Here is a 57,236-nt window from a genome sequence, read left to right as displayed (position 1 = left end):
CGAGCAGAAGGCCCGCTACGGCTCGGACTTCGGCACCCTGCTGCTGTTCCAGGGGCACTCGCGCCTGGATGCGTACGCCGCCGTCCAGACGGGTGACGCTGCGCTGGCCAGGCGGGCGTGGACGAAGTTCTACAGCTCGGACGGCTATATGGAGTCCTCGCCGTGGAAGACGGAGAAGCTGAGCGGGCCGGTGACGTTGGTTGCCGGCAGCGAGGCCGCTTGGGTGTCGTCGAACGACACTGCGCTGTACGGCCTTGCGGCCATCGAGAATCTGGCCCTTCTCGGCGACAAGATGCCGTAGCGCTCCGCTGGGAGAGCCGGGGAAGTGCACTCGTTCGTCGCCTGCGGGCCGTATGTGGCTGGTCGCGCCCACGCGGCGGAGCCGCACATTGACAGCGCCCCGCGCCCTTTGGGGCGCTTTCAGTTCATGGTCGTCAAGATGTCCCGTACTCGGCGGACATCCCTGAGTCGGCGTTCGTAGGTGGCCCCTAGCGCCAGCAGGAGCAGGCCCGCGAGGGCGAAAGGTACCCAGCGGGGGAGCGCGCCCGTCATCTGGACCAGGTACGGGGCCAGTTCGTGCAGGGCGTCGAGGACCAGTACCGAACCGCCGAGGACGAGAGGGGACTGGAGGCGGTGGCGGGCGCCCAGCAGGGTGGTCAGGAGGGCCGCCGTGCCGAGCAGCAGCGGGCGCGTCCAGTGCGGGTCGTTCCAGGCCGCGGCGAGGCTCGGCAGCAGCGTGGCGGACAGTCCGGCGCCGTACGCCGTCCACGACGAAGCCTGCGGATCGCGGGACCTGCGCCAGGCGCCGACACACAGCGCCGGGACGGTGACGGGGAGCGTGTACGCCTCGACGATGCCGACGTCCCAGGCGGCCAGCCGGACCCAGCCGGCCAGCAGGAACAGCGCGGCAGCCGCATAGCCTGCGGGGCGGCGGTCGGAGCGTACCGCCGTGCCCGCCGCGATCACTCCGCACAGGGCAAGCACCAGGGCGAGCATCGGCGGGGCGGTGATCGCGAGGCCGACGGCCAGCAGCCCGGCGGCGGCCCCGGTCACTTCGACCGGCACGCGCGCGTGGCTGTCGCCGAGGCGCGCGGCGAGCAGGGCCGCTGCCGCCGGAACCACCAGGACCAGCAGCGCCGTGTGCTGCGGTCGCCAGTCGGCCGCGAGACCTGTCCCGCAGGCAAGGGCGGTTGCGTACACCAGCGCGGCCGGGGCGGTGAAAGGCGCGAGGTGCGGCCGTAGCGAGGCAACGGCGAACAGTGCCGTCAGGACGGACAGCACGGTGAGCGTGGCCGTCTGGGAGGCCAGCGAGAGGAAGGCGAGGGAGACCGAACCGCCCAGGGCGAGCGCGGTGCCGGTCACGGGCAGGAGCCGGAAGCCCGCCGCCGCGAGGGCGGCTCCGGTCACGGCACTCTGCAGCAACAGGGCCGCGGAGTAGGGGAGTTGGAGGACCGCTGGCAGCGTCATGACGGTGGCCCAGGCGAGGAGTGTCGCGCCGGTCAGCGCCTGGGGCCGCCGGGTCTCGCCGCGGACCAGCAGGGCCAGCACGGCCGCGACGACCACCGGGCCGAGGAGCAGCTGACCGGGATACGGCGGCCACGGCATGTGGACGGCCACCGCGGCCCGCGCGTCCGAGGGCGCACCGGTCCACCAGCGGTCCGCCCAGCCCAGCGGGCCCAGCAGCGAAACCACGACCAGCGGCAGCGCACAGGCGACGGCGACCGCCTGTACCGCCGCGGAGGCCTGGACGAGCCCCCGCCGCACAGGCTCGGGCAGCCGCACCCGCAAGGCCGCCAACAGGGCGACACCACAGGCCAGGTACCCCGGTACGGTCCACCCGGCGGGAAGCGCCACCCGTAGCACGCCGCCGACCGCAACGACCAGGAGCAGCCCGCCCGGCACGGCATTGCCCGACGCCACGGCCGGCTTCGGCAGCCGCCAGGCGGCGACCAGCGCGATCGCCGCCGCAAGGGTGAGGAGCGCCGCCGCACGGGCGGCGGCGCCCGGACCGGCTGCATCCCACGAGAGCCAGCCGGCCGTCAGTGCACCCAGGGCGCCCGTGCCGTACGCGCCGACGGCGGCGAGGACGCGTACGGACCTGGTGGTCACCCGGAGCGCCACACCTGTGTCGAACCCGGCCGTCACCAGCAGCGCGGCGGCGATCCCGGACGACCCTGCGCCGGCCGAGAGCGCCCAGAAGAACAGCGGGAGTTGGGCCGCCGCCAGTGCGGCGGGCAGCGGCAGCCGCAGCTCCGCCGCACGCGGCAGCAGACCGTACGCCGCCCAGAGCCCCGCCAGCAGCGCCGACGCGACGGCCGTGTATCCCGCTCCGTCCGTGCCCATGAAGGCGACCTGCTGCAGTGCGTACGCGTCCAGCACCGTCACCGCCAGCCCCAGACCGGCCACCGACTCGGCCGTCGAACGCAGCCCGCGGCGCAGCAGGACGAACGGCGCACCGAGCGCGGCCACCGTGACCGCACCGAGCACGAGGGCCCGTTCCGCGATCCCCAGTTCCCCCCAGCTGACCAGCGTGAACACCATCGCGGCGACGGTGAGCAGGACCCCGCCGAGCAGCAGCAGAAGGTTCTGCACGCCGGGTGCGGTGGCCTCCGGGCGAGACGCCTCTACGGGCGCCTGCGGTGCCTGGTGCACGGGGTGCGCCGCCTGGAGCGCGGCGACCAGCCAGGCACGGCGATGGAGCAACTGGGCCCGGCGGGCGTCCAGTTGCCAGAGCTCGGCGTCGAGGAGCCGCAACTCCTCGGCCGGGGGCGGAACATGCGTCATGCCTCGGAGTGTGGTCCGCGTCACGTCGTACGGCATGAGTGCAGGTACTCACCCGCATACTCAGATCCCGCCACCGCGGCTCGGATGCGAGGGCGAACGCCCCGGGTACGGGCAGACTCCCGCCATGGACTGGACGCACTACCGCTTCCGAAGCCTCTGGGCCCTGCCCGCCCCGCCCGCCACCGTGTACGAGGTGCTGGAGCGGGCCGAGGAGTACCCCCGCTGGTGGCCCCAGGTGCGGGAGGTGACCCGGCTCGACGACACCACCGGCGTCGTCCGGATCCGCTCCCTCCTCCCGTACGACCTGCACTTCACCGCCCGCGAGACGCGCCGAGACCCCGACGCGGGTGTCCTGGAGATCGCCCTGTCCGGTGACATCGAGGGCTGGGCGCGCTGGACGATCACCGCCGGGGGCGCCGGCACCCTCGCCCGCTTCGAGCAGGCCGTCGTCGTGCACAAGCCGCTGCTCAGGCGGTTCGCCGTGCCGGGCCGGCCGGTGTTCCGCGCCAACCACCGGCTGATGATGCGGGCCGGACGGCGAGGCCTGGTCGCGTACCTGGAAGCGGTTTGAAGGAAACCCGTGAAGACCTGTATGGTTCAGTGCGTTCCCGGGCGATTAGCTCAGTGGGAGAGCGCTTCGTTCACACCGAAGAGGTCACTGGTTCGAACCCAGTATCGCCCACCGGGAAAGGCCGGTCCGCAGCAGCGGACCGGCCTTCTTCATGCCCCCGCGTCTCATGCCGCCGCCGGAAGATCCGGCCGCAGCGGCCACGAAGTGTTCACGATCTCCTCCGTGCCGCTCTTCGCGAACCACGCCTGAAGGCCGCGCGCCTGGGCCGCGTGCCACGTGGTCTGCAGGGCGTGCAGCTCGGCGGGGGACAGGCGCTCCAGCCGGGCGGCGAAACGACGCCCGAGGGCCCGTACGACGTCCAGAGCGGCCAGGGCGTCCGCCGCCGCGTCGTGCGCACCCTCCAGCGTGACGCCGTAGTGCGCGCACAGGTCGGTCAGGGTGCGGCGGCCCTTGCGGTAGCGGTCCAGGTGTTTGTCGAGGACCCGCGGGTCGAGCACCCGCAGCGTCGACGTCTCGAACCAGCGGTCCAGCGAGGAGGCGCGATGGCGGCGCAACTCGCGGTCCAGCAGCGTCAGATCGAACGGCGCGTTCATCACCACGAGCGGACGGGCCATCGCCGCCTGCTCCGCCAGCTCCTCGGCTATCTCGTACATCACCGGCGCCGGCCAGCGGCCGTTGCGCTGCAGGTGTTCGTCCGTCAGCCCGTGCACCGCCGTCGCCGCCTCCGGCACCGGCACACCCGGGTTGACCAGCCAACGGGTCATCCGGGGCCGGCTGCCCGGGGCGTCCTGGACGACGACGGCGGCCGACACGATGCGGTCGGTCTCGACGTCGACACCCGTGGTCTCCGTGTCGAAGGCGGCCAGGGGCCCCTCGTACCAGGTCGTCATGCCTACACAACTCCTCGTTCACCCACGGCAGCTGACGTCCCGTCTTCTGCCTGTTTGGTGATACCCGGGCTGTTTGCGCCGTACGCCGGAAGGACACAACAGGAGTACGGGTCTTTGCAGTTCAGAGGCCCTCAGCGGGGAATCACTTGGCGTGGAAGGCTGTTGGTCATGGCGATAGCGCAGCCCGAGCGGGGCGGGCTGCTGCCCGAACGTGCGGGCCCCCTTCGCGGCACACTCGCCACCACCGCCTGCATGGAGACACTGCAGGTGGGTTATCTGCACGCCGTCGCCGCGGCGGCCGGCTGCTCGCTGTCGCAGCCGTTTCCGGACAACGGCATCGACTGGCACGTCAGTCACGGCTCGCCCGGCCACACCGTCGACGACGAGGTGACCATCAAGGTGCAGCTGAAGTGCACGTACCAGGTGGCGCCGAACCCGCCGGGGCGTTTCTTCTCCTTCACGCTCGACAACGACCATCTGCGCAAGCTCGCGCGCACCCCCGTCTCGGTGCACAAGATCCTGGTCGTGATGCTCGTCCCGAGATCCCAGGACGACTGGCTGCGCGCCAGCCACGACCGTCTCGACCTGCGGCACTGCTGCTACTGGGTCAACCTGGCCGGCCAGCCGGTCACCGGGCGGACCCGGACCACCGTGCGGATACCGACCTCACGCATCTTCGACGACCGGGCGCTGTGCGAGATCATGACGCGGGTCGGGGCCGGAGGCAGACCATGACGCACCGCCCGCTGGAGGAGCCGCTGCGGCCCGTCAGGCCGCACCCGGTCGAGGCCTCCTGGCACCGTCCCCCCGAGCCCGACGAGGTCGACCCCGCCGTGCTCAGCGCCCTGCTGCACCGGCACGGCTGGGAGCGGCGCGGCGGAGCCGCCGGACGCTACGGCCGCTGGACCCCGCCCGGCCCCGGCGGCGGCGGGACCAGCCTGCTCGTCCCCGAGAGCCGCGCCTTCCCCGACAGCGACGACCTGCTCGGCGAGGCGCTCGTCGCGCTGACCCGCAGCGGCACGCCCTCCGCCCGCGAGGTGCTGGTCGGGCTCGCCGTGCCCAGCGACGAGATCCGCTGGTGGCGGGATGCGCCGAGCGGTCCCGCCGGCTCCGCGCCCTGGGTGGTCGAGGAGCAGCTGCGCGCCTGCGCCCGTCAGATGCTGCTCGCCGGAGCGCTCGCCACGCGCGCGCGTGCGGGCTATTACGGCGCCCGGCACCGCCGTGCCGCTGCCGCACTCCTGGAGAGCGTCCTGGTCGGCTCCGCGACCGGCGGCGGCCGGCTGACCGCCTTCGTCCCCGTCGGCACCGGACGGCAGCTCCCCGTACGCCTCCACCAGGCCCTGTACGCCGCCCGCGAGGCCATCGACTACCAGCGGGCCACCGGCGGCATGGACGCCTTCGACGGCGCCGTCGAGGCGGGCGTGAGCCGTGAACTCACCGAGGCGCTGATCGCCCTCGTGCGCGGCACCGAGGGCGCCAGGATCGCCGTCGAGTGGGCACCGGCCGCCGGGGTTCCCGAGGACTGCGTGGCGGGTCTCGAGCCGGTGGAGTTCTCACCGGGCGACCTGCCCGTGCTGCGGGAGGCCGGCGCCCGCTATCTGCGCGAGGAGCCGTCCGTGCCCGTGCGGATCACCGGCACGGTGGTGCGGATGCGCAGGTCGGGACCGCGTGGGGAAGGCAGCGTACGGCTGCGGGTGATCGCGGGAGCCGAGGTGCCGCACGTCCGGATCACACTGGACGAGGAGGACTACCGCATCGCCGGGCACGCCCACCTCGTGGGGCTGCCCGTGCGGCTGCACGGGCGGCTGGAGAGCCGGGGCGGCTTCCGGCGGCTGACCGGGGCGGGCGGGGTCGCACCGGTGCAGGTGGAGGAGGCGGAGCGGGACCGGCTCATGAAGTCGATGCAGGAGCACGCCGAAAAGGGGGACTTCTTCGAAGAGGCCTGCAGCGGGGAGGACGACGACTGAGCGCGGGCGTGCCTGCACGAAGGGCAACCGTTTCGCGGTCGGCGGGTCGGGGTCGGTACGATCCCCTATTGCGCGCGCTCCTGGTATGGCGCCGCAACCACCTTCAGTCAGGAGAGACCGGTGTCAGACGTCCGTGTGATCATCCAACGCGATTCCGAGCGGGAAGAGCGCGTGGTGACGACGGGCACTACGGCCGCCGAGCTCTTCGCCGGCGAGCGCTCGATCGTCGCCGCGCGCGTGGGCGGCGAGCTCAAGGACCTCGCCTACGCGCCGGCCGAGGGCGAGGTCGTGGAGCCGGTGGAGATCTCCTCCGAGGACGGCCTGAACATCCTGCGCCACTCCACCGCGCATGTGATGGCACAGGCCGTGCAGGAGCTGTTCCCCGAGGCCAAGCTGGGCATCGGCCCGCCGGTCAAGGACGGCTTCTACTACGACTTCGACGTCGAGAAGCCGTTCACGCCCGAGGATCTCAAGGCCATCGAGAAGAAGATGCAGGAGATCCAGAAGCGCGGGCAGAGGTTCGCCCGTCGTGTGGTGACCGACGAGGCGGCCCGCGAGGAGCTGGCGGACGAGCCGTACAAGCTGGAGCTGATCGGCCTCAAGGGCTCGGCGTCGAGCGACGACGGCGCGGACGTCGAGGTCGGCGCCGGTGAGCTGACGATCTACGACAACCTGGACGCCAAGACCGGCGAGCTGTGCTGGAAGGACCTCTGCCGCGGTCCCCACCTGCCCTCCACCCGCAACATCCCTGCGTTCAAGCTGATGCGCAACGCGGCCGCCTACTGGCGCGGCAGCGAGAAGAACCCGATGCTCCAGCGCATCTACGGCACCGCCTGGCCCTCCAAGGACGAGCTCAAGGGCTACCTCGACTTCCTCGCCGAGGCCGAGAAGCGCGACCACCGCAAGCTCGGCAGCGAACTCGACCTGTTCTCCATCCCGGAGCAGATCGGCTCCGGCCTCGCCGTCTTCCACCCCAAGGGCGGCATCGTCCGCCGCGTGATGGAGGACTACTCGCGCCGCCGGCACGAGGAGGAGGGCTACGAGTTCGTCTACACCCCGCACGCGACGAAGGGGAAGCTCTTCGAGACGTCCGGGCACCTGGACTGGTACGCCGAGGGCATGTACCCGCCCATGCAGCTCGACGAGGGCGTGGACTACTACCTCAAGCCCATGAACTGCCCGATGCACAACCTGATCTTCGACGCGCGCGGCCGCTCCTACCGCGAACTGCCGCTGCGCCTCTTCGAGTTCGGGACCGTGTACCGGTACGAGAAGTCGGGTGTCGTGCACGGCCTGACCCGCGCCCGCGGCTTCACCCAGGACGACGCGCACATCTACTGCACCCGTGAGCAGATGTCGGAGGAGCTCGACAAGACGCTCACCTTCGTCCTCGGCCTGCTGCGCGACTACGGTCTGACCGACTTCTACCTGGAGCTCTCCACCAAGGACCCGGAGAAGTTCGTCGGCTCGGACGAGGTCTGGGAGGAGGCGACCGAGACGCTGCGCCAGGTCGCCGAGAAGCAGGGCCTGCCCCTGGTCCCCGACCCGGGCGGCGCCGCCTTCTACGGCCCGAAGATCTCCGTCCAGACCAAGGACGCGATCGGCCGCACCTGGCAGATGTCGACGATCCAGCTCGACTTCAACCTGCCGGAGCGCTTCGACCTGGAGTACACGGGCCCGGACGGCTCCAAGCAGCGCCCGGTCATGATCCACCGCGCGCTGTTCGGTTCGATCGAGCGGTTCTTCGCGGTGCTCCTGGAGCACTACGCGGGCGCCTTCCCGGCCTGGCTGGCCCCGGTCCAGGCGGTCGGCATCCCGATCGGTGACGGGCACGTGGAGTACCTGGAGAAGTTCGCCGCGGCCGCGAAGAAGCAGGGCCTGCGGGTCGAGGTCGACTCCTCCTCCGACCGCATGCAGAAGAAGATCCGCAACGCCCAGAAGCAGAAGGTGCCCTTCATGGTCATCGCGGGCGACGAGGACATGTCGGCCGGTTCCGTCTCCTTCCGCTACCGCGACGGCTCGCAGGAGAACGGCATCCCGTTCGACGAGGCCATCGCGAAGATCGCCAAGGTCGTGGAGGACCGGACGCAGGTCTGACCGTCCGGTCCGGCCGGCCTGGTCCGCCGGTGTCCGAGGGCCCCCGGGAGGTTCAGCCTCCCAGGGGCCCTTCGTCGTCCTCGCGGGCGAAGACCTGCAGCAGCCAGGAGGCGAAGGTGCCGGTCACCGCGCCGAGCAGGGCCAGCCCGACGGCCATCATCCCGACCGCGATCAGCCGTCCCAGCGGTGTCACCGGGGTGATGTCGCCGTAGCCGACGGTGGTGAGGGTCTCGCAGGTCCACCAGACGGCGTCCCCGAACGTCCGCATCGAGGCGCCCTTCACCCCACGTTCCTGCTGGTAGACGGCGAGAGCCCCGGCGAAGCCGAGCAGGACCGTCGCCAGCCCGGAGTACGCGATCACGCGCGCGTGCAGCGCGAGCCGGGGCTTGCCGTGCCGCCGCTGTACGGCTTCGTAGACCTTGACGATCCGAAGGGGCCTCAGCAGCGGCAGGATCACCACCGCCGTGTCCAGCAGGTGCTTCCGTACGAACCTGTGCCCCTGCCCGCTCAGCCGCCACAGCACCGCGTAGTTGAAGGCGAACAACGCCCAGCAGATCAGCAGCACCGCGAGCGCCAGCTCCTGCACGGGGTCCGTCAGACCGGGTGCCAGGACGCGGATCGCATACGAGGCGAGGAAGGCCAGCGATGCGACGGCGAGCGGAAGCTCGGTCCGCTGCTCCCAGCGGGCTGCGCGAGTGTCATCGTCCACCGGCCCAGCTTGGCCCGGCGCGCTTTTCGCACAACCCCGCCGACACGCCGCGAACGGGCGACGCCATATGCTGCATGGCATGACGAGTGAGCCGGAGCAGCAGTTGGGGGTAGGGGTCCAGGACGCGTTCCAGCGCCTGTGGACGCCGCACCGGATGGCCTACATCCAGGGTGAGAACAAGCCGACCGGCCCCGGTGCCGACGACGGCTGCCCCTTCTGCTCCATCCCGGCCAAGTCCGACGAGGACGGGCTGGTCGTCCGGCGCGGTGAGCAGGTCTACGCCGTGCTCAACCTGTACCCGTACAACGGGGGTCACCTCATGGTCGTCCCCTACCGCCATGTCGCCGACTACACGGATCTCACGGTCCCCGAGACCATCGAGCTCGCCGCGCTCACCAAGCAGGCCATGACGGCCCTGCGGACCGCCTCCGGTGCCCACGGCTTCAACATCGGCATGAACCAGGGTTCGGTCGCAGGCGCCGGTATCGCGGCCCACCTCCACCAGCACATCGTCCCGCGCTGGGGTGGCGACACGAACTTCATGCCGGTCGTCGGCCACACGAGGGTGCTGCCGCAGCTGCTGGCGGACACCAGGAAGATGCTGGCGGAGGCCTGGCCTTCGGCGTAAGCCCTCCGCGTCGTACACCTCCTACGCTTCGTACACGTCCGCCTTCTTGGGCGTGGGGTCCTGGACCTGTGTGCTCAGGAACGCCGACCTCGTGCCGAACTTCTCCGTGTCCACGCCGTTCTCCTCGAGGACCCGTATCGCCGCCGCGTGCACCACCCGCAGCACCGGCGTGGCGGCGCGCAGGGCATCGTCGGCCATGAAGCGGTGGCGCCAGGGCTGATCGGCCCAGGCGTGGCGGAGGCCGAAGGGCTCGGGCAGGACTATCGTGCCGCCCAGCCAGTTCAGCAGGGGCGGGTACCAGGAGATCGGGGCGCGCACGGCCAGTCGTACGACCTCGTCGGTGGTGACCAGCGGGAGGGACACCTTCCGGGTCTCCCACGGCTTGAACGACTTCTGGACCTCCTTCGTCGGTGCCTCGGGCTTGCTGGTGAACAGTGAGTTCACGGGACCGAGCGCATGCCCGGTGACCTCGATGCGCAGCGTCTCGTGCAGCACGGTCACCGTGATCATCATGGTGATGACCAGCTGCCCGTCCCACAGGGTCCACTGCACGCCCAGATAGTGCCGGTCGCCCGCGCCGAACTGCTGCTTGTTGCAGATGTCCTGTATCGCGTGCGACTTGACCTGGTACGCGTCCACGTCCGTGCCCTCGGGCCTGGACACCTCCTTGGCGCCCTCGCCGATCGGGGTGACGATCCAGTGCCGTACGGAAGGGGTCGGGAAGCCGCCGGTGTTCAGCGTGTTCCGCTCCAGCATGCGCAGCTGGTCGTGGATCGAGCGGATGACGTCCCAGCTGCGGAAGGGGTGGATCTCCCGGGTCGGGTCGGCCGGCACCAGGTCCTCCGCGAGCTGCCAGCTGCCCCAGCGGGTGCCCATCCCGAGGATGCCCTTCGGACCGGCGTAGAACACCGAGTTGGACTGCTGCTCGGCGCTGAGCTTGGCCAGCGACTGGCGCAGCGCGTCCGCCTTCGTCTCGCCCGGGCTGGTCGGCACCGCCTCGGGCACCTTGGCCCCGATGCTGCTGCCCGCCAGCAGGCTGTCCCAGCGCTCGCGCAGGTCCTTCGCCGTCCGCTCGCAGATCTGCCGGGCCCAGAACCAGCCGATGACCGGCATGATCACCGAGGCTCGCGCATACCAGGCCCAGAAGCCCGTGAACGGCATGCGGATCAGGAAGATCACGGCGAGGGCGCCCACCGCCACCAGCAGCGTGGTGGCCAGCGCGCCGGCCCGCTTGTCGTCGCGCTTGGCGACGGTGGTGCGGATCGAGAAGACCAGCAGCCAGACGAGCAGGCCGGGCAGGAACAGCAGACCGCACAGCACCATCACGATGCTCAGCAGATTGTCCCGGTCCTTGCGGATGTTGTTCGCCGCCAGGCAGTGCTCGACGACGACCGGGGGCTCGGCGCCGAAGGACTGGATGAGCGGCTTGCGGCCGGCTCCCACCATGCGGTCCACCACCGCCCGGGAGAAGGCCTCACCCAGGTTGGGCCGGAATATCCTGGCCCATTTCAGGCCGGGTTTGATGGTGGTCTGATGCCACTCGTTGTCCGCCTTCTTGATGTCCGCGACCGGGTTGTCCCGGTAGGCCGCGGAGGCCAGCGCGAACGTGGCCGTCTGGCCCTCGTTGCCCGTGCGGGGCACCTGGGGACCGAAGATGTCCCCGTAGCCGCTCTCAACGGTCATTCCCGCCCCCGATCGCCGCCGACGTCGCTTCTGCGGCTTTCCCGACTTCTTTGCTCCGCACACCTGTTGATCAGGTCGTCACGGAGTTGGTCCGACAACTTGATCAGGTCATCAGCGTATCCGCAGGCACTGACATTCGTAGGCGGACGGCCGAAGCCGCCCGCCTACGGAGGGGAGCGTTCCACAAAAGCGACTTGGAAGCGCCCGGCGCCAACTACGAGGCGTCGCGCGCCTCTTCACGGATCCTCTCTGCGATCTGCGGAGGCATCGGCTCGTGCCGTGCGTAGGAGCGGTTGAAGCGCGCGGTGCCGTGCGAGAGGGAGCGCAGGTCCACGGCGTACCGGCCGATCTCGATCTCGGGCACCTCGGCCCGTATGAGTGTGCGGTTCCCGGTGGTCTGTTCCGTGCCGAGCACCCGGCCGCGCCGTCCGGACAGGTCACTCATCACGGCGCCCACGTACTCGTCGCCGACCAGGACGGTCACCTCGGCCACCGGCTCCAGCAGATGGATCTTCACGTCGGCCGCCGCCTCCCGCAGCGCCAGCGCACCGGCCGTCTGGAAGGCCGCGTCCGAGGAGTCCACGGAGTGCGCCTTGCCGTCCACCAGCGTCACCCGCACGTCGATGAGCGGATAGCCCGCGGCAACTCCCTTGGCGGCCTGGGCCCTTATGCCCTTCTCGACCGACGGGATGAACTGCCGGGGCACCGCGCCGCCGACGACCTTGTCCACGAACTCGATGCCCGAGCCGCCGGGCAGCGGTTCCACCTCGATCTCGCAGATCGCGTACTGCCCGTGCCCGCCGGACTGCTTCACATGGCGGCCGCGGCCCGCCGACCTGCCCGCGAACGTCTCCCGCAGCGAGACCTTGTGCGGGACCACGTCGACCTGGACGCCGTAGCGGCTGCGCAGCCGTTCCAGGGCCACGTCCGCGTGCGCCTCTCCCAGACACCACAGCACCACCTGGTGGGTGTCCTGGTTCTGCTCGAGCCGCATGGTCGGGTCCTCGGCGACCAGCCGGGAAAGACCCTGCGAGAGCTTGTCCTCGTCCGCCTTGCTGTGCGCCTGGATGGCGAGCGGCAGGAGCGGGTCGGGCATCTGCCACGGCTCCATGAGCAGCGGGTCGTCCTTGGCCGAGAGGGTGTCACCGGTCTCCGCCCGGTTCAGCTTCGCCACGCACACCAGATCGCCCGCGATGGCGTGCGTCACGGTGCGCTGCTGCTTGCCGAAGGGGGTGGACAGCGCGCCGATCCGCTCGTCGACGTCGTGGTCCTCGTGCCCGCGGTCCGCGAGCCCGTGCCCGGACACATGCACCGTCTCGTCGGGGCGCAGCGTGCCGGAGAAGACGCGGACCAGGGAGACCCGGCCGACGTAGGGGTCGGAAGTGGTCCGTATGACCTCGGCGACCAGCGGGCCGTCCGTGTCGCAGGCCTTCACCTCGCGCGGCTTGCCGTCGATCGTGGTGACGCCGGGTGTGGGGTGCTCGAACGGCGTCGGGAAGCCGCCCGTGATCAACTCCAGCAGCTCGACGGTGCCGAGGCCCTGCTTGGCGCCCTCGGCCGCGGGGGCGGCGGCCAGGACCGGGAAGAAGACCCCGCGTGCGACGGCCCGCTCCAGGTCCTCGACGAGCGTCTTGAAGTCGATCTGCTCGCCGCCCAGATAGCGGTCCATGAGGGTCTCGTCCTCGCTCTCCGAGATGATCCCCTCGATGAGCCGGTTGCGGGCCTCCTCGATGCGCGGCAGCTGGTCCTCGCCCGGCTCCGACTCCTTGCGCTCGCCGGACGAGTAGTCGAAGACCTTCTGCGACAGCAGCCCGGTCAGCCCCGTCACGGGCGCGTGCCCGTCCGGGCCCTGCGGGCCGTGCAGCGGCAGGTAGAGCGGGAGCACGGCGTCGGGGTCGTCACCTCCGAAGGCCTCCGCGCAGGTCCGTGTCATCTCCTCGAAGTCCGACCGGGCGGCCTCCAGGTGGGTGATCACGATCGCCCGTGGCATGCCGACGGCCGCGCACTCCTCCCACACCATGCGGGTCGAGCCGTCCACGCCGTCGGAGGCCGAGACGACGAAAAGGGCCGCGTCCGCCGCTCGCAGACCGGCCCGCAGCTCCCCGACGAAGTCGGCGTATCCGGGGGTGTCGAGAAGATTGACCTTGATGCCGTCCCATTCGACCGGCACCAGGGAGAGCTGTACCGAGCGCTGCTGACGGTGCTCGATCTCGTCGTAGTCGGAGACGGTGCCGCCGTCCTCCACGCGGCCCGCCCGGTTCACTGCTCCCGCGGTGAGTGCGAGAGCTTCCACCAGTGTCGTCTTGCCCGATCCGCTGTGGCCGACCAGCACCACATTCCGTACGGACGCGGGGTGGTCGGCCGCTGTAGCCCTGCCGGCGGCTCCGGGGTGTGCGCTTGCCTTGTCGCCCATGGCCTTGCCTCCCGTGCACGGTGAGGTCACTGTGGGCGCGGGCATGCCGGGCCGCGTGCGGTGGCGGCTCCGATGACGCCCGCGGTCCTTCGAGCTTTCCACTCCCGTCACGGTGCGTCCATACGAAGGACGTGATCGCGCCGCCCGCCCCGGCTCGGGCCGTCCGCCCGATCTCCCCGCAGACGTCCGGGTGCCCGGCAGTCGCACACGCGCGCGCGTGGCTACGATGGGCCAGCCGGAGGCCAGCAGGGGCCGCGGCCACACCGACCGTCGGGAAGGCCATGCTGAACAAGTACGCGCGTGCATTCTTCACGCGTGTCCTCACGCCGTTCGCCGCGTTTCTCATCCGCCGGGGCGTCAGCCCCGACACGGTCACGCTCCTCGGCACCGCCGGCGTGATCGCGGGCGCACTGGTCTTCTACCCGCGGGGTGAGTTCTTCTGGGGGACGGTCGTGATCACGCTGTTCGTGTTCTCCGACCTCGTCGACGGCAACATGGCCCGCCAGCTGGGCCGTACCAGCCGCTGGGGCGCCTTCCTGGACTCCACCCTCGACCGGGTGGCCGACGGCGCGATCTTCGGCGGATTCGCCCTCTGGTACGCGGGAAGCGGCAACGACAACGTCCTGTGCGCCGTCTCGATCTTCTGCCTGGCCAGCGGCCAGGTGGTGTCGTACACCAAGGCCCGGGGCGAGTCGATCGGGTTGCCCGTCGCCGTCAACGGACTCGTGGAGCGCGCCGAGCGCCTGGTCATCTCGCTGGTCGCGGCCGGGTTCGCGGGCCTGCACAAGTTCGGGGTGCCGGGCATCCAGTACCTGCTGCCCGTCGCCCTGTGGATCGTCGCCGTCGGCAGCCTGGTCACGCTCATCCAGCGGGTGGTCACCGTCCGTCGCGAGTCGGCGGAGGCGGAGGCCGCGGCGGCCTCCCCGGAGAACGCCTCACAGGGGAGCGAGGCGGCGAAGTGAGCCTCCGCGATCAGCTGACGGACGCGCTGTACGGCCTCGGCTGGGGAACCGTCAAGAAGCTCCCGGAGCCCGTCGCCGTACGGCTCGGCCGCTCCATCGCCGACCTCGCCTGGAAACAGCGCGGCAAGGGCGTGCAGCGCCTGGAGAGCAACTACGCGCGCGTGGTGCCCGATGCGAGCCCCGAGCGCCTCGCCGAGCTCTCGCGCGCGGGCATGCGCTCGTACCTGCGCTACTGGATGGAGTCCTTCCGGCTGCCGGCGTGGAGCGCCGAGCGGATAAAGGCCGGTTTCGACCCCAAGGACGTGCACTACCTGACCGACGGGATCGCCTCCGACCAGGGCGTCATCCTGGCGCTGCCGCACATGGCCAACTGGGACCTCGCCGGCGCCTGGGTCACCACCGAGCTGGAGACGCCGTTCACGACGGTCGCCGAGCGCCTCAAGCCCGAGACCCTCTACGACCGCTTCGTCGCGTACCGCGAGGGCCTCGGCATGGAGGTGCTCCCGCACAGCGGCGGCACCGCCTTCGGCACGCTCGCCCGGCGGCTGCGCGACGGCGGCCTGGTCTGCCTGGTCGCCGAGCGTGACCTGTCGTCCTCGGGCGTCGAGGTCGAGTTCTTCGGCGAGGCCACCCGGATGCCCGCCGGCCCCGCCCTCCTCGCCCAGCAGACCGGCGCACTGCTCCTGCCGGTCACGCTGTGGTACGACGACTCGCCCGTCATGCAGGGGCGTGTGCACCCGCCGGTCGAGGTACCCAAGACAGGTAGCCGGGCCGAAAAGACGTCTGTCATGACACAGGCGCTGGCCGATGCCTTCGCCACCGGGATCGCCGACCATCCGGAGGACTGGCACATGCTCCAGCGCTTGTGGCTCAAGGACCTCGATCCTGCGAAGAAACCCCCGGCTCCCGAGAAGGGCACGTCGTGAGGATCGGCATCGTCTGCCCGTACTCCTGGGACGTACCGGGCGGCGTCCAGTTCCACATCCGCGACCTCGCGGAGTACTTCATCCGCCTGGGCCACGAGGTGTCGGTCCTGGCTCCCGCCGACGACGACACGCCCCTGCCGCCGTATGTCGTCTCGGCCGGGCGGGCGGTCCCGGTGCCGTACAACGGCTCGGTGGCCCGGCTGAACTTCGGCTTCCTGAGCGCCGCCCGGGTCCGACGGTGGCTGCACGACGGCGAGTTCGACGTCGTCCACATCCACGAGCCGACCTCGCCGTCGCTCGGCCTGCTGACCTGCTGGGCGGCCTCCGGTCCGATCGTGGCCACCTTCCACACCTCCAACCCGCGCTCGCGGGCGATGATCGCCGCCTACGCGATCCTGCAGGCGGCCCTGGAGAAGATCAGCGCCCGGATCGCGGTGAGCGAGTACGCCCGCCGCACGCTGGTGGAACACCTCGGCGGCGACGCGGTCGTCATCCCGAACGGCGTCGACGTCGACTTCTTCGCCCGGGCCAAGCCCAAGGCCCAGTGGCAGGGCGACACCATCGGCTTCATCGGCCGCATCGACGAGCCGCGCAAGGGCCTGCCGGTGCTGATGAAGGCGCTGCCCAGGATCCTCGCCGAGCGCCCGCAGACGCGGCTGCTGGTCGCCGGGCGCGGGGACGAGGAGGAGGCGGTCGCGTCGCTGCCCGCGGAACTGCGCCCGCGCGTGGAGTTCCTCGGCATGGTCAGCGACGAGGACAAGGCCCGCTTCCTGCGCAGTGTCGACCTGTACGTGGCGCCGAACACCGGCGGCGAGAGCTTCGGCATCATCCTGGTCGAGGCCATGTCCGCCGGCGCCCCCGTCCTTGCCTCCGACCTGGACGCCTTCGCCCAGGTCCTGGACCAGGGCGCGGCGGGCGAGCTGTTCGCCAACGAGGACTCCGAGGCCCTGGCCGAGGCGGCCCTGCGGCTGCTGGGGGACCCGGAGCGCCGGGCCGAGCTGCGGGAACGGGGAAGCGCCCATGTACGGCGCTTCGACTGGTCCACGGTCGGCGCGGACATCCTGTCGGTGTACGAGACGGTGACCGCGGGAGCGGCCGCGGTCGCGGCGGCGGAGGACGAGCGGGGGCCCGGACTTCGTTCGCGGCTGGGTCTGGCACGCGACTGAGGTTTTCCTTCGAACGCCGGTCAGGAAATCTCAGCCCGTCCGGCGTTCGAGGACGAGGCCCGTTCAGGGCTGGAGCGGGGGTTCGGGGGCGGCAGCCCCTGACCCCGTGACGCCCTCGCCCCGCACGTCATCCGGCGAACGAACCAGCGGCGCGTAACCTTGCCGCCCGTGACCGCAACCCTCATCTGGATCCTTGTCGCCCTCCTGGCGATCGGCCTGTACCTGAGCTGGACGGCGGGCCGTCTGGACCGGCTGCACGCCCGCATCGACGCCGCACGCGCCGCCCTCGACGCACAGCTGCTGCGCAGAGCCTCCGTGGCCCAGGAACTCGCCACCTCCGGCGTCCTCGACCCGGCGGCGTCGATCGTCCTGTACGAGGCGGCGCACGCCGCCCGGCAGGCCGAGGAGGACCAACGGGAGGTCGCCGAGAGCGAGTTGAGCCAGGCGCTGCGGGCCGTCTTCGCGGAGGCACCCCAGGTGGAGGCGGTCCGCGAGGCACCCGGCGGGGAAGCCGCCGCCCACGAGCTCACCGAGGCCGTACGCCGGGTCCCGATGGCCCGCCGCTTCCACAACGACGCGGTGGGCGCGGCCCGGCGCCTGCGCGAACACCGCAAGGTCCGCTGGTTCCGCCTGGCCGGCCACGCCCCCTTCCCGATGGCCTTCGAGATGGACGACGAGCCACCGGCGGCGCTGGCCGACCGCGCGGCCTAGGTGACCACCGGCCATGAGTGACGGGAGACGCCGCGTCTTCCTCGACCTGGAGGGCAACGACAACGGCTCGGTCTTCGTCATCGTGGCGGCGCCGACCGGAGTGGTCCACGAGGTCCAGGGCGGCGGCCACGGCTGCGTACTGTACGAGCTGGAGGGCTATCTGCTGCCAGTGGCGGGAAGCGGCCTCGACGAGGAGCTGAAGGACATCTTCGCGGGCGAACTCCATGGTGCGGGCGCCCAGGGCCTGATCTGGCCTCCGCCGCTGCTGGAGCGGCTGCGGGCCGCGGTCGCGCTGCATGTCTACGGCTCCGCGAACCGGGACGACCTCTATCCGACGCCCCTCGTGCTGGACGAGTCGCGGCTGGCCGCGGCGGACGAGGCGTGGGTGCCGGTTCTGACGCCGGACGGGCCGGGCGTCCTCGTCTGGGAGAACTCCGACTGAGGCGCCCGCCGAGAGGCGCGTGAGGAGAAAAGGATCCACCGACTTCTCATTGGCCCTTGCCGTGGACTGGTCCACTCACGTTTCCTCGGTGCTTGCAGAAACCCTCTTTCACTTCAGCGAGGTCACCCGTGTCCAGCACGCTCTCCGAAAACCAGGCCCCCGAGACCGGCACCGCGCGCGTGAAGCGCGGAATGGCCGAGCAGCTCAAGGGTGGCGTGATCATGGACGTCGTCACGCCGGAGCAGGCGAAGATCGCCGAGGACGCGGGCGCCGTCGCCGTCATGGCCCTGGAGCGGGTCCCCGCCGACATCCGCAAGGACGGCGGCGTGGCCCGGATGTCCGACCCGGACATGATCGAGGGGATCATCGAGGCCGTCTCCATCCCGGTCATGGCCAAGTCCCGCATCGGCCACTTCGTCGAGGCCCAGGTGCTGCAGTCCCTCGGCGTCGACTACATCGACGAGTCCGAGGTCCTCACCCCGGCCGACGAGGTCAACCACTCCGACAAGTGGGCCTTCACCACCCCCTTCGTCTGTGGTGCCACCAACCTGGGCGAGGCCCTGCGCCGCATCGCAGAGGGCGCGGCCATGATCCGCTCCAAGGGCGAGGCCGGCACCGGCAACGTCGTCGAGGCCGTCCGCCACCTGCGCCAGATCAAGGGCGAGATCGCCAAGCTGCGCGGCTGCGACAACAACGAGCTGTACGCCGCCGCCAAGGAGCTGCGCGCCCCCTACGAGCTGGTCAAGGAGGTCGCCGAGCTCGGCAAGCTCCCGGTGGTGCTGTTCTCCGCCGGTGGCGTGGCCACCCCCGCCGACGCCGCGCTGATGCGCCAGCTCGGCGCCGAGGGCGTCTTCGTCGGCTCCGGCATCTTCAAGTCCGGCGACCCGGCCAAGCGCGCCGCCGCCATCGTCAAGGCGACCACCTTCTACGACGACCCCAAGATCATCGCGGACGCGTCCCGCAACCTCGGCGAGGCCATGGTCGGCATCAACTGCGACACCCTCCCCGAGGCCGAGCGCTACGCCAACCGCGGCTGGTAAGGCACCGGATCACATGAACACCCCCGTCATAGGCGTCCTGGCCCTCCAGGGCGACGTACGGGAGCACCTCATCGCCCTGGCCGCGGCCGACGCCGTGGCCAGGCCGGTCAGGCGCCCCGAGGAACTCGCAGAGGTGGACGGCCTGGTCATCCCGGGCGGCGAGTCCACCACCATCTCCAAGCTGGCCGTCCTCTTCGGCGTGATGGAGCCGCTACGCGCGCGCGTGCGTGACGGAATGCCCGTCTACGGCACCTGCGCCGGCATGATCATGCTCGCCGACAAGATCCTCGACCCGCGCTCGGGCCAGGAGACCATCGGCGGCATCGACATGATCGTGCGCCGCAACGCCTTCGGACGGCAGAACGAGTCCTTCGAAGCGGCGGTCGACGTCCGGGGCGTCGAGGGCGATCCTGTAGAGGGCGTCTTCATCCGCGCCCCCTGGGTCGAGTCCGTCGGTGCCGAGACCGAGGTGCTCGCCGAGCACGACGGCCACATCGTCGCGGTCCGCCAGGGCAACGCGCTCGCCACGTCGTTCCACCCGGAACTGACCGGCGACCACCGCGTGCACTCCCTGTTCGTCGACATGGTGCGCGCGAACCGGACAGCGGAGTAACGCCGGAGTCCTTGTAGGATCTCTGGCGTTCGTTCATAGATGGGTTACGCGAAGGAGACAGGCAGATGTCCGGCCACTCTAAATGGGCCACGACGAAGCACAAGAAGGCCGTGATCGACGCCAAGCGCGGCAAGCTCTTCGCGAAGCTGATCAAGAACATCGAGGTCGCTGCGCGCATGGGCGGAGTCGACCTCGAAGGCAACCCGACGCTCTACGACGCCGTCCAGAAGGCCAAGAAGCAGTCGGTGCCGAACAAGAACATCGACTCCGCGATCAAGCGCGGCGGTGGTCTCGAGGCCGGTGGCGCCGACTACGAGACGATCATGTACGAGGGCTACGGCCCGAACGGTGTCGCGGTGCTCATCGAGTGCCTCACCGACAACCGCAACCGCGCCGCCTCCGACGTCCGTGTCGCCATGACCCGCAACGGCGGCTCCATGGCCGACCCGGGCTCGGTCTCGTACCTCTTCAACCGCAAGGGCGTCGTCATCGTCCCCAAGGGCGAGCTGAGCGAGGACGACGTCCTCGCCGCAGTCCTGGACGCGGGCGCCGAGGAGGTCAACGACCTCGGCGAGAGCTTCGAGGTGCTCAGCGAGGCCACCGACCTGGTCGCCGTCCGCACCGCCCTCCAGGACGCCGGGATCGACTACGACTCCGCCGAGGCCAACTTCGTCCCGACCATGCAGGTCGAACTGGACGAGGAGGGCGCCAAGAAGATCTTCAAGCTGATCGACGCGCTCGAGGACAGCGACGACGTGCAGAACGTCTTCGCCAACTTCGACGTCAGCGACGAGGTCATGGAGAAGGTCGACGCGTAACGCTGCCGCGAACGAAGCGGTTTCGGCGGGCCGGTGGGACAACACGTCCCACCGGCCCGCCGCCGTTGTCGGTGGCAGCGGCTAGCCTGGCGTGGAAGTCAAAGATCACTGAGGGGAGGGGCGTGTGCGGGTGTTGGGGGTGGACCCCGGGCTCACGCGATGCGGTGTCGGCGTGGTCGAGGGGGTCGCGGGCCGGCCGCTCACCATGGTGGGCGTCGGTGTCGTACGGACGCCCGTGGACGCCGAGTTGGGGCAGCGCCTCGTCGCCATCGAGCAGGGCATCGAGCAGTGGCTGGACGAGCACCGGCCCGAAGTCGTGGCCGTGGAGCGGGTGTTCAGCCAGCACAACGTACGGACCGTGATGGGCACCGCCCAGGCCAGCGCCGTCGCCATGCTGTGCGCCGCCCGCCGCGGCCTGCCCGTCGCCCTGCACACCCCCAGCGAGGTCAAGGCCGCCGTCACCGGCAGCGGCCGCGCGGAGAAGACCCAGGTCGGCGCCATGGTGACCCGTCTGCTCCGGCTCGACGCACCCCCGAAACCGGCCGACGCGGCCGACGCCCTCGCGCTCGCCATCTGCCACATCTGGCGCGCCCCCGCCCAGAACCGACTCCAGCAGGCGGTCGCCCTGCACGCAGCCAACGCAACGAAAGGCCGTACGGCATGATCGCCTTCGTGAGCGGCACGGTCGCCGCACTCGCCCCCGACGCCGCCGTGGTCGAGGTCGGCGGTGTCGGCATGGCCGTGCAGTGCACGCCGAACACGCTCTCCACGCTCCGTCTCGGCCAGCCGGCCAAGCTCGCCACCTCCCTCGTCGTACGGGAGGACTCGCTGACGCTGTACGGCTTCGTGGACGACGACGAGCGACAGGTCTTCGAACTGCTGCAGACCGCGAGCGGTGTCGGCCCGCGGCTGGCGCAGGCGATGCTGGCCGTGCACACCCCGGACGCCCTGCGCCGGGCGGTGTCCACGAGCGACGAGAAGGCCCTCATCGCCGTCCCGGGCATCGGCAAGAAGGGCGCCCAGAAGCTGCTCCTCGAGCTCAAGGACCGGCTCGGCGAACCGATCGGGGCCCCCGTGGTCGGCGCCCCGGTCACCTCCGGCTGGCGCGACCAGCTGCACGCCGCGCTGATCGGCCTCGGGTACGCCACCCGCGAGGCCGACGAGGCCGTGTCCGCCGTGGCACCGCAGGCCGAGGCGGCCGGCGGCACGCCCCAGGTCGGGCAGCTGCTGAAGGCGGCCCTGCAGACCCTCAACCGCGCCCGCTGACCCACCTGCGCCACCCCAGTGAGGAGAGATCTCAGTGAACTGGGACGACCCGACCGACGCCCCCGGCCCCGAGCGCCTGGTGGGCTCCGTCGCCGACCGTGAGGACCAGGCCGTCGAGGCCGCCCTGCGCCCCAAGGACCTGGACGAGTTCATCGGCCAGGAGAAGGTCCGCGAGCAGCTCGACCTGGTGCTGCGCGCCGCACGCGCGCGTGGCGCCACCGCCGACCACGTGCTGCTCTCCGGTGCCCCGGGCCTCGGCAAGACCACCCTCTCGATGATCATCGCGGCGGAGATGGGCGCCCCCATCCGCATCACCTCGGGCCCCGCCATCCAGCACGCCGGCGACCTGGCCGCGATCCTCTCCTCCCTCCAGGAGGGCGAGGTCCTCTTCCTCGACGAGATCCACCGCATGTCGCGGCCCGCCGAGGAGATGCTGTACATGGCGATGGAGGACTTCCGGGTCGACGTCATCGTCGGCAAGGGCCCCGGCGCCACCGCCATCCCGCTGGAGCTGCCCCCGTTCACCCTGGTCGGCGCCACCACGCGCGCGGGACTGCTGCCGCCCCCGCTGCGCGACCGCTTCGGTTTCACCGCACACATGGAGTTCTACGAGCCCGCCGAACTGGAACGCGTCATCCACCGCTCGGCGAACCTCCTCGACGTCGAGATCCAGGCCGACGGCGCCGCCGAGATCGCCGGCCGCTCCCGCGGCACGCCCCGTATCGCCAACCGACTGCTGCGCCGGGTGCGCGACTACGCCCAGGTCAAGGCGGACGGAATCATCACGCGGGACATCGCGGCGGCCGCTCTCGCGGTGTACGAGGTCGACGCCCGCGGCCTCGACCGGCTGGACCGCGGTGTGCTGGAGGCTCTGCTCAAGCTTTTCGGCGGCGGGCCCGTGGGCCTGTCCACCCTCGCCGTCGCGGTGGGGGAGGAGCGCGAGACCGTGGAAGAGGTCGCCGAGCCCTTCCTCGTACGGGAAGGACTGCTCGCGCGTACCCCCCGCGGCCGGGTCGCCACGCCTGCCGCATGGGCGCATCTCGGCCTCACCCCGCCCCGCCCGGCCGCTGCGGGAAACGGACAACAGGACCTGTTCGGGACGTGATGCCTCTGTGACGGCGCGGGCATTGGCCGGGCCAGGAACCCAGGTGCCATGCTGAGCGTTGTTCCATGCGCGCGGACTCGCTTAGACTCCGCCGATGCCGCCTTTGTCGGCGGTATACATACCCCCATCCATGAGGCCGCTCTCCATCGCGGTCGTGCGAAGGAAATTCCGTCCCGTGAATATCACCATGCTCCTCCCGTTCATCGTGCTCATCGGGGCCATGTTCCTCATGACCCGCTCGGCCAAGCGCAAGCAGCAGCAGGCCGCCCAGATGCGCAATGAGATGCAGCCCGGCAGCGGCGTCCGCACGATCGGGGGCATGTACGCGACGGTCAAGGAGGTCAACGAGGACACGGTCCTCCTCGACGCCGGCCCGGGCGTCGAGCTCCTCTTCGCGAAGAACGCCATCGGTTCCGTGCTCAGCGACGACGAGTACAACCGCATCGTGCACGGCATCGAGCACGACCTGAAGTCCGACTCCGACCTGGTCCCGGACGACGCCTCCTCCCTCACCGAGACCGACGACTCCGCCGACGAAGCTGCCGCCGCCTCCGACGACAAGTCCGTCGACCTCGGCAAGAAGGACGCGCCCGAGGAGCCGGCCGACGACACCCCGGCCGCAGAGGCCGCGGCGGACGAAGAGCCGAAGAAGTCGGACGAAGAGCCGAAGAAGACCGACGGCGACTCCGAGGCGAAGTAGTCACATCCCGGGCGCGCGGTCGACCTCGCGCCCCGGGACGTGCGCATCTCGCACACGGGGATCCCGACACCAGTCATGGCCGACCCCGCGCTGACCCGGCGCGGAGCGGCCCGAGAGGGAGTACGAGAAGGTGGCAGCACCTAAAAAGGGCCGGAGCGCGAGCGCCCAGAGCAAGCCGGGGCGCTCGCTGGCCCTCATTCTGATCGCCATCGTGGCGCTCACCGGCGGAATGTTCGCCTCCGGAAACACCACTCCGCGTCTCGGTATCGACCTGGCCGGTGGTACGAGCATCACGCTCCGGGCGGTCGCAGAGCCGGGCCAGGAATCCGCGATCAACAAGACCAACATGGACACCGCGGTCGAGATCATGAACAACCGCGTCAATGGTCTTGGTGTCACGGAGGCCGAGGTTCAGACCCAGGGCAACAAGAACATCATCGTCAACATCCCCAAGGGCACGAACTCCAAGGAAGCGCGGCAGCAGGTCGGCACCACCGCCAAGCTGTACTTCCGCCCGGTGCTCACCACCGAGGTCTCCGGCGGCCCCGCGACCAGCCCGTCGCCGAGCGCTTCCGCCAGCCCCTCGGGCAAGGCCACGGGCAAGGCCACCGAGAAGGCCACGGGCAAGTCGACCCCGTCCTCCTCCTCGACTCCTTCGCCGACCGCCACCTCGCAGGGCCGCGCCGTCACCGGCGCCCTGAAGGCCGGCGCGACGCCGAGCGCCGGCGCCTCCTCGAGCGCGAAGACCTCCGCCTCCCCGTCCCCGAGCAGCAGCTCGGCCGGCAATGCGGCGGCCGCAAAGCTGCAGGCGCAGTACACCGCACTCGACTGCACGGACAAGAAGCAGCGCGCCACCGCGGGCCAGGGCGCCAAGCCCAGCGACCCGACGATCGCCTGCGGCCAGAACTCCGCGGGTCAGTGGCAGAAGTACATCCTCGGCCCCGCCGAGGTCGACGGCACCGACGTCAAGAAGGCCCAGGCCGTCTTCAACACGCAGACCGGCGCCGGCTGGACCGTCACCATGGAGTTCACGGGCAAGGGCTCCAAGAAGTTCGGTGACATCACCGGCAAGCTGGCCAAGAACCAGCAGCCGCAGAACCAGTTCGCGATCGTCCTCGACGGCAACGTGGTCTCGGACCCGTCGGTCAGCCAGGCGCTCACCGGCGGCAATGCGGAGATCACCGGCAACTTCAGCCAGCAGGAGGCCCAGAGTCTCGCCAACATGCTGTCGTACGGCGCGCTGCCGCTGACCTTCAAGGAGGACAGCGTCACCACGGTGACCGCCGCGCTCGGCGGTGAGCAGCTGCACGCCGGTCTGATCGCCGGTGCCATCGGCCTCGCGCTGGTCGTCATCTACCTGCTGATCTTCTACCGCGGCCTGTCGGTCATCGCCATCCCCTCGCTGCTGGTCTCCGCGATCCTCACCTATGCGCTCATGTCGCTGCTCGGTGAGGCCATCGGCTTCGCACTGAACCTGCCGGCGGTCTGCGGTGCGATCGTCGCGATCGGTATCACCGCGGACTCGTTCATCGTGTTCTTCGAACGCATTCGGGACGAGATCCGCGAGGGCCGCTCGCTGCGCCCCGCCGTCGAGCGGGCCTGGCCGCGTGCCCGGCGCACCATCCTGGTCTCCGACTTCGTGTCGTTCCTCGCCGCGGCGGTGCTGTTCATCGTCACGGTCGGCAAGGTCCAGGGCTTCGCGTTCACGCTCGGTCTGACCACCGTGCTCGACGTGGTCGTCGTGTTCCTGTTCACCAAGCCGCTGATGACGCTCCTGGCGCGCAGGAGGTTCTTCTACGGCGGCCACAAGTGGTCGGGCCTCGACCCGAAGGCACTGGGCGCCAAGCCGCCGCTGCGCCGCACTCGTCGTCCCTCCGCCCCCGTCGACCCGAAGGAGGCGTGAGATGTCGAAACTCGGCAGCCTCGGCGCCCGTCTGCACCGCGGTGAGGTCGGCTACGACTTCGTCGGCAACCGCAAGATCTGGTACGGCATCTCGATCCTGATCACCATCACGGCCGTCCTGGGCCTGGCGGTGCGCGGCCTGAACATGGGCATCGAGTTCCAGGGCGGTGCCGTCTTCACCACCCCGAAGCACATGACCGCCTCGGTCGCCAAGGCCGAGGGGTACGCGCAGAGCGCGTCCGGTCACGACGCGGTCGTCCAGAAGCTCGGCGACGGCAGCCTGCGCATCCAGATCGCGGGCATCGACACCGACAAGTCCGACGCGATCAAGGACAAGCTCGCCAAGGACCTGAACGTCAACACCGAGAACATCAACGCCGACCTGGTCGGCCCCAGCTGGGGTGACCAGATCGCCAACAAGGCCTGGCAGGGCCTGGCGATCTTCATGGTCCTCGTGGTGATCTACCTGGCGATCGCGTTCGAGTGGCGGATGGCGGTCGCGGCGCTGGTCGCCCTGATCCACGACATCACCATCACGACCGGCATCTACGCCCTCGTGGGCTTCGAGGTCACGCCGGGCACGGTGATCGGTCTGCTCACGATCCTCGGTTACTCGCTCTACGACACGGTCGTCGTCTTCGACAGCCTCAAGGAGCAGACGAAGGACATCACCAAGCAGACCCGCTGGACCTTCAGCGACGTCGCCAACCGCTCGATCAACAGCACCCTGATGCGGTCCATCAACACCACGGTGGTCGCGCTGCTGCCGGTGGCGGGCCTGCTGTTCATCGGTGGCGGCTTCCTCGGTGCCGGCATGCTCAACGACATCTCGCTGTCGCTGTTCGTCGGCCTCGCGGCGGGTGCGTACTCCTCGATCTTCATCGCCACGCCGCTCGTCGCCGACCTCAAGGAGCGCGAGCCGCAGATGAAGGCGCTCAGGAAGCGCGTCCTCGCCAAGCGCGCCCAGGCCGCTGCCGAGGGCGGGCCGCTGGAGGCCGAGACCGCGGGCGAACGCTACGACGACGAGCCGGAGGACGCCGCCCACGCGGTCGTCGGACCGCGCAACCAGCCGGCGTCGCGCAACCGCGGCCGTGGCCGTCCCTCCGGGAAGCGCCGATGACCGACATCAAGGAGCTGCTGCTCAGCCGCATCCGTGACGTGGCGGACTACCCGGAGCAGGGCGTGATGTTCAAGGACATCACCCCGCTGCTCGCGGACCCGGCGGCCTTCACGGCGCTCACCGACGCGCTCGCCGAGATCGCCGCGAACACGGGTGCCACCAAGGTCGTCGGCCTGGAGGCCCGCGGCTTCATCCTCGGCGCCCCGGTCGCCGTCCGCGCCGGCCTCGGCTTCATCCCCGTACGCAAGGCGGGCAAGCTTCCCGGAGCCACCCTCGGCCAGACGTACGACCTGGAGTACGGCTCGGCGGAGATCGAGGTGCACGCGGAGGACCTGTCGGTCGAGGACCGCATCCTCATCATCGACGACGTCCTCGCCACCGGCGGCACCGCCGAGGCCTCGATCCAGCTGATCCGCCGTGCGGGGGCCGAGGTCGCCGGGCTCGCGGTCCTGATGGAACTCGGCTTCCTCGGCGGCCGCGCCCGCCTGGAGCCGAGCCTCACGGGAGCCCCGCTGGAGGCCCTGCTCACCGTCTGACCCCACGGCACACACCCACGACGAACGGCCGCCCCGGCTCTCCGGGACGGCCGTTCGCCCATCACCGGCCACCCACCCCGGCGCACGGCCCGCACTCCACCCGAGACAAAGCTGTTCGGATGCCGCATGCCACCGCCGCACCGGCTGCATGGTTGCTCGGCTTGGTCCAGCGTGAGCGGCCGGGCCGCTTTCGACGGTCGCGCCCCCGAGAGCAGTCGGCACGCGCCCCCGCGCCACGCCACGGTCGCGCCTCCACGCGCGCCCGCGCCCCGCGCCGGCGCTCGGCTCCGTCCTCGGTGCCGGGGCGGGCTGCGCGGAGGGTCGCGCTCCGGCGTGAGTGTCCGCGTCGCCTTTTACGGCCGCGCCCCCGCGAGCCGCCCGCGCCCCGCGCCGGCGCTCGGACTTCGTCCTCGATGCCGGGGTGGGCTGCGCGGAGGGTTGCGCTCCGGCGTGAGTGTCCGCGTCGCCTTTTACGGCCGAGTCCCCGCGAGCCGCCCGCGCCCCGCGCCGGCGCTCGGCTTCGTCCTTGGTGCCGGGGTGGGCTGCGCGGAGGGTTGCGCTCCGGCGTGAGTGTCCGCGTCGCCTTTTACGGCCGCGCCCCCGCGAGCCGCCCGCGCCCCCGCGTCGCCCTTTACGGCCGCGTCCCAGCGAGCCGCCCGCGCCCCCGCGTCTGCGGGAACACTCGCTCGGCGCATGCAGCGGAGCGCCCCGGTCACCCGCAGGACACCCCCGGATCACCCCAGATCCGCCACCCGGAATCCGGCGGCAGCCCCCTGTGTTTCTCCCGTAGACGGCCCTCACATCGGCCTGAAGGCGATCCTGCGGCCCAGGATCGCTACCATGGGGTCTCCGGAGCCTGACCGGGGGACCCGGATCGCGCACGAGGAGTCCTCTTGCCAGACGAGGCCCAGCACCTGACCGCCGCCAAGCCCGAGTCCGCCTCGGCAGCCGCGGCCAAGCCCGCGCCGAACGCGCCGCACGCGAAGAACGACACCCGCGGGCCGGTCGAGCACGCCCAGTCCGCGCCCGTCGACAAGTCGGCAGAGCAGTCGCGCCCCAAGCCCGCGCCCCCCGAAGGGCCGACGCCCTCCCCGGCGGTGCGCCCGAACACCGGCCAGCCCGCCCGCTCCGGCTCCTCCAACCGCGTCCGCGCCCGCCTCGCCCGCCTCGGCGTCCAGCGCTCCAATCCGTACAACCCGGTCCTGGAGCCGCTGCTGCGGATAGTGCGCAGCAACGACCCGAAGATCGAGACGTCGACGCTGCGGCAGATAGAGAAGGCCTACCAGGTCGCCGAGCGCTGGCACCGCGGCCAGAAGCGCAAGAGCGGCGACCCGTACATCACGCATCCGCTCGCCGTGACGACGATCCTCGCCGAGCTGGGCATGGACCCGGCCACCCTCATGGCCGGCCTGCTGCACGACACCGTCGAGGACACCGAGTACGGCCTCGACCAGCTCCGCCGCGACTTCGGCGACTCGGTCGCGCTGCTCGTCGACGGCGTCACCAAGCTGGACAAGGTCAAGTTCGGCGAGGCCGCGCAGGCCGAGACCGTACGCAAGATGGTCGTCGCCATGGCCAAGGACCCGCGCGTTCTGGTCATCAAGCTCGCCGACCGCCTGCACAACATGCGCACCATGCGCTACCTCAAGCGTGAGAAGCAGGAGAAGAAGGCGCGCGAGACCCTCGAGATCTATGCGCCGCTCGCCCACCGCCTGGGCATGAACACCATCAAGTGGGAGCTGGAGGACCTCGCCTTCGCGATCCTCTACCCCAAGATGTACGACGAGATCGTGCGGCTGGTCGCCGAGCGGGCGCCCAAGCGGGACGAGTACCTCGCCATAGTGACCGACGAGGTGCAGCAGGATCTGCGGGCTGCACGCATCAAGGCGACCGTGACCGGCCGCCCGAAGCACTACTACAGCGTCTACCAGAAGATGATCGTCCGCGGTCGCGACTTCGCGGAGATCTACGACCTGGTGGGCATCCGCGTCCTCGTCGACACCGTCCGCGACTGCTACGCCGCCCTCGGCACCGTGCACGCGCGATGGAACCCGGTCCCCGGCCGGTTCAAGGACTACATCGCGATGCCCAAGTTCAACATGTACCAGTCGCTGCACACGACGGTCATCGGCCCCAACGGCAAGCCCGTAGAGCTGCAGATCCGCACCTTCGACATGCACCGCCGCGCCGAGTACGGCATCGCCGCGCACTGGAAGTACAAGCAGGAGGCCGTCGCCGGCGCCTCCAAGGTGCGTTCGGACGCACCGAAGGGCGGCGGCAAGGACGACCACCTCAACGACATGGCGTGGCTGCGCCAGCTCCTCGACTGGCAGAAGGAGACCGAGGACCCCGGCGAGTTCCTGGAGTCCCTGCGCTTCGACCTGTCGCGCAACGAGGTCTTCGTCTTCACCCCGAAGGGTGACGTCATAGCGCTTCCGGCCGGGGCCACGCCGGTGGACTTCGCGTACGCGGTCCACACCGAGGTCGGCCACCGCACCATAGGAGCACGGGTCAACGGCCGTCTCGTACCGCTGGAATCGACCCTCGACAACGGCGACCTGGTGGAGGTCTTCACCTCCAAGGCGGCAGGCGCGGGCCCCTCCCGCGACTGGCTCGGCTTCGTGAAGTCGCCGCGCGCCCGCAACAAGATCCGGGCGTGGTTCTCCAAGGAGCGCCGCGACGAGGCGATCGAGCAGGGCAAGGACGCCATCGTCCGCGCCATGCGCAAACAGAACCTGCCGATCCAGCGCATCCTCACCGGCGACTCGCTCGTCACGCTCGCGCACGAGATGCGCTACCCGGACATCTCCGCGCTGTACGCGGCGATCGGCGAGGGCCATGTCTCCGCGCAGAACGTGGTGCAGAAGCTCGTCTCCGCGCTCGGCGGCGAGGAGGCGGCCACCGAGGAGATCGACGAGGCGGTCCCGCCGTCCCGCAGCCGCAGCCGCAAGCGGCGCTCCAGCGCCGACCCGGGCGTCATCGTCAAGGGCGTCGAGGACGTGTGGGTCAAGCTGGCCCGCTGTTGTACGCCCGTTCCCGGCGACCCCATCATCGGCTTCGTCACACGCGGTAGCGGAGTATCGGTTCACCGCAGCGACTGCGTCAACGTGGAGTCACTGTCCCGTGAGCCCGAGCGCATCCTCGAGGTCGAGTGGGCGCCCACCCAGTCCTCGGTCTTCCTGGTCGCCATCCAGGTCGAGGCGCTGGACCGCTCCCGGCTCCTCTCGGACGTCACCCGCGTCCTGTCCGACCAGCACGTCAACATCCTCTCCGCGGCCGTCCAGACCTCCCGCGACCGCGTGGCCACCTCCCGCTTCACCTTCGAGATGGGCGACCCGAAGCACCTCGGCCACGTCCTGAAGGCGGTGCGTGGCGTGGAGGGCGTCTACGACGTGTACCGCGTGACGTCGGCGCGCAGCAGGTCGTAGAAGCAGCAGGTCGTAGAGGCACCAGGTCGTAGAAGCAGTCGTACGACGACAAGGGGCCCGTACCTCCCGGTACGGGCCCCTTCTTCACGCAACAGGCGGTCGGTCAGCCGCCGAACTCCTGCAGGCCCTTCAGTGCCTGGTCCAAGAGCGCCTGGCGGCCCTCCAGCTCGCGCTCGAGCTTGTCGGCCCTGGCGTTGTTGCCCTGGGCGCGGGCCTGCTCGATCTGGCCCTTCAGCTTGTCGACGGCGGCCTGGAGCTGACCGGTCAGACCCTCGGCACGCGCGCGTGCCTCCGGGTTCGTCCGGCGCCACTCGGCCTCCTCGGCCTCCTGGATGGCCCGCTCCACCGCGTGCATCCGGCCCTCGACCTTCGGGCGCGCGTCCCGCGGTACGTGGCCGATGGCCTCCCAGCGCTCGTTGATCGTGCGGAACGCGGCGCGCGCCGCCTTGAGGTCCGTGACCGGGAGGATCTTCTCGGCCTCCTCGGCCAGCTCCTCCTTCAGCTTCAGGTTCTCCGACTGCTCGGCGTCCCGCTCGGCGAAGACCGAGCTGCGGGCGGCGAAGAACACGTCCTGGGCGCCGCGGAAGCGGTTCCACAGGTCGTCCTCGTGCTCGCGCTGGGCGCGGCCGGCGGCCTTCCACTCCGTCATCAGTTCGCGGTAGCGCGCGGCCGTGGGGCCCCAGTCCGTCGAGCCGGACAGCGCCTCGGCCTCGGCGACCAGCCGCTCCTTGGCCTTGCGGGCCTCCTCCCGCTGCGCGTCCAGCGAAGCGAAGTGCGCCTTGCGGCGCTTGGAGAACGCCGACCGGGCGTGCGAGAAGCGGTGCCACAGCTCGTCGTCCGACTTGCGGTCGAGCCGCGGCAGCCCCTTCCAGGTGTCCACCAGCGAGCGCAGCCGCTCACCGGCCGCCCGCCACTGGTCGGACTGCGCCAGCTGTTCCGCCTCGGCGACCAGGGCCTCCTTGGCGCTGCGCGCCTCGTCGGACTGCTTCGCGCGCTGCTGCTTGCGCTCCTCACGGCGCGCCTCGACCGTCGCCACGAGCTTGTCCAGCCGCGTCCGCAGCGCGTCCAGGTCACCGACCGCGTGGTGCGCGTCGACCTGCTCGCGGATGTGGTCGATGGCGGCCTGCGCGTCCTTCGCGGACAGGTCGGTGGTCTTCACTCGCTTCTCGAGGAGGCCGATCTCGACAACCAGGCCCTCGTACTTGCGCTCAAAATAGGCCAGCGCCTCCTCGGGGGAGCCTGCCTGCCAGGAACCGACGACCTGCTCGCCGTCGGCCGTACGCACGTACACGGTCCCCGTCTCGTCGACGCGGCCCCACGGGTCGCTGCTCACAGCGCCTCCTCCACATGATGCCTGCGAGGGGCCTCAGTGCCCCGGGCATCGTCCACAGTTTCGTCACGGCCAACATAGGCGACCGGCGGGTTGCCTGTCCGCATCCCGCGCGACCGAAATTTCGCACTTGACGGTCAGGATTTGGTGATCGTCGCCTTGTTGATCACCACGGTCGCATTGGGCGCCGTGTTCTGCGTCGCGGGGTCGGCGGGCTGGGCGCCCGCGGCGGCGATCTTCTTGAGAACCTTCATGCCCGCAGGGGAGATCGTGCCGAACGGGGTGTAGTCGGGCGGCAGCGGACTGTCCTGGTAGACCAGGAAGAACTGGCTGCCGCCGGTGTTGCGGCCCTGCTTCGTCTGCGCGTTGTACTGGTTGGCCATCGCGACCGTGCCCGCCGGGTACACCTGCCCCTTGAGGCTCTTGTCCTTGAGGTTCTCGTCCGGGATCGTGTAGCCGGGACCGCCCATTCCGGTGCCCTGCGGGTCACCGCACTGCAGCACGTAGATGCCCTGGTCGGTCAGCCGGTGGCACTTGGTGTGGTCCAAGTAGCCCTGGCCGACGAGGAAGTTGAACGAGTTGACGGTGTGCGGCGCCGCCGACGCCTTCAGCGCGATGTCTATGTCACCGCACGTCGTGGCGAGATCCATCGTGTACTTGGCCGACTTGTCGATGGTCATCGCCGGCTCCTTCTTCCAGCTCAGCTTCTTCACCGAGCCCTTGGCGGGCTTCGCGCACGGATCAGGTGCCTTGCTGGTCGGGGCGGCGCTCGGGGACGTCTGCGAGCTCGCGTTGGCCTTGTCGTCGCTCTTGTCGCCCTTGAAGGCCCCGGTCGTGTAGAGCGCCACACCGGCGATGACGACCACACCGAGCACCGACGCGATCACAGAGTTGCGCATTTTCGCCTTGCGCCGCGCGGCCGTACGCCGCTGCTGCTGGCGCAAGAACTTCTCCCGGGCGAGCTGACGCTTGCGCTGTTCCTGGGTGACCACCGGGTTCTCTCCTCATGCCTCTCGTACGTCGACCGCGGTACGCGTGCGTCTTGTGAGCCGACCGCCTGCGTGTGCCCCGTACCGTATATGGGTTCGCTGAGGAATCGGCAGCGCCGGTAGGCTCTGAGGTCAGCAGCAGCCGCCCGTATCGACACAACGAAGGACGATCGTGCTCATTGCCGGGTTCCCCGCCGGGGCCTGGGGGACGAACTGTTATCTCGTCGCCCCCGCCGCCGGTGAGGAGTGCGTGATCATCGACCCGGGCCATCAGGCCGCCCAAGGAGTCGAGGAAGCGCTGAAGAAGCATCGGCTCAAGCCCGTCGCGGTCGTCCTCACCCATGGCCACATCGACCATGTGGCCTCGGTCGTCCCGGTGTGCGGCGCGCACGACGTACCGGCCTGGATCCACCCCGAGGACCGCTACATGATGGCGGACCCGGAGAAGGCCCTCGGCCGCTCCATCGGCATGCAGCTGATGGGCGAGCTGACGGTGGGGGAGCCCGACGACGTCAAGGAGCTGACCGACGGCGCGAAGCTGGCGCTCGCGGGTCTGGAGTTCTCCGTCGCGCACGCGCCCGGCCATACCAAGGGGTCGGTGACCTTCCAGATGCCCGAGACCACGGAGATCCCCTCCGTGTTCTTCTCCGGGGATCTGCTCTTCGCCGGCTCCATCGGACGCACCGACCTGCCCGGCGGTGACATGGCCGAGATGCTCGACTCGCTGGCCCGCGTGTGCCTGCCGCTCGAGGACTCGACCGTGGTGCTGTCCGGCCACGGCCCCCAGACGACCATCGGCCAGGAGCGCGCCACCAACCCGTATCTGCGGCAGGTGGCCGCCGGCCTCGGGAGCGTGGACGCTCCCCGACGAGGAATGTGACGAGACTTTCCGTGAGCACCTTCAAGGCCCCCAAGGGCACGTACGACCTGATCCCGCCGGACAGCGCCAAGTTCCTGGCGGTCCGCGAGGCGATCGCCGCGCCGCTGCGCAACTCCGGTTACGGCTACATCGAGACCCCCGGTTTCGAGAGCGTGGAGCTCTTCGCGCGCGGTGTCGGCGAGTCCACCGACATCGTGACCAAGGAGATGTACGCCTTCGAGACCAAGGGCGGCGACAGGCTCGCCCTGCGCCCCGAGGGCACGGCGTCCGTGCTGCGCGCGGCGCTGGAGGCCAACCTGCACAAGCTGGGCAACCTGCCGGTCAAGCTCTGGTACTCGGGCTCCTACTACCGCTACGAGCGCCCGCAGAAGGGCCGCTACAGGCACTTCTCGCAGGTCGGCGCGGAGGCGATCGGTGCGGAGGATCCGGCGCTGGACGCCGAGCTGATCATCCTGGCGGACCAGGCGTACCGCTCGCTGGGCCTGAGCAACTTCCGGATCCTGCTCAACAGCCTGGGCGACAAGGAGTGCCGTCCCGTCTACCGGGCCGCGCTGCAGGACTTCCTGCGCGGTCTGGACCTCGACGAGGACACCCTCCGCCGTGCCGAGATCAACCCGCTGCGCGTCCTGGACGACAAGCGTGAGTCGGTCCAGAAGCAGCTGGGCGACGCCCCGCTGCTCCGCGACTACCTCTGCGACGCCTGCAAGGCGTACCACGAGGAGGTCCGTGAGCTGATCACGGCGGCGGGCGTCGCCTTCGAGGACGACCCCAAGCTGGTGCGCGGCCTTGACTACTACACCCGTACGACCTTCGAGTTCGTCCACGACGGTCTGGGCTCCCAGTCCGCGGTGGGCGGCGGCGGCCGCTACGACGGTCTGTCGGAGATGATCGGCGGTCCGGCGCTTCCGTCCGTCGGCTGGGCGTTGGGCGTCGACCGCACGGTCCTCGCCCTGGAGGCGGAGGGCGTCGAGCTCGAACTCCCCTCCACGACGAGCGTGTTCGCGGTGCCGCTGGGCGAGGAGGCGCGTCGTGTGCTGTTCGCCAAGGTCACCGAGTTGCGGAAGCTGGGCATCGCGGCGGACTTCTCGTACGGGGCCAAGGGGCTCAAGGGTGCGATGAAGAACGCCAACCGCAGTGGTGCGCGGTACACGGTCGTCGCCGGGGAGCGGGATCTCGCCGAGGGTGTCGTGCAGCTCAAGGACATGGAGTCCGGTGAGCAGACGGCGGTCGGGGTGAACGAGATCGTGGCGGAGCTGGAAGCCCGGCTGGGCTGAGTTTCCCCGCCCCGCCCCCGCTCCTCAAACGCCGGAGGGGCTGGTTTTTCAGCCCGTCCGGCGTTTGAGGACGAGGCCGTTCAGGCCGACAGCGGGGGTCTGGGGGCGGCAGCCCCCAGGGGACGGGAATGGGAAGGGGCGGCGGGGGCGAAAAAGTTCAGTCGAGCAGACCGAACCGCATCGCACTCGTCACCGCCGCCGTCCGGTCGTCCACCCCCAACTTCCCGAAGGCCCGCAGGAGATGGGTCTTCACCGTCGACTCGCCGATGAACAACCGCCGCCCGATCTCCGCGTTCGTACAGCCCTCCGCCACCAGCCGCAGCACGGCGGTTTCCCGCTCCGACAACCGCGGCCGCTCCGGCCGGGTGCGCAGCTGGTCGACCAGCCGGGCCGCCACCGACGGCGCCAGCACCGTCTCACCGCGCGCGGCCGCCCGCACCGCCTCCGCCAGTTCCGCCCGCGGCATGTCCTTGAGCAGATAGCCCGCCGCGCCGGCCTCCACCGCCCGCAGGATGTCCCGGTCCGTCTCGTACGTCGTCAGGACGATCACCCGGCACGGCAGCCCCGCCTCGCCCATCCGCACGATCGAGTCCACGCCCCCGCCGCCCGGCATCCGCAGATCCATCAGCACGATGTCGGGCCGCAGTTCGGCCGCGAGCGCCTCGGCCTGCGGACCGCTCGCCGCGTCGGCGACGACCTCCAGGTCCGGCTCGGCGCTGAGCATCGCCCGTAGACCCTCCCGTACGACCGGGTGGTCGTCGGCCAGGACGATCCGGATCACGATCAGTTCCTCCCAGGTGACACGGGCAGTGACAAGGGCAGCCTGACCGTCACCGTCGTGCCGTCCCCCGGTGCGCTGCGGATCTGCGCCGTCCCGCCGACCTCGCCGGCGCGGGCGCGCAGCCCCGCCAGACCGTAGCCCTCGCAGGGGGCGCCGGGGTCGAAGCCGCAGCCGTCGTCCCGTACGGACACGGTGAGCGTGTCGTCGGAGTACGCGAGCGCGATGCCCACCGCCGCCGAACTCCCCGCATGCTTACGGGCGTTGGCCAGGGCCTCCTGGCAGGAGCGCAGGGCCACCACCTCGGGAGCGGCGGGCAGCGGGCGCACAGGGCCCTGCACCTCCAGCGTCGCCTCGTGACGGGCGGCCAGGCGGCGCAGGGCGTCCGGGAGGGAGCTGCCGTCGAGGTCGGCGGGCGCGGCACCGGCGACCAGGGCGCGGGCCTCGGCGAGGTTCTGCCGGGCCGTCTCGTCCATCAGTGCCAGATGGCGGCGGGCCTGCGGGACGTCGTGGTCGAGTTCGGCCTCCACCGCCTGGATCAGCATCAGCAGGCTGGTGAAGCCCTGCGCGAGGGTGTCGTGGATCTCGCGGGCCATGCGCTCCCGCTCGGTCAGGGCGCCGTGGGCGGCCGAGAGGCGGGAGATCTCGTGGCGGCTCACGTCCAACTCGGCGATCAGGTCGGCCCGTTCCATGCTCTGCTCGATGATGCGGATGGTCCAGCTGCCGATCACCACGGAGAAGACGAGGGTGACCACGGAGAAGAGGAGGTTGCCGAACAGGTCCTCACCGCCGGGCCGCCACAGCAGTGCCCAGCCCGCGACCGGAACCAGGTTGATCACGGTGACGGCCGCCAGGGACCAGCGCGTGTGCAGCGTCATGAAGCACTGCGGGATCAGCGCGAACGCCATCAGCCGCGTCTCGCCCACCAGCACGGCCGAGGGCAGGAACAGCACCATGGCCCCGGCGAGATAGCGCAGTGCCCGGCCCTGCTCCGGCGGGTCCTCCTGGAGCAGCGGGCGTCCCACGACCGCATACCAGGGCACCAACGGGACGAGCAGGGCCGCCGCGACCGCACGGACCGGGAGCCCCGGGTGGGCCGCGTTGAGCCCGAAGGCGAGAGTGGCCGCCCAGGCGACCGCGAAGTAGCCGTCCCAGAGCCGGATGGTCCGGTCCCAGGCGTGCTCCTCGCGGGCCACCCCTGGACGGTTCATCCGTCGCGCCGGGTCTTCCAGCGGAAGGTCAGCAGACACAGCACCAATCCTCCGACGCACCAGGCGGCCAGCACCAGCGCGACCTTCCCGAACTCCCAGCTCCCGGCCTGCTCCAGGACCCGCGCCGAATCCGGCAGGAACACGCCCCGAAGACCCTGGCAGAGCCACTTCAGCGGGAACAGGGCCCCGATGTTGAGCATCCAGTCCGGGATGGTGTCGATGGAGATGTACACCCCGGAGATGAACTGCAGGACCAGGAAGGGGAGTACGACCACCGAGCTCGCGCTCTTCGCCGACTTGGGCACCGAGCTGATCGCGATGCCGAGCAGCGCGCACCCCGTCAGCCCCAGGACGAAGATCCAGGCGAAGTCGAACCACCGGGACGCGTCCGACGGCAGGTCGACGCCGTACAGGGTGGTACCGACGAGGAGGAGGATCGCGGTCTCCACGACACCGGTGAACAGAACCAGCCAGATCTTGCCCAGGAAGTACGCCGACGGAGGCATCGGTGTGCCGCGCAGCCGGCGCAGCACCTTCTCGTCCCGTTCGACCGCGATCGAGATGCCCAGCGACTGGAAGCTGGTCGACATGATGCCGGAGGCCATCATCGCGGGAACGTACAGCTGGGAGGCGGTGACGCCGGAGCCGTGGACGTCGTCGTGGAAGATCGACGCGAACAGGAACAGGAACACGACCGGGAACGCGAACGTGAACACCACCTGGTCGCGCTGCCGGAAGAACTGCTTGATCTCCAGCGCGCCCCGGCGCAGACCCAGCCCCCAGGCCCCCGGCAACCGCTCGGCGGGCGCCTCGGCCCTGGTCCGTACGGCGGTCGTGGTCATCGCGCGTCCTCCTGCCCGGTCAGCCGGAGGTAGACGTCCTCCAGGGTGGGGCGGGCCACCTTCAGGCCCGGGATCTCGCCGTCGAAGCGGCGCATCAGCTCGGCGACCGTCCTGGTCGGGGTGTCCGTGCGCTCGGTGCGGGTGAGGCCGTCCGGGTCGGTCCACTCGACGGTGGCCTCCGTGCCGTACCGCTCCCGCAGGGCGGCGGGCTCCCCCTCGGCGACGACCTGCCCCTTGGCGACGACGGCGAGCCGGTCGGCGAGCGCCTCCGCCTCCTCCAGGTAGTGCGTGGTCAGCAGGATCGTCGTGCCCTCGTCGGACAGCAGCCGGATCAGGTCCCAGAACTGCCGCCGGGCCGCCGGGTCGAAACCGGTCGTCGGCTCGTCCAGGAGCAGCAGCTCGGGGTCGCCGATCACTCCCAGGGCGACGTCGAGGCGCCGACGCTGGCCTCCGGAGAGCGCCTTGATCCGACTGCCCGCCTTGGCCTCCAGGCCCACCAGGCCGATGACCTCCTCCGGGTCGCGCGGTCTCGGGTAGTAGCGGGCGAAGTGCCGTACGGTCTCGCGGACCGTCAACTCGGCGGGCGCCGATTCGTCCTGCCAGACGATGCCGACACGTGACCGCCACGCACGCGTGCCGGTCGCCGGGTCCGAGCCGAGCACCGAGACTTCGCCCGCGTCCCGGCTGCGGTTGCCCTGGAGGATCTCCACCGTGGTGCTCTTGCCCGCGCCGTTGGGTCCCAGCAGGCCGAACACCTCGCCACGCCGAATCCCCAGATCGATGCCGTCCACGGCGGTCACGTCCCCGTACTGCTTGCGCAGCCCCCGTACGTCCACCGCGAGTTCGTTCGCGTGTGCTGTCATGCCGTTCAGCCTCGGCCGGAACCGAACGCTCCGGGACGACCGTGCGTACTTCCTTATGTCCACCGAACGGTGGACAGTGGTCTTGTTGCGGCACAATGGCCACTGCCCGAAGAAGGTCCAACTCTCAAGCAGACGGAATCGGCGTGATGAGCAAGACCACAGTCAAAGACGTCCCCACCGAGTCCGAGCCCACTCCGGACCACGACTCCGCGGGACCACGCACAGTGGGCGGCAGCCGGGCCTTCGCCCTGCTGCTGATCATCACGGGCGCGGCCGGTCTGCTCGCCGCGTGGGTCATCACGATCGACAAGTTCAAGCTGCTCGAGGCCAAGGTCGAGGGCAAGACGTTCACCCCGGGCTGCAGCCTCAACCCGGTCGTCTCCTGCGGCAGCGTGATGGAGTCCAAGCAGGCCGCCGCCTTCGGCTTCCCCAACCCGATGCTCGGCCTGGTCGCCTACGGCATCGTCATCTGCGTCGGTATGAGCCTGCTGGCCCGCGCCCGCTTCCCGCGCTGGTACTGGCTCACCTTCAACTTCGGCACGCTCTTCGGCGTCGGCTTCTGCACCTGGCTGCAGTTCCAGTCGCTGTACCGCATCAACGCGCTGTGCCTGTGGTGCTCCCTGGCCTGGGTCGCGACGATCACCATGTTCTGGTACGTGACCTCGTTCAACATCCGCAACAGCTTCCTGCCCGCCCCGCGCTGGCTGAAGAGCTTCTTCGGCGAGTTCACCTGGGTGCTGCCCGTCCTGCACGTCGGCATCATCGGCATGCTGGTGCTGACCCGCTGGTGGGACTTCTGGACCAGCTGAGCCCCGGGCTTCGAGGCCCCGGTTTCCTGGGCCGGAGGGGATTGTCAGTGCGGTGATTTAGGGTTTTGGACGTGGAGCCAGACCTGTTCACCGCCGCCGCAGAAGAACGCCAGGAGAAGGACCCGACCGGCAGTCCCCTGGCGGTGCGGATGCGCCCGCGCACCCTCGACGAGGTGGTGGGCCAGCAGCACCTGCTGAAGCCCGGTTCACCCCTGCGCCGCCTGGTCGGCGAGGGCGCGGGCGGGCCCGCGGGACCGTCCTCGGTGATCCTCTGGGGCCCGCCCGGCACCGGCAAGACGACCCTGGCGTACGTCGTGTCCAAGGCCACCAACAAGCGCTTCGTCGAACTGTCGGCGATCACCGCGGGCGTCAAGGAGGTCCGCGCGGTCATCGACGGCGCCCGCCGGGCCACGGGCGGCTTCGGCAAGGAGACCGTCCTCTTCCTCGACGAGATCCACCGCTTCAGCAAGGCCCAGCAGGACTCCCTCCTGCCGGCGGTCGAGAACCGCTGGGTGACCCTGATCGCGGCGACCACGGAGAACCCGTACTTCTCGGTGATCTCCCCGCTCCTGTCCCGCTCCCTCCTCCTCACCCTCGAACCCCTCACCGACGACGACGTCCGGGGGCTGCTCAAGCGGGCGCTGAGCGACGAGCGCGGCCTGAAGGACGCCGTCACCCTCCCCGAGGACACCGAGGACCACCTCCTGCGCATCGCCGGCGGGGACGCCCGCCGCGCCCTGACCGCGCTGGAAGCAGCCGCCGGGGCCGCCCTCGACAAGGGCGAGACGGAGATCTCCCTGACGACCCTGGAGGAGACGGTCGACCGGGCGGCGGTGAAGTACGACCGCGACGGCGACCAGCACTACGACGTCGCCAGCGCCCTCATCAAGTCCATCCGCGGCTCCGACGTGGACGCCGCCCTGCACTACCTGGCCCGCATGATCGAGGCCGGCGAGGACCCCCGGTTCATCGCCCGCCGCCTGATGATCTCCGCCAGCGAGGACATCGGCCTGGCCGACCCGAACGCGCTGCCGATCGCCGTGGCCGCCGCCCAGGCCGTCGCCATGATCGGCTTCCCCGAGGCCGCCCTCACCCTCAGCCACGCCACCATCGCCCTCGCCCTCGCCCCGATGTCGAACGCCGCGACGACGGCCATCGGCGCAGCCATGGAGGACGTACGCAAGGGACTGGCCGGCCCGGTCCCCCCGCACCTGCGCGACGGGCACTACAAGGGCGCCGCCAAGCTCGGACACGCGCAGGGGTACGTGTATCCGCACGACCTGCCCGAGGGCATCGCCGAGCAGCAGTACGCCCCGGACGCCCTCAAGGACCGCGAGTACTACACCCCGACCAGACACGGAGCCGAGGCCCGGTACGCGGACGCGGTCGAATGGACCAGACAGCACCTCGGTCGCAAGCGGTCCTGAGCGCCCTGTAGAATCCCTCGAAGTGCTGTGTCCCGTGCAGTCAGAACGGGACGGTCAGCCGGAGCCCGGTCCCCGGACCGGATTCCAGGAGCGTCGCGCACCGTTCGAATGGTGTCGCGGGCAGCCCACCACCACTCGTCGCACGGCGGGACCGGTCGGTGGGCCACTCGCGTGCTGCACGTATGTGCCCAGACCAGGGGAGCGGCTGCCCACCAGGCCCGGCAACGGACCCGGCGGGTTTCCCCGGCTGCGGATGCGACCTCCCTCAACTCTGACAAGCCGAACACTGAGAAATGAGAGATTGTGGCGAACCAGTCCCGCCCCAAGGTCAAGAAGTCGCGTGCCCTCGGCATCGCGCTGACCCCGAAGGCCGTCAAGTACTTCGAGGCCCGCCCCTACCCGCCGGGTGAGCACGGCCGCGGCCGCAAGCAGAACTCGGACTACAAGGTCCGTCTGCTCGAGAAGCAGCGTCTGCGCGCGCAGTACGACGTGTCCGAGCGCCAGCTCGTCCGCGCCTACGAGCGTGCCTCCAAGGTCCAGGGCAAGACCGGTGAGGCCCTGATCATCGAGCTCGAGCGCCGTCTCGACGCCCTGGTCCTGCGTTCGGGCATCGCCCGCACCATCTACCAGGCCCGTCAGATGGTCGTGCACGGCCACATCGAGGTCAACGGCCAGAAGGTCGACAAGCCCTCCTTCCGCGTCCGTCCCGACGACGTCGTGATGGTCCGCGAGCGCAGCCGCGAGAAGACCCTCTTCTCCATCGCCCGTGAGGGCGGCTTCGCCCCCGAGGGTGAGACCCCGCGCTACCTCCAGGTGAACCTCAAGGCCCTGGCGTTCCGCCTGGACCGTGAGCCGAACCGCAAGGAGATCCCGGTGATCTGCGACGAGCAGCTCGTCGTCGAGTACTACGCCCGCTGATCACCAGCAGGCGGTAGCACCACCTCGGCCCGCCGTCTCCCCGCCCTTGTGGGCGCGGGAGGCGGCGGGTTCGTGCATGTCGGCTGCTCCAGGGCGCGCGACACCGCCGCCTCTCGCACCAGCCGCGCCCCTTGCGCCACACACTCCTCGTACCGCTCGTCCCCGAGCCGCTCCCGTGCCCTCGCCTCGCACAGCTCGTGCGGCGCGTTGTAGTACGCCGAGCCGAACAACGGCAGACCGACCGACGGCCACATCCGGGCCGCCGCGCCCTGCAGCACCGCCGCCTCCGCCGCATCGCCCTGCACCACCGTGACCAGCGCCAGCAGCTCGACCGCCAGCACCGAACCGAGCAGGTCGTGGAAGGAGTGGGCGCCGGCCAGGCAGTCCGTCAGCAGGGTGCGAGCCCTCGCCGGGTCGCCGTCGGCCCAGGCCGCGTACGCCAGGACGTACAGGGCATAGGTGCGCGTCCACCGCTCGCCGTGGTCCTCGCACACCCGGCGGACGTCCTCGCACAGCAGCACCGCATCGGCCAGATCACCCTGGAAGGCGCGCGCCATGGCCAGTTCGACCTGCCCCATCAGCACATTGCTGTTGAGCTCGCCGATCTCCCGGTAACGGTCCAGCGCCGAGCGCAGCAGGCTTTCCGCGCGCGCCATGTCGTCCCTCACCAGGGCCAGGCATCCGCTGCGGTGCTCCGCATACGCCACCGCCGTCGCGTCGCCCGAGCGTTCCGCCTCCTCCCGGCACTCCTGCAGCGCCGCGAGCGCGGCCACGGTGTCGCCCTGCAGGATCGCCACATAGCCGAGCACCCACAGTGCCTTCAGCCGCGACCGCTCATGGCCGGCATCCAGCCGTACGGCCTGCTCCAGCCAGTGCCGCCCCTCCGACAGCCGCCCGCAGCCCGCCCAGTAGAACCACAGCGAGCCCGCGAGGTACTGGCCGAGATACGCCGCCTCCGGCTCGGCCAGGCAGCGCTCCAGCGCGCAGCGCAGATTCGGCAGCTCCGCCTCCACCCGCGCGGCCACCTCGTGCTGGCGCGGCGAGAACCAGTCCAGCTCGCACCAGGTCGCAAGACCCAGGTACCAGTCGCGGTGCCGCCGCCGCAGCCGGGCCGCGTCTCCTGCCGCCTCCAGCCAGTCGGCGCCGTACGCCCGGACCGTGTCCAGCATCCGGTAGCGCACACCCGCCGGCGTCTCCTCACGCACGACCAGCGACTGCGCGAGCAGCTCGGTGAGCACGTCGAGGACGTCGTCGGCCTCCAGGCCGTGCCCGCTGCAGACGTACTCGACGGCTTCCAGCTCGAACCGCCCGGCGAACACCGACAGCCGCGACCACAGCAACCGCTCCTGGGGCGTGCACAGTTCATGACTCCAGCCGATGGCCAGCCGCAGGGTCCGATGGCGGGACGGGGGCGCCCCCGGGGTGGAGCGGAGCCGAGAGCCCGAGGGAGCATCGCGTCCGCCGCCGGTCAGCAGCCGGAAGCGGTCGTCGAGCCGGTCCAGCAGCTGCCCGGGAGACAGGGCCCGCAGCCGGCCCGCGGCAAGCTCCGCGGCGAGCGGGATGCCGTCCAGGCGCCGGCACACCTCCCGTACCTCCGGCCCGTCCGCCACCGCCGTCCCCTGCTCGGCCGCCCGGCTCAGCAACAGCTCGACCGCCTCGTCCTCGCCCAGCGGCGCCAGCGGAAACACCCGCTCACCCGCCACGCCCAGCGGCCTGCGCCCCACGGCGAGGACCCGCAGCCCGGGCAGCTGACCCAGCAACTCGCCCACCAGACCGGCACACGCCTCCACCAGATGCTCGAACCCGTCCAGTACGAGGAGGAGTTGACGCTCGGCGAGATGTGCGAGCAGCGTCTCGCGCGGCAGCCGCGTGGTGTGGTCGGTCAGCCCCAGCGCCTCCACGACGGCGTGGTCCACGAACTCCGGATCGCGCACCGGCGCCAGCTCCACCCGCCACACCCCGTCACACGGCGCACACCGCACCGCCGCCCGCGCCGCCAGCCGTGACTTGCCGACCCCGCCCGCACCCGTCACCGTCACCAGACGAGCCGCACCGAGCACCCCCGCCAGCCCGGCGAGTTCGGCCGAGCGTCCCACGAACGCATCGAGCTCCAGGGGAAGATTGCCGTGCACGGAGCTGCCGCCGAGCTGATGATCCCGCATGGAACACGGAGCGTACTGACCCGTATTCAGTCCGTACAATCGCTTCGCGCAACTCGGCGGAGCGTGGGCGGTAATCCGGTGCGGAGCCCCGTCCCCGGCGCGATAGGCTCGGCCTACGACTTTTCGATGTTCAGGCATGTTCCAGGGAGCGGGTGCACGTGGTGTCCGGTGGAGAGGTGGCCGGGATCCTGGTGGCCGTCTTCTGGGCGATCCTGGTCTCCTTCCTCGCCGTCGCGCTGGCGAGGGTGGCCCAGACGCTCAGGGCGACCACCAAGCTCGTGGCGGACGTGACCGACCAGGCCGTCCCGCTGCTGGCCGACGCCTCCGCGGCGGTGCGCTCCGCACAGACCCAGATCGACCGGGTCGACGCGATCGCCACGGACGTCCAGGAGGTCACGTCGAACGCCTCGGCGCTGTCGACCACCGTCGCCTCCACCTTCGGCGGCCCCCTGGTCAAGGTCGCGGCGTTCGGCTACGGCGTCCGCCGGGCCCTGGGCGCCCGCCGGGACGACGTGCCCGCCAAGGAGTCCAGGCGTACCGTGATCGTGGGCCGGACCGTCCCGGCCGCGCGGCGGGGCAAGCGAAACCTCCGTGGGAAGAGGGACTGAGACCAGCGATGTTCCGCCGTACGTTCTGGTTCACCACGGGCGTCGCCGCCGGTGTGTGGGCCACCACCAAGGTCAACCGCAAGCTGAAGCAGCTGACCCCCGAGAACCTTGCCGCCTCCGCGGCCAACAAGGCGATCGAGGCCGGTCACCGGCTCAAGGACCGCGCGGTCGGCTTCGCGCTCGACGTCCGGGACAACATGGCCCTGCGGGAGGAGGAGCTGGGGGAGGCCCTCGGTATCAACGCGGCCCCCGAACTCCCTGCGCCCCGGCGGTATCCCGCCATCGAGAACCGCAACAGCCCGAAGTACGTCGAGGGCTCGACGTACCAGTCGTACTCGAACAACTCGTACAACCGGAATGAGGACCACTGATGGAGTCGGCCGAGATTCGCCGCCGCTGGCTGAGCTTCTTCGAGGAGCGCGGTCACACCGTCGTCCCTTCGGCGTCGCTCATCGCGGACGACCCGACTCTGCTCCTGGTCCCGGCCGGCATGGTGCCCTTCAAGCCCTACTTCCTGGGTGAGGTCAAGCCGCCCTTCCCGCGCGCCACCAGCGTGCAGAAGTGCGTGCGCACGCCCGACATCGAAGAGGTCGGCAAGACCACCCGGCACGGCACGTTCTTCCAGATGTGCGGCAACTTCTCCTTCGGTGACTACTTCAAGGAAGGCGCCATCAAGTACGCCTGGGAGCTGCTCACCAGCCCCCAGGACAAGGGTGGTTACGGCCTTGAGGCCGACCGTCTGTGGATCACCGTCTACAAGGACGACGACGAGGCCGAGCGCATCTGGCACGAGGTCGTCGGCGTGCCCAAGGAGCGCATCCAGCGCCTGGGCATGAAGGACAACTACTGGTCCATGGGCGTCCCCGGCCCCTGCGGCCCGTGTTCCGAGATCAACTACGACCGCGGCCCCGAGTTCGGCGTCGAGGGCGGCCCCGCCGTCAACGACGAGCGGTACGTGGAGATCTGGAACCTGGTCTTCATGCAGTACGAGCGCGGCGAGGGCATCGGCAAGGACAACTTCGAGATCCTCGGCGAGCTCCCCAGCAAGAACATCGACACGGGCCTGGGCCTCGAGCGACTCGCGATGATTCTGCAGGGCGTGCAGAACATGTACGAGATCGACACCTCCATGGCCGTCATCAACAAGGCCACCGAGCTGACCGGTGTCCGCTACGGCGACGCCCACGACTCGGACGTCTCCCTGCGCGTGGTCACCGACCACATGCGCACGTCCGTCATGCTCATCGGCGACGGCGTGACCCCGGGCAACGAGGGCCGCGGCTACGTCCTGCGCCGCATCATGCGCCGCGCCATCCGCAACATGCGTCTGCTGGGCGCCACCGGCCCGGTCGTGCTCGACCTCATCGACACCGTGATCGGCATGATGGGCCAGCAGTACCCCGAGCTGGTCACCGACCGCGAGCGCATCGAGAAGGTCGCCCTCGCCGAGGAGAACGCCTTCCTCAAGACCCTGAAGGCCGGCACCAACATCCTCGACACCGCCGTCACGGAGACCAAGGCCTCCGGTGGCACGGTCCTCGCCGGCGACAAGGCGTTCCTGCTCCACGACACCTGGGGCTTCCCGATCGACCTCACCCTGGAGATGGCCGCCGAGCAGGGCCTCTCCGTGGACGAGGAGGGCTTCCGCCGCCTGATGAAGGAGCAGCGGGAGCGCGCCAAGGCCGACGCCCAGGCCAAGAAGACCGGCCACGCCGGTGCCGGTGCCTACCGTGAGATCGCGGACAAGACCGGCGAGACCGAGTTCATCGGCTACTCCGACACCGAGGGCGAGTCCACGATCGTCGGCATCCTCGTCGACGGCGCCTCCTCCCCGGCCGCCATCGAGGGCGACGAGGTCGAGATCGTCCTCGACCGCACGCCGTTCTACGCCGAGGGCGGCGGCCAGATCGGCGACACCGGCCGCATCAAGGTCGACACCGGTGCCGTGATCGAGGTCCGCGACTGCCAGAAGCCGGTCCCGGGCGTCTACGTCCACAAGGGCGTCGTCCAGGTCGGAGAGGTCACCGTCGGCGCGAAGGCCCACGCCGCCATCGACGCCCGCCGCCGTACGGCCATCGCCCGTGCCCACTCGGCCACCCACCTCACCCACCAGGCGCTGCGTGACGCGCTGGGCCCGACGGCCGCCCAGGCCGGTTCCGAGAACCAGCCGGGCCGCTTCCGCTTCGACTTCGGCTCCCCGTCGGCCGTTCCCACGGCCGTGATGACCGACGTCGAGCAGAAGATCAACGAGGTCCTCGCCCGTGACCTCGACGTACGCGCAGACATCATGGGCATCGACGAGGCGAAGAAGCAGGGCGCCATCGCCGAGTTCGGCGAGAAGTACGGCGAGCGGGTCCGCGTCGTGACCATCGGCGACTTCTCCAAGGAGCTGTGCGGCGGCACGCACGTCCACAACACCGCCCAGCTGGGCCTGGTCAAGCTGCTCGGCGAGTCCTCGATCGGCTCGGGTGTCCGCCGTATCGAGGCCCTCGTCGGCGTCGACGCCTACAACTTCCTCGCCCGTGAGCACACGGTCGTCGCCCAGCTCCAGGAGCTGATCAAGGGCCGCCCGGAGGAGCTCCCGGAGAAGGTCTCCGCCATGCTCGGCAAGCTCAAGGACGCCGAGAAGGAGATCGAGAAGTTCCGCGCCGAGAAGGTGCTGCAGGCCGCCGCCGGGCTCGTCGAGTCCGCCAAGGACATCCGCGGCATCGCCGTCGTCACCGGCCAGGTCCCCGACGGCACGACCCCCGACGACCTGCGCAAGCTGGTCCTCGACGTACGCGGCCGCATCCAGGGCGGCCGGGCCGCCGTGGTCGCCCTGTTCACGGTCACGGGCGGCAAGCCGCTGACCGTCATCGCCACCAACGAGGCCGCCCGTGAGCGCGGCCTCAAGGCCGGTGACCTGGTCCGCACGGCCGCCAAGACCCTCGGCGGCGGCGGTGGCGGCAAGCCGGACGTCGCCCAGGGCGGCGGCCAGAACCCGGCCGCGATCGGCGAGGCCGTGGACGCCGTCGAGCGGCTGGTCACGGACACCGCGAAGTGACGATGCGCCGAGGCCGCCGGCTCGCGATCGACGTCGGGGACGCCCGTATCGGGGTCGCCTCGTGCGACCCCGACGGGATCCTCGCCACCCCGGTGGAGACGGTCCCCGGCCGGGACCTCCCCGCAGCTCACCGACGGCTCAAGCAACTCGTCGAGGAGTACGAGCCGATCGAGGTCGTCGTCGGTCTCCCTCGCTCCCTCAAGGGGGGCGAGGGGCCCGCCGCTGCAAAGGTTCGCGGCTTCGCACAGGAACTCGCGAAGGGCATCGCCCCCGTCCCGGTCCGGCTCGTGGACGAGCGGATGACCACGGTGACGGCCAGTCAGGGACTGCGCGCCTCGGGCGTGAAGTCGAAGAAGGGCCGCTCGGTCATCGACCAGGCAGCCGCTGTGATCATCCTCCAGCAGGCCCTCGAATCCGAACGGGTGTCAGGTAAAGCACCCGGCGAGGGCGTCGAAGTGGTCATCTGATCGCGATACGGTAACGTTCCGCGCGTCTGCGGCGCTGTTCGAACAGCGGCTGCACAGCAAGAGGCGGGACAGAACCGGCCGAAAGCCGCGTAACCGCCGCCTCGCGGCTCTAGGGGATCGATGACTGAGTATGGCCGGGGCCCAGGCTCCGAACCGTGGCATCCGGAGGACCCGTCATACGGGAACGACGGATGGGGCGGACAGCAGGCCCAGGCGGGCCAGCAGTCCCCCTACGGCGGCCAGCCACAGCACTATCCGGAGCAGCCGCAGCAGCAGCACTACGGTGACTGGGGCCACGGCGAACAGTCCGCATACGGTCAGGCGCAGCAGTACTCCCAGCAGCAGTACCAGGGCTACGACCAGCAGTACTACGCAGGCCAGGGCCAGCAGCAGTCGTATGACCAGGGCAGCTGGGGCACCGGCACGCACACGCACGTCCAGTACACGGATCCCTCGGACCCGTATGCCCAGCAGGCCGCCGCGTACGGCGGCGAGCAGCACGACTACTACGGCACGCCCGACGCGTACCCGCCGCCCGAGCCGCCCAGCCGCAGGCAGGCCGAGCCCGAACCGCAGACCGACTGGGATCCTGGCCCTGACCAGGGAGAACACGCCTTCTTCGCCGGTGGCGAGGACGACGAGGACGAGGACGACGACCCGCGCGCCGGCCGTAAGGCCCGCGGCGGCAAGAAGCCGAAGAAGCGCCGGAGCGGCTGTGCCTGCCTCGTGCTCGTCGTGATCTTCGCCGGAGGCACCGCCGGGGTCGGCTACTTCGGCTACCACTTCTACAAGGATCGTTTCGGCCCGTCGCCCGACTATGCGGGCGACGGAAACGGCCAGAAGGTCATGGTCACCATCCCCAAGGGCGCGGGCGGCTATGTGATCGGGCAGAAGCTCAAGGACGCAGGAGTCGTCGAGAGTGTCGACGCGTTCGTCTCCGCGCAGCAGTCGAACCCCGACGGCAAGAAGATCCAGGACGGCGTCTACACGCTGGAGAAGCACATGTCGGCCGCGAGCGCGGTCGAACTGATGCTCAGCCCGAAGAGCCGCAGCAACCTGGTCCTCGCCGAGGGCTGGCGCAACGCGTATATCTACAAGCTGATCGACGCGCGTCTAGGGGTGGCGGCGGGCACCACGGCCAAGGTCGCGAAGCAGGACTACAAGAACCTCGGCCTGCCCTCCTGGGCGCTGAACCACCCGAACGTGAAGGATCCGCTGGAAGGATTCCTCTACCCCTCCAGCTACGCGGTCAGCAAGGGCCAGAAGCCCGAGGACGTCCTGAAGGACATGGTCACGCGGGCCAACGACAAGTACGAGGAACTCGGCCTCACGAAGAAGGCGAAGAGCCTCGGCCTCGACGGCCCCTGGCAGCTGCTCACCGTGGCGAGCCTGGCGCAGGCCGAGGGCACCAGCCACGACGACTTCCGCAAGATGGCCGAGGTCGTCTACAACCGCCTCAAGCCCGGGAACCCCGAGACCTACGGCTCGCTCGAGTTCGACTCCACGTACAACTACATCAAGAACCAGAGCAAGATCGACCTGAGCATCGCCGAGCTGCGGAAGTACAACAACCCGTACAACACGTACTACATCAAGGGTCTGCCGCCCGGCCCGATCGACAACCCCGGCGAGCTGGCCCTCAAGGGGGCGCTCGACCCGACGCACGACGGCTGGTACTACTTCATCTCGTTGGACGGCAGGACCAGCAAGTTCACCAAGACGCTCGCCGAGCACAACAAGCTGGTCGACGAATTCAATGCGTCGAGGAAAAAGAACTGATGACTGCGACCCGAAGGGCGGCCGTGCTCGGCTCGCCCATCGCCCACTCCCTGTCCCCGCAACTGCACAACGCGGGGTACCGGGCGCTCGGCCTGGACGGCTGGTCGTACGAAAGGTTCGAGATCGACGAGGCCGCGCTGCCCGGGTTCTTCGAGCAGCTCGGCCCGGAGTGGGCAGGGCTGTCGCTGACGATGCCGCTGAAGCGGGCGGTGATCCCGCTGCTCGACGAGATCACCGACACGGCGGCCTCGGTGGAGGCGGTCAACACCGTGGTGTTCCGTCCCGACGGGCGGAAGGTCGGCGACAACACCGACATCCCCGGCCTGGTGGCTGCGCTGCACGAGCGGGGCGTGGAGAAGGCCGAGTCGGCGGCGATCCTGGGTGCGGGCGCCACCGCTTCCTCGGCCCTGGCCGCGCTGGCCCGCATCTGCTCCGGCGAGGTCACGGTGTACGTGCGCAGCGAGCGGCGCGCGGACGAGATGCGGCAGTGGGGCGAGCGGCTCGGCGTGCAGGTGCGCCCGGCCGACTGGTCGGAAGCGGTACGGGCCTTCGAGGCGCCGCTGGTGATCTCCACGACCCCGGCGGGCGGCACCGACGCGCTGGCCGGGCAGCTGCCCGCACAGGTCGGCACCCTCTTCGACGTGCTCTACGAACCCTGGCCCACTCCCCTCGCCGCAGCCTGGCAGCAGCGAGGCGGGCAGGTGCTCAGCGGCCTCGACCTGCTGGTGCACCAGGCGGTCTTCCAGTTCCGCCAGTTCACCGGCGATCCGCGCTCCCCGCTCGCCGCCATGCGCGAAGCCGCCCAGCTGGGCTGATCTGTCCGTTTGTCGGACTCGGATCGGACCCGTCGCCCGGACGTGGGAGGATCGGGGGTGGCGGGCCAGGGCCGCGCACCTGGTCGCGCCGTCGCCGTACGCGAGGACGCGCGTATGCAGGGCAGTACCAGGGCGCGAGCACTGAGGAGCACCGTTGAGCAGGTTGCGCTGGCTGACCGCGGGGGAGTCCCACGGTCCCGCACTCGTGGCGACGCTGGAGGGTCTTCCCGCCGGTGTGCCGATCACCACGGAGATGGTGGCGGACCACCTGGCCCGGCGCCGGCTCGGTTATGGACGCGGTGCGCGCATGAAGTTCGAGCAGGACCAGGTGACCTTCCTCGGCGGCGTCCGGCACGGCCTCACGCTCGGTTCGCCGGTTGCGGTCATGGTGGGCAACACGGAGTGGCCGAAGTGGGAGCAGGTCATGGCGGCCGATCCGGTGGATCCGGAGATCCTGGCGGGGCTGGCCCGCAATGCCCCGCTGACCCGTCCGCGTCCCGGTCATGCGGATCTGGCGGGCATGCAGAAGTACGGCTTCGACGAGGCCCGGCCGGTCCTGGAGCGCGCCTCGGCGCGGGAGACGGCGGCCCGGGTGGCGCTGGGTGCGGTGGCGCGGTCGTACCTGAAGGAGACGGCGGGCATCGAGATCGTCAGCCATGTCGTCGAGCTGTGCTCGGTGAAGGCTCCGCAGGGCGTGTACCCGACGCCGGCCGATGTGGAGAGGCTGGACGCGGATCCGCTGCGCTGCCTGGACGCGGATGCGTCGAAGGCGATGGTGGCGGAGGTGGACCAGGCGCACAAGGACGGCGACACCCTGGGCGGTGTGGTGGAGATCCTGGCCTACGGGGTGCCGGTGGGCCTGGGCTCGCATGTGCACTGGGACCGCAAGCTGGACGCCCGCCTTGCCGGGGCCCTCATGGGCATCCAGGCGATCAAGGGTGTGGAGATCGGTGACGGGTTCGAGCTGGCCCGGGTGCCGGGCTCGAAGGCGCACGACGAGATCGTGAACACGCCGGAGGGCATCCGGCGCACGTCCGGCCGCTCGGGTGGCACCGAGGGCGGCCTGAGTACCGGTGAGCTGCTGCGGGTGCGTGCGGCGATGAAGCCGATCGCGACCGTGCCGCGGGCGCTGCAGACCGTGGACGTGACGACCGGTGAGGCGACGCAGGCCCACCACCAGCGCTCCGACGTCTCCGCGGTGCCGGCCGCGGGCATTGTCGCCGAGGCGATGGTTGCGCTGGTGCTGGCGGATGCGGTGGCGGAGAAGTTCGGCGGCGACTCGGTCACCGAGACCCGCCGCAATGTGCAGTCCTACCTCGACCACCTGGCCATCCGATGACCGCTCCCGAGGTGGTGCTGGTCGGTCCGATGGGCGTGGGCAAGTCCACCGTCGGCAGGTTGCTGGCCGAGCGGCTCGGGGTCGGCTACCGGGACACCGACGACGACATCGTGGCGGCCGAGGGCCGCACGATCGCGGAGATCTTCGTCGACGAGGGCGAGCCGGTGTTCCGGGCGATCGAGAAGGCCGCCGTGCACAAGGCGCTGGCCGAGCACGACGGCGTTCTCGCCCTGGGCGGCGGCTCCATCCTGGACGCCGACACGCGGGCGCTGCTGGCCGGACAGCGGGTCGTCTACCTCTCGATGGACGTCGAGGAGGCCGTCAAGCGCACCGGGCTGAACGCGGCCCGTCCGCTGCTCGCCGTCAACCCGCGCAAGCAGTGGCGCGAACTGATGGAGGCCCGCCGGTCGCTGTACGAGGAGGTGGCCACGGCGGTCGTTGCCACCGACGGCCGTACCCCCGAAGATGTCACCCAAGTCGCCCTGGACGCACTGGAGTTGAAGGAAGCATGAGCGAGGCAGTCACCCGGATCCAGGTCGGCGGGAGCGCGGGCACCGACCCGTACGAGGTCCTGGTGGGGCGTCAGCTGCTGGGCGAGCTGGGCGGGTTGATCGGCGACAGGGCCAAGCGGGTCGCCGTCGTCCACCCCGAGGCGCTCGCCGAGACCGGTGACGCGCTCCGCGCCGACCTGGCCGGGCAGGGCTTCGAGGCCGTCGCCATCCAGGTGCCGAACGCGGAGGAGGCCAAGACCGCCGAGGTCGCCGCCTACTGCTGGAAGGCGCTCGGCCAGTCCGGGTTCACCCGCACCGACGTCATCGTGGGCGTCGGCGGCGGCGCCACCACCGACCTCGCCGGGTTCGTGGCCGCCACCTGGCTGCGCGGGGTGCGCTGGATCGCGATCCCGACCACCGTGCTGGCCATGGTGGACGCCGCGGTCGGCGGCAAGACCGGCATCAACACCGCCGAGGGCAAGAATCTCGTCGGCGCCTTCCACCCGCCCGCCGGTGTGCTCTGCGACCTGGCGGCTCTGGACTCCCTGCCGGTCAACGACTACGTCTCCGGGCTCGCCGAGATCATCAAGGCCGGCTTCATCGCCGACCCGGCCATCCTGGAGCTGATCGAGGCCGATCCGCAGGCCGCTCGCACCCCGGCCGGCCCGCACACCGCCGAGCTCATCGAGCGCTCCATCAGGGTCAAGGCCGAGGTCGTCTCGTCCGACCTGAAGGAGGCGGGCCTCAGGGAGATCCTCAACTACGGGCACACCCTGGGCCACGCCATCGAGAAGAACGAGCGCTACAAGTGGCGGCACGGCGCCGCGGTCTCGGTCGGCATGCACTTCGCCGCCGAACTCGGCCGCCTGGCAGGGCGGTTGGACGACGCCACCGCCGACCGGCACCGCACGATCCTCGAATCCGTCGGCCTCCCCCTCCACTACCGCTACGACCAGTGGCCCAAGCTGCTGGAGACGATGAAGGTCGACAAGAAGTCCCGCGGCGACCTGCTGCGCTTCATCGTCCTGGACGGCCTGGCCAAGCCGACCGTCCTGGAGAGCCCCGACCCCGCCGTCCTGCTGGCCGCGTACGGCGAAGTGGGCGAGTAAGTCCACCGGAGCGTCATCCGTCCGATTCGCCTTACGGACATGGGCACTTCGGGCCGCCCCCGGCCGTTCACCAAACGGCGGCCGGGGCAGGTACCGTTCGGTAGGGAGCGGGCCCAGGGCTCCGCTGCCAGCGCCAATTGCCTGCGGCGAGTGAGCCGAAGGGGTGCGCCGGTGTCGAGAGGTCCAGCGCGCGGAGGCCCGATGGGCTGAGCACGGTTCGGGATCTCGAGACCGGCTGCAGCGCCCCGGAGGTGGACCGAGCCCAAAAGAACGAGACGGAGTGGCACCGGATGCAGCACGCAGTGGGTTCTCCGCTGCCGCCGCCCCAACAGCCGGGGCACGGACCGGCCGGAGGCTGGTCGCCGGCCGCACAGCAACCGGGCCCGCACCAGGCGGGTCCGCACCAGGGCTCCGTCCCGGTGCCCCCGCCGCCCCCGGCACCGGGCTACCCGCAGGCGCCCTCGCCCCCGGTCCCGCCCGCACCGCAGCACGCCCCGGCACCTCCGGCCCCGGACACCACCGGCCACGTCCCGCTGCCCCCCGGCGGCCCCGTCGCGATGCCCAGCGCGCCGCCCGCCACCAGTGCGCCCGACCCCACCGCCACGACCCTCGCAGTGCTGCTCATCGGCCCCGCGGGCGCCGGAAAGACGAGCGTCGCCAAGTACTGGGCGGACCACCGCCGGGTCCCCACCGCCCACATCAGTCTCGACGACGTACGCGAATGGGTCCGCTCCGGCTTCGCCGACCCGCAGTCCGGGTGGAACGACCACTCGGAGGCGCAGTACCGCCTGGCCCGCCGCACCTGCGGCTTCGCCGCCCGGAACTTCCTGGCCAACGGCATCTCCTGCATCCTCGACGACGCCGTCTTCCCCGACCGCCCGGTCGTCGGCCTCGGCGGCTGGAAGCGCCACGTGGGCCCCGGCCTCCTCCCGGTCGTCCTCCTCCCCGGCCTGGAGATCGTCCTGGAGCGCAACGCGGAACGCTCCGGCAACCGCCGCCTCACCGACGAGGAGGTCGCCCGCATCCACGGCCGCATGGCGGGCTGGTACGGCTCGGGCCTCCCGATCATCGACAACTCCCAGTTGGACGTCCCCCAGACGGCGAGGGTCCTGGACGACGTACTGGCACGGTCCATCGCGAGCCCCCCGAACTGGTAGCCACAGGGGCCTGCACGGCTTATGCAGGGGAGCGGGGCGAAGCCGCCCTCCCGCCTCTCGTCCCCCGAACGACACCCCAACCGGCACAATTCCCCCACCGCTCCTACGCTCATCTCATGTCAGAGGTGTACGCACTCCGCCGAGCAAGGCTGCGAGACCGCTGCAAGGCCGGCGGCAGCCAGGCCGCGCTGATCTCGCGGCCCGCCAATGTCCGCTACCTCGCGGGCACCGCCCCGCGGGGCGCCGTCCTGCTCCTGGGCAAGACCCACGACCTGCTGCTCTGCGCCGGTCCACCGGACGACCGGCCCGCCGAGGGCCGACCGGACGAGGCGCTGCGCGTGCAGACCCTGCCGGGCACCGCGGGCGATCCCGCGGTGGCCGCCGCCGACCTCGCCGAGGCCCAGCGCGCCGACACCCTCGCCGTGGAGGAACACCACCTCACGGTGGCCCGGCACCGCGAGATCCGCTCGGTCGTCCCGCGCCTTCGCCTGACCGATCTCGGCGGAGCCGTCGAGCAGCTCAGGGTCGTCAAGGACGAGGAGGAGATCTCCTGCCTCCGCATCGGCGCCGAGATCGCCGATCAGGCCCTCGGCGAACTCCTGGAGTCCATCCTCGTCGGCCGCACGGAACGGCATCTCGCCCTGGAGCTGGAGCGGCGACTCGTCGACCACGGCGCCGACGGCCCCGCCTTCCCGACCTCCGTCGCCACCGGCCCCAACGCCGGCAGACCCGCCCACCGGCCCACCGACCGCCGTGTCGAGGAGGGCGACTTCCTCTCGGTCTGTCTGGGCGCCGCCTACCGCGGCTACCGCTGCGAGATCGGCCGCACCTTCGTCATCGGCACGTCTCCCGCGGACTGGCAGATCGAGCTGTACGACCTCGTCTTCGCTGCCCAGCGCGCCGGACGGGAGTCGCTGGTGCCCGGTGCGGCCTGCCGGGACGTGGACCGCGCCGCACGTCAGGTGCTGGATTCCGCGGGGTACGCGCAGGGGCTCCCGGCCCTGACGGGGCACGGCGTGGGGCTCGAAATCGACGAGGACCCGCAGCTCGCCCCTGCGGCCATGGGTAAACTGGACGCTTGCGTGCCGGTCACCGTCGAACCGGGGGTCCACCTCCCGGGCCGGGGCGGCGTCCGGATCGATGACACGCTCGTCGTCCGCCCCGAGGCGGACGGCGGACCCGAGCTACTCACCATCACGACCAAGGAGCTGCTCGCACTCTAGGAAGGTGCGCGCGCCGGGGTCGTCCACGTCAGTCCAGGAGATTCCGCAACCGTGGCTTCCACGAACGACCTCAAGAACGGCCTGGTGCTCAAGCTCGAAGGCGGCCAGCTGTGGTCCGTCGTCGAGTTCCAGCACGTCAAGCCCGGCAAGGGCCCGGCCTTCGTGCGCACCAAGCTGAAGAACGTGCTCTCCGGCAAGGTCGTCGACAAGACGTTCAACGCCGGCGTCAAGGTCGAGACGGCCACTGTCGACAAGCGCGACATGCAGTTCTCGTACATGGACGGCGAGTACTTCGTCTTCATGGACATGGAGACCTACGACCAGCTCATGGTCGACCGCAAGGCTGTCGGCGACGCCGCCAACTTCCTCGTCGAGGGCTTCACGGCCACCGTCGCGCAGCACGAGGGCGAGGTGCTCTTCGTCGAGCTCCCGGCCGCCGTCGAGCTCGTCGTCCAGGAGACCGAGCCGGGCCTGCAGGGCGACCGCTCCACCGGCGGCACCAAGCCCGCCACGCTGGAGACCGGCCACCAGATCCAGGTCCCGCTCTTCATCACCACCGGTGAGAAGATCAAGGTCGACACCCGTACGAGCGACTACCTCGGCCGGGTGAACAGCTAACCGTGGCTGCCCGCAACACGGCCCGCAAGCGCGCCTTCCAGATCCTCTTCGAGGGCGACCAGCGCGGCGCCGACGTCCTGACGGTCCTCGCGGACTGGATCCGGCTGTCCCGGGACGACACCCGGCAGCCGCCGGTCAGCGAGTACACGATGCAGCTGGTCGAGGGCTACGCGAAGCACGCGAAGCGCATCGACGAACTGATCGCGCAGTACTCGGTCGGCTGGACGCTCGACCGGATGCCGGTGGTGGACCGCAACGTCCTGCGCCTCGGCGCCTACGAGCTGATCTGGGCCGACGAGATCCCGGACGCCGTCGTGCTGGACGAGATGGTGCAGCTGGCTAAGGAGTTCTCCACGGACGAGTCGCCCGCGTTCGTCAACGGCCTGCTGGGCCGGCTCAAGGAGCTGAAGCCCTCACTGCGCCGGGACGAGGCGTAAGAGGCAGGCATCGCCAGGGGGCCCGCAGCGTGACTGTTGCGGGCCCCCTGGCGTTCCCGTACCCGCGTGGTCCTCGGAGGCCGCAGAAAGCCGCCGGGGTGGGCGGTACCCTTTGGGTGCGGCCCCCCCCGCGGCCCCGTTGTTGTCCGGGGCCGCCAAGGGGCTGGGTCCCCCGGAGAACCGGTCGTG

52 protein-coding genes and 1 tRNA gene (1 of these 53 cut by a window edge) are annotated in these 57,236 nt (G+C 70.5%); 41 read left to right on the top strand and 12 right to left on the bottom strand.

Annotated elements, in window-relative coordinates:
- On the top strand, positions 1 to 301 hold the 3' end of the coding sequence (locus ACFY1E_RS13880) for a Tat pathway signal sequence domain protein (RefSeq protein WP_389075225.1). The gene continues 2,435 nt to the left of window position 1, outside the view; the window shows 301 of its 2,736 coding nt (coding positions 2,436-2,736); the start codon falls outside the window, past its left edge; its stop codon occupies positions 299 to 301.
- 119 nt (positions 302 to 420) lie between these two features.
- Here the strand turns inward: ACFY1E_RS13880 and ACFY1E_RS13875 are convergent, their stop codons facing one another.
- Complete coding sequence (locus ACFY1E_RS13875; RefSeq protein ID WP_389075223.1) at positions 421 to 2,784, bottom strand: SCO7613 C-terminal domain-containing membrane protein; 2,364 nt, start codon at positions 2,782 to 2,784, stop codon at positions 421 to 423.
- Between the two features lie 124 nt (positions 2,785 to 2,908).
- Between ACFY1E_RS13875 and ACFY1E_RS13870 the strand changes: the two genes are divergently transcribed.
- Complete coding sequence (locus ACFY1E_RS13870; RefSeq protein WP_389075221.1) at positions 2,909 to 3,355, top strand: SRPBCC family protein; 447 nt, start codon at positions 2,909 to 2,911, stop codon at positions 3,353 to 3,355.
- Positions 3,356 to 3,394: 39 nt separating this feature from the next.
- Positions 3,395 to 3,466 (top strand) — tRNA-Val (locus ACFY1E_RS13865).
- A 53-nt stretch (positions 3,467 to 3,519) separates the two neighbouring features.
- Here the strand turns inward: ACFY1E_RS13865 and ACFY1E_RS13860 are convergent.
- A complete protein-coding gene (locus tag ACFY1E_RS13860; RefSeq protein WP_389075218.1) occupies positions 3,520 to 4,245 on the bottom strand; it encodes a 3'-5' exonuclease in 726 nt (241 codons plus the stop codon).
- Positions 4,246 to 4,413: 168 nt separating this feature from the next.
- Between ACFY1E_RS13860 and ACFY1E_RS13855 the strand changes: the two genes are divergently transcribed.
- From ACFY1E_RS13855 to thrS, 3 genes are all read left to right on the top strand, one after another.
- On the top strand, positions 4,414 to 4,980 hold the full coding sequence (locus ACFY1E_RS13855) for a DUF4365 domain-containing protein (RefSeq protein ID WP_266953551.1): 567 nt from the start codon (positions 4,414 to 4,416) through the stop codon (positions 4,978 to 4,980).
- Positions 4,977 to 6,212, top strand: a complete 1,236-nt coding sequence (locus tag ACFY1E_RS13850) for a hypothetical protein (protein ID WP_389075214.1) — start codon at positions 4,977 to 4,979, stop codon at positions 6,210 to 6,212. The genes ACFY1E_RS13855 and ACFY1E_RS13850 overlap by 4 nt, the downstream gene beginning before the upstream one ends.
- Before the next feature lie 120 nt (positions 6,213 to 6,332).
- Positions 6,333 to 8,309, top strand: a complete 1,977-nt coding sequence (gene thrS, locus ACFY1E_RS13845) for a threonine--tRNA ligase (RefSeq protein ID WP_389075212.1) — start codon at positions 6,333 to 6,335, stop codon at positions 8,307 to 8,309.
- A gap of 52 nt (positions 8,310 to 8,361) precedes the next feature.
- Here the strand turns inward: thrS and ACFY1E_RS13840 are convergent, their stop codons facing one another.
- Positions 8,362 to 9,018 carry a potassium channel family protein gene (locus tag ACFY1E_RS13840; RefSeq protein ID WP_389075209.1) on the bottom strand — a complete coding sequence of 219 codons (657 nt, stop codon included), beginning with the start codon at positions 9,016 to 9,018 and terminating at the stop codon, positions 8,362 to 8,364.
- A gap of 67 nt (positions 9,019 to 9,085) precedes the next feature.
- On the opposite strand from ACFY1E_RS13840, the gene ACFY1E_RS13835 reads away from it, so the two are divergent.
- Positions 9,086 to 9,646 (top strand): HIT family protein, encoded by a 561-nt coding sequence (locus ACFY1E_RS13835; RefSeq protein ID WP_389075207.1) that lies wholly within the window; start codon positions 9,086 to 9,088, stop codon positions 9,644 to 9,646.
- Between the two features lie 21 nt (positions 9,647 to 9,667).
- Here the strand turns inward: ACFY1E_RS13835 and ACFY1E_RS13830 are convergent, their stop codons facing one another.
- Entirely contained in the window at positions 9,668 to 11,329 is a 1,662-nt protein-coding gene (locus tag ACFY1E_RS13830; protein ID WP_389075206.1) for a hypothetical protein, read from the bottom strand.
- A gap of 214 nt (positions 11,330 to 11,543) precedes the next feature.
- Positions 11,544 to 13,742 carry an elongation factor G-like protein EF-G2 gene (locus tag ACFY1E_RS13825; protein WP_389075204.1) on the bottom strand — a complete coding sequence of 733 codons (2,199 nt, stop codon included), beginning with the start codon at positions 13,740 to 13,742 and terminating at the stop codon, positions 11,544 to 11,546.
- 281 nt (positions 13,743 to 14,023) lie between these two features.
- Here ACFY1E_RS13825 and pgsA point away from each other — a divergent pair, with 281 nt between their 5' ends.
- The 16 genes from pgsA to relA all read left to right on the top strand — a co-directional run bounded on the left by pgsA (position 14,024) and on the right by relA (position 30,478).
- Positions 14,024 to 14,704, top strand: coding sequence for a phosphatidylinositol phosphate synthase (gene pgsA, locus ACFY1E_RS13820; RefSeq protein WP_389075201.1), 681 nt, complete (start codon positions 14,024 to 14,026; stop codon positions 14,702 to 14,704).
- Positions 14,701 to 15,630, top strand: a complete 930-nt coding sequence (locus ACFY1E_RS13815) for a phosphatidylinositol mannoside acyltransferase (protein ID WP_389075199.1) — start codon at positions 14,701 to 14,703, stop codon at positions 15,628 to 15,630. The genes pgsA and ACFY1E_RS13815 overlap by 4 nt, the downstream gene beginning before the upstream one ends.
- A complete protein-coding gene (locus tag ACFY1E_RS13810; protein WP_389075196.1) occupies positions 15,627 to 16,796 on the top strand; it encodes a glycosyltransferase family 4 protein in 1,170 nt (389 codons plus the stop codon). The genes ACFY1E_RS13815 and ACFY1E_RS13810 overlap by 4 nt, the downstream gene beginning before the upstream one ends.
- A 168-nt stretch (positions 16,797 to 16,964) precedes the next feature.
- Positions 16,965 to 17,507, top strand: a complete 543-nt coding sequence (locus tag ACFY1E_RS13805; protein ID WP_389075194.1) for a hypothetical protein — start codon at positions 16,965 to 16,967, stop codon at positions 17,505 to 17,507.
- Between the two features lie 13 nt (positions 17,508 to 17,520).
- Complete coding sequence (locus ACFY1E_RS13800; RefSeq protein ID WP_389075192.1) at positions 17,521 to 17,949, top strand: DUF6210 family protein; 429 nt, start codon at positions 17,521 to 17,523, stop codon at positions 17,947 to 17,949.
- Positions 17,950 to 18,077: 128 nt separating this feature from the next.
- Positions 18,078 to 18,989: a pyridoxal 5'-phosphate synthase lyase subunit PdxS gene (gene pdxS / locus ACFY1E_RS13795; RefSeq protein WP_389075189.1), complete on the top strand. Its 912-nt coding sequence runs from the start codon at positions 18,078 to 18,080 to the stop codon at positions 18,987 to 18,989.
- A gap of 13 nt (positions 18,990 to 19,002) precedes the next feature.
- The gene (pdxT, locus tag ACFY1E_RS13790) at positions 19,003 to 19,602 is read left to right on the top strand and encodes a pyridoxal 5'-phosphate synthase glutaminase subunit PdxT (RefSeq protein ID WP_344405748.1); all 600 of its coding nucleotides are present in this window, start codon (positions 19,003 to 19,005) and stop codon (positions 19,600 to 19,602) included.
- 65 nt (positions 19,603 to 19,667) lie between these two features.
- Positions 19,668 to 20,420 (top strand): YebC/PmpR family DNA-binding transcriptional regulator, encoded by a 753-nt coding sequence (locus tag ACFY1E_RS13785; RefSeq protein ID WP_389075186.1) that lies wholly within the window; start codon positions 19,668 to 19,670, stop codon positions 20,418 to 20,420.
- A 124-nt stretch (positions 20,421 to 20,544) separates the two neighbouring features.
- Entirely contained in the window at positions 20,545 to 21,084 is a 540-nt protein-coding gene (gene ruvC / locus ACFY1E_RS13780; RefSeq protein ID WP_389075184.1) for a crossover junction endodeoxyribonuclease RuvC, read from the top strand.
- Positions 21,081 to 21,686, top strand: a complete 606-nt coding sequence (gene ruvA / locus ACFY1E_RS13775) for a Holliday junction branch migration protein RuvA (protein ID WP_389075182.1) — start codon at positions 21,081 to 21,083, stop codon at positions 21,684 to 21,686. The genes ruvC and ruvA overlap by 4 nt, the downstream gene beginning before the upstream one ends.
- A gap of 34 nt (positions 21,687 to 21,720) precedes the next feature.
- Entirely contained in the window at positions 21,721 to 22,791 is a 1,071-nt protein-coding gene (gene ruvB, locus ACFY1E_RS13770) for a Holliday junction branch migration DNA helicase RuvB (protein ID WP_389075180.1), read from the top strand.
- Positions 22,792 to 22,978: 187 nt separating this feature from the next.
- Positions 22,979 to 23,491, top strand: a complete 513-nt coding sequence (gene yajC / locus ACFY1E_RS13765) for a preprotein translocase subunit YajC (RefSeq protein ID WP_389076017.1) — start codon at positions 22,979 to 22,981, stop codon at positions 23,489 to 23,491.
- Between the two features lie 130 nt (positions 23,492 to 23,621).
- Positions 23,622 to 25,394 (top strand): protein translocase subunit SecD, encoded by a 1,773-nt coding sequence (secD, locus tag ACFY1E_RS13760; RefSeq protein ID WP_389075177.1) that lies wholly within the window; start codon positions 23,622 to 23,624, stop codon positions 25,392 to 25,394.
- A gap of 1 nt (position 25,395) precedes the next feature.
- Entirely contained in the window at positions 25,396 to 26,514 is a 1,119-nt protein-coding gene (gene secF / locus ACFY1E_RS13755; protein ID WP_389075175.1) for a protein translocase subunit SecF, read from the top strand.
- The gene (locus ACFY1E_RS13750; RefSeq protein WP_389075172.1) at positions 26,511 to 27,050 is read left to right on the top strand and encodes an adenine phosphoribosyltransferase; all 540 of its coding nucleotides are present in this window, start codon (positions 26,511 to 26,513) and stop codon (positions 27,048 to 27,050) included. The genes secF and ACFY1E_RS13750 overlap by 4 nt, the downstream gene beginning before the upstream one ends.
- A gap of 893 nt (positions 27,051 to 27,943) precedes the next feature.
- Entirely contained in the window at positions 27,944 to 30,478 is a 2,535-nt protein-coding gene (gene relA, locus ACFY1E_RS13745; protein WP_389075170.1) for a GTP pyrophosphokinase, read from the top strand.
- A 103-nt stretch (positions 30,479 to 30,581) separates the two neighbouring features.
- Here relA and ACFY1E_RS13740 read toward each other — a convergent pair whose 3' ends face one another.
- Both ACFY1E_RS13740 and ACFY1E_RS13735 read right to left on the bottom strand, forming a co-directional pair.
- The gene (locus tag ACFY1E_RS13740; RefSeq protein ID WP_389075168.1) at positions 30,582 to 31,811 is read right to left on the bottom strand and encodes a DUF349 domain-containing protein; all 1,230 of its coding nucleotides are present in this window, start codon (positions 31,809 to 31,811) and stop codon (positions 30,582 to 30,584) included.
- A gap of 134 nt (positions 31,812 to 31,945) precedes the next feature.
- A complete protein-coding gene (locus ACFY1E_RS13735) occupies positions 31,946 to 32,800 on the bottom strand; it encodes a peptidylprolyl isomerase (RefSeq protein ID WP_389075166.1) in 855 nt (284 codons plus the stop codon).
- A 169-nt stretch (positions 32,801 to 32,969) separates the two neighbouring features.
- Between ACFY1E_RS13735 and ACFY1E_RS13730 the strand changes: the two genes are divergently transcribed.
- Positions 32,970 to 33,677, top strand: coding sequence for an MBL fold metallo-hydrolase (locus ACFY1E_RS13730; RefSeq protein WP_389075164.1), 708 nt, complete (start codon positions 32,970 to 32,972; stop codon positions 33,675 to 33,677).
- An 11-nt stretch (positions 33,678 to 33,688) separates the two neighbouring features.
- Positions 33,689 to 34,951, top strand: coding sequence for a histidine--tRNA ligase (gene hisS, locus ACFY1E_RS13725; RefSeq protein WP_389075162.1), 1,263 nt, complete (start codon positions 33,689 to 33,691; stop codon positions 34,949 to 34,951).
- A 157-nt stretch (positions 34,952 to 35,108) separates the two neighbouring features.
- Here hisS and ACFY1E_RS13720 read toward each other — a convergent pair whose 3' ends face one another.
- From ACFY1E_RS13720 to ACFY1E_RS13705, 4 genes are read right to left on the bottom strand one after another with little or no spacing between them, the layout of a single operon-like run.
- Entirely contained in the window at positions 35,109 to 35,732 is a 624-nt protein-coding gene (locus ACFY1E_RS13720; protein ID WP_389075159.1) for a response regulator, read from the bottom strand.
- 2 nt (positions 35,733 to 35,734) lie between these two features.
- Complete coding sequence (locus ACFY1E_RS13715; RefSeq protein ID WP_389076014.1) at positions 35,735 to 36,940, bottom strand: sensor histidine kinase; 1,206 nt, start codon at positions 36,938 to 36,940, stop codon at positions 35,735 to 35,737.
- Entirely contained in the window at positions 36,937 to 37,782 is an 846-nt protein-coding gene (locus ACFY1E_RS13710) for an ABC transporter permease (RefSeq protein WP_389075157.1), read from the bottom strand. The genes ACFY1E_RS13715 and ACFY1E_RS13710 overlap by 4 nt, the downstream gene beginning before the upstream one ends.
- Positions 37,779 to 38,645, bottom strand: coding sequence for an ABC transporter ATP-binding protein (locus ACFY1E_RS13705; RefSeq protein ID WP_389075154.1), 867 nt, complete (start codon positions 38,643 to 38,645; stop codon positions 37,779 to 37,781). The genes ACFY1E_RS13710 and ACFY1E_RS13705 overlap by 4 nt, the downstream gene beginning before the upstream one ends.
- Before the next feature lie 146 nt (positions 38,646 to 38,791).
- Between ACFY1E_RS13705 and ACFY1E_RS13700 the strand changes: the two genes are divergently transcribed.
- The 3 genes from ACFY1E_RS13700 to rpsD all read left to right on the top strand — a co-directional run bounded on the left by ACFY1E_RS13700 (position 38,792) and on the right by rpsD (position 41,799).
- Entirely contained in the window at positions 38,792 to 39,454 is a 663-nt protein-coding gene (locus ACFY1E_RS13700; protein ID WP_389075152.1) for a vitamin K epoxide reductase family protein, read from the top strand.
- A 71-nt stretch (positions 39,455 to 39,525) separates the two neighbouring features.
- A complete protein-coding gene (locus tag ACFY1E_RS13695) occupies positions 39,526 to 40,881 on the top strand; it encodes a replication-associated recombination protein A (protein WP_389075150.1) in 1,356 nt (451 codons plus the stop codon).
- Between the two features lie 303 nt (positions 40,882 to 41,184).
- Positions 41,185 to 41,799, top strand: a complete 615-nt coding sequence (gene rpsD, locus ACFY1E_RS13690) for a 30S ribosomal protein S4 (RefSeq protein WP_015661793.1) — start codon at positions 41,185 to 41,187, stop codon at positions 41,797 to 41,799.
- Here the strand turns inward: rpsD and ACFY1E_RS13685 are convergent.
- Entirely contained in the window at positions 41,787 to 43,961 is a 2,175-nt protein-coding gene (locus ACFY1E_RS13685; RefSeq protein ID WP_389075148.1) for an ATP-binding protein, read from the bottom strand. The genes rpsD and ACFY1E_RS13685 overlap by 13 nt on opposite strands.
- 161 nt (positions 43,962 to 44,122) lie before the next feature.
- On the opposite strand from ACFY1E_RS13685, the gene ACFY1E_RS13680 reads away from it, so the two are divergent.
- The 13 genes from ACFY1E_RS13680 to nusB all read left to right on the top strand — a co-directional run bounded on the left by ACFY1E_RS13680 (position 44,123) and on the right by nusB (position 57,047).
- Positions 44,123 to 44,569, top strand: coding sequence for a DUF948 domain-containing protein (locus tag ACFY1E_RS13680; RefSeq protein ID WP_365844413.1), 447 nt, complete (start codon positions 44,123 to 44,125; stop codon positions 44,567 to 44,569).
- Between the two features lie 8 nt (positions 44,570 to 44,577).
- Positions 44,578 to 44,940: a hypothetical protein gene (locus tag ACFY1E_RS13675; RefSeq protein ID WP_389075145.1), complete on the top strand. Its 363-nt coding sequence runs from the start codon at positions 44,578 to 44,580 to the stop codon at positions 44,938 to 44,940.
- Positions 44,940 to 47,612 carry an alanine--tRNA ligase gene (gene alaS, locus ACFY1E_RS13670; protein WP_389075143.1) on the top strand — a complete coding sequence of 891 codons (2,673 nt, stop codon included), beginning with the start codon at positions 44,940 to 44,942 and terminating at the stop codon, positions 47,610 to 47,612. The genes ACFY1E_RS13675 and alaS overlap by 1 nt, the downstream gene beginning before the upstream one ends.
- A gap of 2 nt (positions 47,613 to 47,614) precedes the next feature.
- Complete coding sequence (ruvX, locus tag ACFY1E_RS13665) at positions 47,615 to 48,079, top strand: Holliday junction resolvase RuvX (RefSeq protein ID WP_351466901.1); 465 nt, start codon at positions 47,615 to 47,617, stop codon at positions 48,077 to 48,079.
- 120 nt (positions 48,080 to 48,199) lie between these two features.
- A complete protein-coding gene (gene mltG, locus ACFY1E_RS13660; RefSeq protein ID WP_389075140.1) occupies positions 48,200 to 49,858 on the top strand; it encodes an endolytic transglycosylase MltG in 1,659 nt (552 codons plus the stop codon).
- Positions 49,858 to 50,673 (top strand): shikimate dehydrogenase, encoded by an 816-nt coding sequence (locus ACFY1E_RS13655; protein WP_389075138.1) that lies wholly within the window; start codon positions 49,858 to 49,860, stop codon positions 50,671 to 50,673. Before mltG ends, ACFY1E_RS13655 begins: the two co-directional genes overlap by 1 nt.
- 154 nt (positions 50,674 to 50,827) lie before the next feature.
- Positions 50,828 to 52,012 carry a chorismate synthase gene (gene aroC, locus ACFY1E_RS13650; RefSeq protein WP_389075135.1) on the top strand — a complete coding sequence of 395 codons (1,185 nt, stop codon included), beginning with the start codon at positions 50,828 to 50,830 and terminating at the stop codon, positions 52,010 to 52,012.
- The gene (locus ACFY1E_RS13645; RefSeq protein ID WP_389075133.1) at positions 52,009 to 52,524 is read left to right on the top strand and encodes a shikimate kinase; all 516 of its coding nucleotides are present in this window, start codon (positions 52,009 to 52,011) and stop codon (positions 52,522 to 52,524) included. The genes aroC and ACFY1E_RS13645 overlap by 4 nt, the downstream gene beginning before the upstream one ends.
- Positions 52,521 to 53,612, top strand: coding sequence for a 3-dehydroquinate synthase (gene aroB, locus ACFY1E_RS13640; protein WP_389075130.1), 1,092 nt, complete (start codon positions 52,521 to 52,523; stop codon positions 53,610 to 53,612). Before ACFY1E_RS13645 ends, aroB begins: the two co-directional genes overlap by 4 nt.
- A gap of 290 nt (positions 53,613 to 53,902) precedes the next feature.
- The gene (locus tag ACFY1E_RS13635; RefSeq protein ID WP_389075128.1) at positions 53,903 to 54,769 is read left to right on the top strand and encodes a Pro-rich N-terminal domain-containing protein; all 867 of its coding nucleotides are present in this window, start codon (positions 53,903 to 53,905) and stop codon (positions 54,767 to 54,769) included.
- A 116-nt stretch (positions 54,770 to 54,885) separates the two neighbouring features.
- Positions 54,886 to 55,992 (top strand): aminopeptidase P family protein, encoded by a 1,107-nt coding sequence (locus ACFY1E_RS13630; RefSeq protein WP_389075125.1) that lies wholly within the window; start codon positions 54,886 to 54,888, stop codon positions 55,990 to 55,992.
- Between the two features lie 51 nt (positions 55,993 to 56,043).
- Positions 56,044 to 56,610: an elongation factor P gene (gene efp, locus ACFY1E_RS13625; protein ID WP_208781694.1), complete on the top strand. Its 567-nt coding sequence runs from the start codon at positions 56,044 to 56,046 to the stop codon at positions 56,608 to 56,610.
- A 2-nt stretch (positions 56,611 to 56,612) separates the two neighbouring features.
- Complete coding sequence (nusB, locus tag ACFY1E_RS13620) at positions 56,613 to 57,047, top strand: transcription antitermination factor NusB (RefSeq protein ID WP_030946863.1); 435 nt, start codon at positions 56,613 to 56,615, stop codon at positions 57,045 to 57,047.
- Positions 57,048 to 57,236 lie beyond the last annotated feature (189 nt).

The sequence above is a fragment of the Streptomyces sp. NPDC001604 genome (assembly GCF_042893475.1).
Classification (GTDB): domain Bacteria; phylum Actinomycetota; class Actinomycetes; order Streptomycetales; family Streptomycetaceae; genus Streptomyces.
The sequence above is the reverse complement of the archived record's forward strand: the minus strand, read 5'-3'. Positions and strand labels throughout refer to the sequence as shown.

Bases quoted from the DNA above. Each gene is read 5' to 3' on its own strand.
- secF (WP_389075175.1), top strand. From the start codon at position 25,396: ATGTCGAAACTCGGCAGCCTCGGCGCCCGTCTGCACCGCGGTGAGGTC.
- alaS (WP_389075143.1), top strand. From the start codon at position 44,940: ATGGAGTCGGCCGAGATTCGCCGCCGCTGGCTGAGCTTCTTCGAGGAG.
- ACFY1E_RS13860 (WP_389075218.1), bottom strand. From the start codon at position 4,245: ATGACGACCTGGTACGAGGGGCCCCTGGCCGCCTTCGACACGGAGACC.
- ACFY1E_RS13750 (WP_389075172.1), top strand. From the start codon at position 26,511: ATGACCGACATCAAGGAGCTGCTGCTCAGCCGCATCCGTGACGTGGCG.
- ACFY1E_RS13825 (WP_389075204.1), bottom strand. From the start codon at position 13,742: ATGGGCGACAAGGCAAGCGCACACCCCGGAGCCGCCGGCAGGGCTACA.
- ACFY1E_RS13685 (WP_389075148.1), bottom strand. From the start codon at position 43,961: ATGCGGGATCATCAGCTCGGCGGCAGCTCCGTGCACGGCAATCTTCCC.
- ACFY1E_RS13715 (WP_389076014.1), bottom strand. From the start codon at position 36,940: ATGAACCGTCCAGGGGTGGCCCGCGAGGAGCACGCCTGGGACCGGACC.
- ACFY1E_RS13850 (WP_389075214.1), top strand. From the start codon at position 4,977: ATGACGCACCGCCCGCTGGAGGAGCCGCTGCGGCCCGTCAGGCCGCAC.
- ACFY1E_RS13835 (WP_389075207.1), top strand. From the start codon at position 9,086: ATGCTGCATGGCATGACGAGTGAGCCGGAGCAGCAGTTGGGGGTAGGG.
- ACFY1E_RS13700 (WP_389075152.1), top strand. From the start codon at position 38,792: ATGAGCAAGACCACAGTCAAAGACGTCCCCACCGAGTCCGAGCCCACT.
- ACFY1E_RS13875 (WP_389075223.1), bottom strand. From the start codon at position 2,784: ATGACGCATGTTCCGCCCCCGGCCGAGGAGTTGCGGCTCCTCGACGCC.
- ACFY1E_RS13635 (WP_389075128.1), top strand. From the start codon at position 53,903: ATGCAGCACGCAGTGGGTTCTCCGCTGCCGCCGCCCCAACAGCCGGGG.
- ACFY1E_RS13870 (WP_389075221.1), top strand. From the start codon at position 2,909: ATGGACTGGACGCACTACCGCTTCCGAAGCCTCTGGGCCCTGCCCGCC.
- ACFY1E_RS13855 (WP_266953551.1), top strand. From the start codon at position 4,414: ATGGCGATAGCGCAGCCCGAGCGGGGCGGGCTGCTGCCCGAACGTGCG.
- ACFY1E_RS13645 (WP_389075133.1), top strand. From the start codon at position 52,009: ATGACCGCTCCCGAGGTGGTGCTGGTCGGTCCGATGGGCGTGGGCAAG.
- ruvA (WP_389075182.1), top strand. From the start codon at position 21,081: ATGATCGCCTTCGTGAGCGGCACGGTCGCCGCACTCGCCCCCGACGCC.
- pdxT (WP_344405748.1), top strand. From the start codon at position 19,003: ATGAACACCCCCGTCATAGGCGTCCTGGCCCTCCAGGGCGACGTACGG.
- ACFY1E_RS13800 (WP_389075192.1), top strand. From the start codon at position 17,521: ATGAGTGACGGGAGACGCCGCGTCTTCCTCGACCTGGAGGGCAACGAC.
- ACFY1E_RS13785 (WP_389075186.1), top strand. From the start codon at position 19,668: ATGTCCGGCCACTCTAAATGGGCCACGACGAAGCACAAGAAGGCCGTG.
- ACFY1E_RS13705 (WP_389075154.1), bottom strand. From the start codon at position 38,645: ATGACAGCACACGCGAACGAACTCGCGGTGGACGTACGGGGGCTGCGC.
- ruvX (WP_351466901.1), top strand. From the start codon at position 47,615: ATGCGCCGAGGCCGCCGGCTCGCGATCGACGTCGGGGACGCCCGTATC.
- ACFY1E_RS13675 (WP_389075145.1), top strand. From the start codon at position 44,578: ATGTTCCGCCGTACGTTCTGGTTCACCACGGGCGTCGCCGCCGGTGTG.
- pgsA (WP_389075201.1), top strand. From the start codon at position 14,024: ATGCTGAACAAGTACGCGCGTGCATTCTTCACGCGTGTCCTCACGCCG.
- ACFY1E_RS13710 (WP_389075157.1), bottom strand. From the start codon at position 37,782: ATGACCACGACCGCCGTACGGACCAGGGCCGAGGCGCCCGCCGAGCGG.
- ACFY1E_RS13655 (WP_389075138.1), top strand. From the start codon at position 49,858: ATGACTGCGACCCGAAGGGCGGCCGTGCTCGGCTCGCCCATCGCCCAC.
- mltG (WP_389075140.1), top strand. From the start codon at position 48,200: ATGACTGAGTATGGCCGGGGCCCAGGCTCCGAACCGTGGCATCCGGAG.
- yajC (WP_389076017.1), top strand. From the start codon at position 22,979: ATGCTCCTCCCGTTCATCGTGCTCATCGGGGCCATGTTCCTCATGACC.
- ACFY1E_RS13630 (WP_389075125.1), top strand. From the start codon at position 54,886: ATGTCAGAGGTGTACGCACTCCGCCGAGCAAGGCTGCGAGACCGCTGC.
- ACFY1E_RS13830 (WP_389075206.1), bottom strand. From the start codon at position 11,329: ATGACCGTTGAGAGCGGCTACGGGGACATCTTCGGTCCCCAGGTGCCC.
- aroB (WP_389075130.1), top strand. From the start codon at position 52,521: ATGAGCGAGGCAGTCACCCGGATCCAGGTCGGCGGGAGCGCGGGCACC.